The sequence below is a fragment of the Massilia atriviolacea genome, from assembly GCF_003953935.1.
GTDB classification, from domain to species: domain Bacteria; phylum Pseudomonadota; class Gammaproteobacteria; order Burkholderiales; family Burkholderiaceae_D; genus Telluria_A; species Telluria_A atriviolacea.
This window is the reverse complement of the sequence record NZ_RXLQ01000005.1, coordinates 1-57,103: the sequence shown is the minus strand read 5'-3', so window position 1 is coordinate 57,103 and position 57,103 is coordinate 1. Positions and strand designations below refer to the sequence as shown.

Below are 57,103 nucleotides of genomic sequence, written 5' to 3'. Positions count from 1 at the left end.
CCGCGCCCGCCAGGTCGGCCAGGGCGCGCCGCGCCAGGTCGGCCAGCTCGACCGGCTGGGTTTTCACTCCGCTCGCCGCGCTCGCTTCCTGGCGCGCCAGCACCAGCAATTGCTCGACCAGCCGGGTGGCGCGCTCGATGCCGGCCGTCAGGCGGCCGATCGCCACCCCGCGCGCTTCCGGACTGTCGGCCCGCTCCAGGCTCAGCGCCTGCAGTTTCAGCGCCTGCAGCGGCGTGCGCAATTCGTGCGCGGCGTCGGCCACGAAATGCTGCTGGGCGTCGAAGGCGGTTTTCACGCGCCCGAACAAGAGGTTCAATTCCTGCACCAGCGGCAGCACTTCGTCCGGCAGGTCGGCTTCCGACACCGGCGACAGATCGTCGGCCTGGCGCGCCGCCACCTGCTTGCGCACGCGCGAGACCGGTTGCAGCGAACCGCTCACCACCCACCACACCACCAGCATCAGGATCGGCATCATCACCGCGATCGGGCCGACCGTGCGCAAGGCCAGGTTGCCGGCCATATTGCGCCGCACCGCCATGTCCTGGGCGATCTGCAGGGTCTGGGTGCTGCTTTGCACCGAGAATACGCGGTAAGTCGTGTTGTTGGCCTTGACGTTGGAAAAGCCCAGCACCGCGTGCTGCGGCAAGGTGGTGCGCGAGACGGTGCGGAACACGCGCACCCCGTCCGGCGTCCAGACCTGCACCATCAGCTCGTTGTTTTCGGCGTCCGCTTCCACATTCGCGGCCGTCTCGGTATTGTTGGACAAGGGCGCGCTGGAACGCAGCGACAGCGCCATCTGCTGCATGTGGTAATCGAAAATCTGGTCGGCATCGGACAGCGCCGTGCGATAGGCGATCGACGCTTGCGCCACGGCGGCGATACTGATGGCCGCGAGCAAAAACCACAACAGACGGCCGCGCAGCGAGTGCGCCAGGTTCATAGTTTGGGCACCATGTAGCCGACCCCGCGCACGTTCTGGATCAGGTCGCTGCCGAGCTTCTTGCGCAAGCCGTGGATATACACTTCCACCGCGTTGCTGCTCACTTCATCGCGCCAGCTGTAGAGCTTTTCTTCCAGCTGGGCGCGCGACAGCACCACCCCGGGACGCGCGATCAAGGCTTCCAGCACCGCCCATTCGCGCGCCGACAGGGTCACCGGCGCGCCGTCGACCTGCACTTCGCGGGTGGCGGGATTGATGCTGATGGCCTTGTATTCGAAGATCGGTTCGCCACGCCCGGCGGAACGGCGCAGCAAGGCGCGTATGCGCGCCAGCAACTCGTCGAGGTCGTAGGGTTTGAGCACGTAATCGTCGGCGCCGGCGTCGAGGCCGGCGATGCGCTGCTCGACCGCATCGCGCGCGGTCGCCACCAGCACCGGAGTGCGGTCCTTGCGCGTGCGCATGGCGCGCAGCACGTCCAGGCCATCCTTGCGCGGCAAGCCCAAGTCGAGCAGGACCAGGTCGTAGCTTTGCGACTGGCGCAAGGCCGTGTCGGCCATTTCGCCATCCTTGACCCAGTCGACCGCGTAGTGCTCGGCCCTGAGCAGGTCGAGCACCACTTCGCCGATCATCGTATCGTCTTCCACCAGCAGCAGCCGCATTACATCCTTCTTTCTCTTACCCTGCGGGCGGAAGGGGCACGATTACCCGATCCGCACCGGAATGAAGATTCTGTCATTACCGCGCTGAATCAGCAAGGCCACCGACTTGCTGGCCTTGCCCACCACATCGCGTACCTGGTCGACCGAATTGACGGGACGGCCATTGACCGACAGCAAAACGTCGCCCGGCTGGACCCCGGCCGTCGACGCGGCCCCGGCCGCATCTTCGATCACCAGGCCCGAGGCGATGCCGGACTGGCGCTTCTCGTTCGGATCGAGCGGACGCAGGGCCAGGCCGAGTTTTGCACTCTGGTCGGCGCCGGCGGCCGGCTCGCGATCGTCCTGCGCCACCTTGTCGCTGGCATTGGCCAGGCGCGCATCGATGCGCACGATCTTGCCGTCGCGCCAGACGTCGAGGCTGACCTTGTCGCCCGGCTGGGCCACGCTGAGCATGGCCGGCAGGTCGCCCGAGGCCACGATCGGCTGGCCGTTCAGCTTGCGGATGATGTCGCCGGATTTCAGGCCCGCCTTGTCGGCGGCGCCGCCTTTTTCCACGTTCGACACCAGCGCGCCTTCGGGCGAGTCGAGCTTGAAGGAATCGGCGAAGCCCTGGTTCACTTCCTGGATCGCTATGCCGAGCTTGGCATGCTGCACCTTGCCGGTGGTAACGATCTGGTCCTTGATGCGGTAAGCCACATCGATCGGGATGGCGAACGACAAGCCCATGTAGCCGCCGGTCTGGCTGTAGATCTGCGAGTTGATGCCGATCACTTCGCCCTTGGTATTGAACAGCGGGCCGCCCGAGTTGCCGGGATTGACCGCCACGTCGGTCTGGATGAAGGGTACCTGGCTGTCGTCGGGCAGCGTGCGTCCCTTGGCGCTGACCACGCCGGCCGTGACCGTGCTTTCCAGGCCGAACGGCGAACCGATCGCCAGCACCCATTCGCCGACCTTGAGATCGCTTGATTTGCCGATTGGCACCACCGGCAGGTTCTTGGCGTCGATCTTGAGCACCGCCACATCGGTCCTGGGGTCGGAACCGAGCACCTTGGCGCGGAATTCGCGCCGGTCGTTCAGTTTGACCGTGACTTCCTTGGCGTCGCGCACCACGTGCGCGTTGGTCAGGATGACACCGTCCGGGCTGATTATGAACCCGGAACCGGCGCCAAAAACGGGCGTGTCGCGTTGTTGTCCACGGGGCATCTGCGGCCCCTGGAAGCGACGGAAAAATTCGAAAAACGGGTCGTCCTCGTCGAACTGCGGCATGCCGCGGCCGCGCTGCTGGCCCATGGCGGTCTTGGTGCTGCCCATCACCCGGATGTTGACCACGGCCGGGCCGTTGCGCGAGACGATCTGGGTAAAGTCGGGCAGCACCACGCCGGCCGCCAGCGGCGCGGGAGCGCCCGGATTGACGGGGGTGGCGGCCGGCGTGGCGGCCGGCGCGGCGGCGGGCGCCTGCGCGGCCAGCGCAACAGGAGCGGAGGCGACTGCGTTGTTATGGTTGACCGCGATCGCACCAACCGCCCCACCGATGGCGCCGGCGGCGGCAAGGGCTAGCGTGAGACGCTTAGCGGTGATGACAGTGATGGCACCTTCGTTATGCATGGACGTACTCCTGGTTTGAAAGGATATGTTCGGTAATGAACGCTTGTTGTTGTTTGTCGTGGTGCTTTGCTTGCTTTTGCTTGGTTTGGCTTGTTTCTGCTTGTTTTTGCTTCTTTTGTCGTGCAGCTGCGCGGCCCGCTTGCTGCCTGGCCGATGAGGCAATGATGCGGTATCAGACTTAGGGTTGTCTTAATTTCAGCGCAGCATTCCGGCCCTGCCGAACAGCGTGACAGGACGTGCAACGGGGCGCCCCCTGCAGCGGGCGCCCCGTGTTTAGCTCAGCTCGCTATCTCAGCTCGCTCACAGCGCGTGCCGGCTGGTCCCGGTCAGGCAGCCTGGCGCTGCTCCAGCGCCTGCACATTGTCGCTACCGTCGATGACGATGCGGCGCGGCTTGAGGGCCTCGGGCACTTCACGCACCAGTTCAATGGTCAGCATGCCATTGTCGAACGATGCCGTGGTGACCTTGACGTGGTTCGCCAGCTGGAAGCGCTGCTCGAAATCACGTGCCGCGATGCCGCGGTGCAGGTAGGTGCGCTGGGTGTCTTCTTTCTGCTTGCGGCCGGTGATCTGAAGGCTGTCGCGCTCGGTGATGATCTCGACTTCCGAACGGTCGAAGCCGGCCAGTGCCATCACGATCCGGTACTTGTCTTCGCTCACCAGTTCGATGTTGTATGGCGGATAGCTGGGCTGCGCGTCGGCGCGCTGCGATTCCAGCAGATTGGCCAGGCGGTCGAAACCGATAGCGGAACGATAGAGAGGAGCAAGGTCGAATGTACGCATGATAAATATCCTTTTAGAAGTTAAGCGATAAGTTGACGGACCTCCGTGGAGCATCCGTTGAATCCAATCTCAAGGCGGCACCGGGGGTTTTCAAGGCCTTGAAAAAGACGTTTTTTTGCCCCATGCACCGAAAAATATTTTGAAGAATTTTGGCTGCGGCAAAAACAATTCAGTGCACGGAGACTGGCAAGCAGCGCAGGCCGCAAGCGGCGCGGCAATGCTTTTCGGTAGAATCATGGTCGCCTGCGAATACCCGCAGAAAATTGCTGATCTTTACCGTATTGACGATCCCATGCCCCTTCCGCTTCGCCGCCTTCTTCCGTCCGCCTGCGCGTCCATGTGCTCCCTGGCCCTGCTCGCCACCCTGGCCCTGCCCGCCCGCGCCGAGGTGCCCGCCCCGCGCGACCTGCCCTACCCCGGCACCATCGTGCTCAAGGTCGACGCCACCAACCTGGGACAGCAGATTTTCCGCATCCGCGCCACCATCCCGGCCGCGCCTGGCCCGCTGACCCTGCTCTATCCGCAGTGGGTGCCCGGCAACCACGGCCCCAGCGGACCGCTGAACCAGCTGGCCGGCCTGCGCCTGTCGGCCGGCGGCAAGGCGCTGGCATGGACGCGCGATCCGGTCCACGTGCATGCCTTCCACCTGAGCGTGCCGGAAGGCGCCACCGAGGTCGACGCCGAATACCAGTTCCTGTCGCCGGTGGAGCCGGCCCAGGGCCGCATCACGATGACCAGCGAAATTCTCGGCGTGCAATGGCAAGCCATGACGCTGTATCCGGCCGGCTACTTCAGCCGCCGCATCCCGGTCCAGGCCTCGCTCACGCTGCCCGACGGCTGGCAATACGGCACCGCGCTGGAAACGGCCGCGCGCAAGGGCAACGAGATCAGCTTCAAGCCGCTCGACCTGGAAACGCTGATCGATTCGCCCGTGTTCGCGGGCCGCCACTTCCGCCGCATCGACCTCGATCCGGGCGCCAAGGTGCCGGTACACCTGAACATCGTGGCCGACAATCCGGAAAGCCTGGAAGCGAAGCCGGAGCAGATCGCCGCGCACCGCGCGCTGGTGCAGCAAGCCGCCAAGCTGTTCGCCTCGCATCATTACAAGCACTACGATTTCCTGTTTGCGCTGTCGGACGAATTCGGCGGCATCGGGCGCGAGCACCACCAGTCGAGCGAGAACGGGGTCAAGCCCGGCTACTTCACCGACTGGGCCAAGACCGAGCTCGGGCGCGACCTGCTGCCGCACGAATACACGCACTCGTGGAACGGCAAGTTCCGCCGCCCGGCCGACCAGGATGTGCCGAACTTCAACGTGCCGCTGCAGAACAGCCTGCTATGGGTGTACGAGGGCCAGACCCAGTACTGGGGCAATGTGCTGGCGGCGCGCTCGGGACTGGTGTCGGCGGGCGGCATCCGCGACGCCATTGCCGCCTACGCCGCGCGCTACGACCACGTGCAGGGCCGCTCCTGGCGCGCCTTGCAGGACACGGTCAACGATCCGATCGTGCAGGCGCGCCGCGCGCTGGGCTGGAGCAACTGGCAGCGCAGCGAAGATTATTACGTCGAAGGCATGCTGATCTGGCTGGACGTCGATACCCGCATCCGCGAGCTGTCCGGCGAGAAGCGTTCGCTCGACGATTTCGCGCGCGCGTTTTACGGCGTCGACAATGGCAGCATCGGCCCGGCCTATTACCGCTTCGACGACGTGGTGCGCACCTTGTCCTCGGTGCAAGCGTTCGACTGGGCGCCTTTCCTGCGCGCCAAGCTGGACGGCAATGCGGCGGGCGCGCCGCTCGACGGCCTGGCGCGCGCCGGCTGGAAACTGGTCTACACCGACACGCCGACCGATATCGTCAAGGGGCAGGAAGAGCGCAGCAAGATGAGCGACTTCAGCTATTCGCTCGGCTTTTCCGTCAAGAACGATGGCGCGATCGAGGGGATCGAATGGGATGGCATCGGCTTCCGCGCCGGCCTGTCGGGCAACAGCACCATCGTGGCCGTCAACCAGCGCGCGTTCAAGCCCGAGCTGCTGAAAGCGGCCGTGAAGGCGGCGCGCGACGGCAAGACGCCGATCGAACTGCTGGTGCGCAAAGGCAGCAATTTCCGCACGGTGGCGCTCGATTACCACGGCGGCCTGCGCTATCCGCGCCTGGAACGCATTCCCGGCAGCAAGGACCGGCTCGACGCGATCCTGCAGCCGCGCCGTTGAGGATACCGAGGGGCGCGAACGCCGCTCGGCGGCGCGCCGGTGGTGCTGAGCGGCGGGCGCGTGACAGGCGCCGCCGCTCCCGGTTTGTCGCCGATGGTGCTATGCTGCGCCTATGACTACCGATACCGACATCCAGCTGAGCGGCCCGTTCAAGGCCAGCGACAGCAGCAGCCGTTCCCACGACGTCAAGGCGATCCGCATTTTCGACGAGGGCTACGGGATTATTGACGTGTACGTGGACTTCGCCGCGCCGATCGAGAGTGGGCTGTACAAGGACAAGGTCCTCGTCGGCAACATCATCGACCGCCTGCGCGCGCTGGGCTACGTCGGGCCGAATTTTTCGCACAGCGATCCGGGCTTGCAAGACCGCAAGCTGATCGTGCTCGAAGCACCCGAAGAATTCAGCGCCTTCGCCAAGCTCAAGGGCTGGAAGAACCTGGCCGAGGAATTCGACGACGAATAAGCCGGCGACGGGTCAACGCTGTCGTTCTTGCCTTGAAAAAAAGCTTGATCGACGCGGTTCTTGCTGCTTCGCCAAAGCGGTCGATCGACACCGTCCTTCCCGTAACAGGCAAAGGCCTTGCTGGCGCTTTCCGAAGTGGCGGCAAGGCCTTTCGCCTGCTGCTTCCTCAGGCGCTCACATAGCGCGCACTCCATGCCGCAATCATGCCGGCCACCCACACCGCATCTTCCCTGCGCGTGAGCAAATGATCGGCATCGTCGAGCGACACAAAACTCTTCGGATGTTTGGCCGCCTGGAAAATATGCAGCGCATTATCGATCCCCACGGTACGGTCGTGCGGCGAATGCATCACCATCAAGGGACGCTTGAGGCCGGCCGTGCTGAGGTTCAGCTCCTGCTCGGCGGCGTCGAGCAGGAACTGGCGCTTGATGGTGAACGGCCGCCCGGCCAGTTGCACCTTGGCTTCGCCTTCGGCTTCGATCACACCGAGCTGCTCGCCGAACAGATTATTGACGTGCGAGGGATCGCTGGGCGCCCCCACAGTGACGACCGCGCGCACCTCCCCGATGCTGGCGGCAGCGGCCAGCACGGCGGCACCACCGAGGCTGTGTCCGATCAGGATCTCGGGCGCCCGGAGCGAGGTGCGCATGAAGGCGGCCGCGGCCACCAGGTCCTGCACATTCGAGGAAAAATTGGTGTTCGCAAAGTCCCCTTCGCTCGCGCCCAGCCCCGTGAAATCGAAGCGCAGCACGGCGATGCCATGCTCGGTCAGGGCCTGGGCGATGCGGCTGGCGGCGAACACATCTTTGCCGCAGGTAAAACAATGGGCAAACAGCGCATACGCGCGCACCGGGCCGTCGGGCGCATCGAGACGGGCCGCCAGATTGTGGCCATCGGCGCCGGGAAACGCCTGTTTTTCGCTGTGCATCCCTGCTCCTTATCAATCATGAATCCAAGCATCTTACCCCGGGATGGCTGGCGTTGCCGGACCACTGTGGCAGGCCGCTTCGGCCGGACGCCCTTACCGCCCATCGTTACCGGACGCCGTGGCCGGACGCCGTTACCGGAGGCTGTTAGGCGAGGCCGTGGCCGGACGCCGTGACCGGATACGTCAACCAAACAAACCGTGCAGGAACCAGCGCGGTGCGCTATCGCCATCGGCGCCGGCGATGCGCTCGCGGTAGACCCAGTAATGCGCATTGTCCTGTCCCTGCGCGATGAAATAATCGCGCGTCTGCGACTGGCTCCACCAGCCCGCCTCGATCCGCTCGGGGGTGGACGCCATGCGCAGGGGCGAGCCGTAAAACGGCCGGTGGTCGCGCATCAGCAGCGCCACCGGCTTGGCCAGCAGCCAGGCCGGACGCGGCAGGCTGAGCACGTTGGGCGGCAATTGCATCTGCGCCTGCTGCGCCCTGCGCGCCTGCTGCACCGGTACCCAGCGGTTGGCCAGTTCGGGCCGGTAATCGGCGCACGGGGCCGCCTGCAGCACGTTCTCGGGACCCAGGCGCGCCACCAGCAGTTCCAGCATGCGCCACTGGTCCTGCTCGCTGCCGCCGGGCTCGGGGAACAGCGACTCGCTCGGCACGGCCATGGCCTGCACCTCGGGCGCTTCGAGCACCAGTCCGATCACGTGCGCCTCCAGGCTCAGCTTGGTCAGGCGCTCGCGCAGCAGGCGCACCAGGTGCTCGTCGCGCCAGGTCGGCTCGGCCAGGATGATGTCGAGCACGGTGGGCACGCGCGCCACCCGGCCGCGTTCGTGTTCGAGCAGCAGCACGATGCGCCCCACCGCCAGCTGGTGCGCGCACAGCCAGCCGGTCATTTGCAGCAGCAGGCTGTGGGCGCCGGCCAGCAGGGCGTCGGCCTGTTCGACCCGGTCGAACAATTCCAGCCGCGCCTGGAAGGTGGTGGGCGCGACGATCCAGTCGAACAGCTCGGCCGTCATGCCGTAGGCGGCGTCGAGCACGGCCAGCAAGGCGCCGCCGCAGCGGCGCTGCAAGCCCGGACGCGGCAGGCGCCGCAACTGGCCCAGCGACAGGCAGCCGATGCCGTCCAGCCAGGTGGCGAAGGGACGCGCCGGCAGCGGCAAGGCGGCCGGCAGGCGGTCCAGACGGCGTTTCAGCGACACCATGCCGAGCGCGTGCCCCGCCCCGCCACGCGCCAGCAGCCAGGCTCCGCGCGCGGTCGGCGCGCAGCTCAGCCGGACGGCGAAACCGAGCGCGCGCAGGCTGGCGCGGATGCGCCGGCACAGCGCGCGCACCCCGCCGAACAGGCGCAGGCTGGCGCCCACGTCCATCAGCAAGGTCGCTTCTTCGGCCAGGGCGACCTGCGGCGTGTACTGCAGCAGCGCCATGGCCACCGCCTGCAGGGCGGCGGCCTCGCGCGCCGGCTCGCGCTCGTGCAGGCGGGCCTCGGGCAGCAGCATCAGCACGCCGCCCCGGCGCATGCCGGCGCGCACCCCGCCCGCCTGCGCCAGCGCCGAGGCGGCCAGCACGCGCTCGCTCTCCAGCACGACGCTGGCGGCCTCAGCCGACCAGTGCGGGCTGAACACGTCGAGCGGTAGCCGGGGCAAGTAGAGGCCGATCCAGAGTCGCATGGCGTTGCAGTAAAGAAGGAGTCAGGGGAAGGAACAGGGGCGCGTCGCGCTGCGGCCCGCGGCGCTTGACGAAACCGATGTCGAGCCCGCCGAGGGCCGGACGCAGGCTCAGGCGCAGCGGTGCGGGCGAGGCATCCTGGGCCGCCGCGAGCGGGCGCAGCAGGAAGAACAGGGCTTCGCCGCCCTGGGCCGCCAGATGCAGGCGGCGCAGGGCGTCGGGACGGGCCTGGCTGGCCCAGAACAGCAGCGCGCCGCAACTGCCGCTGCGCAGCACCTGTTCGGCCGCCCACAGGGCATCGGCATTGCGTGCGCTGCGCACCCAGATCAGTTGGGAGGGCGGCAGCCCGAGCGCGGCCAGCGCCAGCGCCTGCGGCGGATGGGGCGGCTGCAACAGCACGATGCGGCGTTCGGCCACTTTGGCCAGGGCCGGGCGCAGCAGGCGCAATTCGCCGATGCCGCTTTGCTGCAACAGCAGCTCGACCAGGCAGCCGCTGGGCCAGCCGCCGCCGGGCAGCTGGGGGGAAAGGGTGGGATGGCCGCTGTCGACGCAGCGCGTGCCCGCGTGGGCCAGTTGGGAGGCGCGCCACAAAGCGGGATGCAAGGTCTCGGGCGCGGCAAGCAAATCGGGGGAGTTCATGATGGGTTCAACAAAGTACTGTATGTTTATACAGTACTCGCTGGCTGCCAATTTGGCAAGGCCAATCGTGCGCCGTCTCCCGGTCATCCCCAGGAAGAAGCAAATTCCGATTGAAAATCGCAGCAACCTCCTACAACCGGGGTCAGAGCTTTAATTGGCAATATTTCCAAGACAACATTGCCGATTCAGCAGCACGCCCGTCAGGCGCCCGCGCGTCAACGCCGGTGCCGACCGAAAAACTCGACCAGCATCTTGCTCGCATCCGGCCCCGCCGCCGAATTGAACGACAGGCGCGCATCGCCGCCGCTCCAGGCATGTTGCAGCTGGGCGATTTGGGCCACACGCAAGATCAGCTTGCGCCCGCGATACACATCATGCAGCTGGTAGGGCAAGCCGCTGCGCCCGCCAGCCTTCTGCGCCACCCGCACCGGCGCTGCCGCCGGCAAGCCGTTGACCAGCATCGCCTGGCGCCGCAAATGCACCTGGTTGACCGGCCGCACCACGCGGTCGTCCTCGCCCTGGATCAGGATCGTCGGCATCGATGGAAAGGCGGGGCGCCGTTCGAGCACCTCGGCAATGGCGCTGTCGACCCGCGCACCGTTGCCATGCTGCATGACACCGAGCGCCCCCACCGTGCTGTGTCCCGCCCCATACAGCGGCCCCGAATGCAGGCCCAGCCCGGCGAACAGGTCCGGATGGTTGAGCGCCACGATATGCGCCATCCCCGCCCCCGCCGACATACCGCAGATAAACACCCGCGAGCGGTCGAGGCCATACCCCGCCAGCACCTGGCCGAGCATGCCCACAATCGTCGGCACATCGCCGCCGCCCTGCTGGGTGGCGCGGTCGTACCATTTCCAGCAACGGTGCGGATGGGCGCTCAGCGATTGTTGCGGGTACAGCACCGCATAGCCAGCCTTTTGCGCCATCTGGTTCATGCGCGTGCCCTGGGCGAACTGGGTGGCGCTCTGCTCGCAGCCGTGCAGCATGACGATCAGCGGCCAGCCCGAGGGCGGCGCCACGCCATCGGGCAGATACAGCCAGTAGCTCATCGGCCGCAACTGGCCGGTATAGCGCGCGGTCAACCACTTGCCCGGCGCGGGGGAGTCGCTGGCCGGCGCCGCTGTGGCGGAGCGCGGGGCGCGGCCCGGCCCGGAACGGGAGAGGGGTGGGCTTGCCGGTGCGGCCGTACGGGCCGGCATCGGCTTGGGCTTGGGCTTGGGCTTGGGCTTGGGCTTGGGCTTGGGCTTGGGCTTGGGCTTGGCGAGCGCCTTGGCCGGCGGCTTGGGCGGCGCCAGCAAGGCCTGCAGCAGGCGCGCCGCCGAACCTTGCTGTTTTTTCCCCGCGCGCATCAGGCTGCGCAGCAAGGGGACGCTCGACTTTACCATCGCAGGCGCACCATCACGCGCCGGTGCAGGCGGGCCCACAGGAAAGCGGCGAACGAGCGGGTCGGAATCGGCTTGCCGAGCGGGCCGGCGTGGGTGCAGCGGGCATGGACGTTCATGGGGAAGACCTCCTGCCGGCCAGCATAGCGTGGGCGCGGCGCGGCGCTCGGTGCGTTGCGCCGCTTAGCCGGTCCGATGAACAAAAAAGCAACACCAGCGCCCCTGGCGCGCGTGCCGACACGATTGAGGCAGATCAAAGAATGGCTTGCGCGAGCCCCTAGTCTATTTGCATAAGGACCGCGATCGGCGAAGTCCGCACATCTAAAAACACCAGGAGAACGAGATGAATTACACAGAACGCGACAGATATGGCATGTACAAGACCAGCGCCGGCCCAGGCCCGGCCCTGATGGGCGCCGACACCCTGATCGGCGACAGCGTGGTCAACGCCCAGGAGGACGACCTGGGCGAGATCAAGGAGATCATGCTCGACATGCGCAGCGGGCAAGTGGCCTACGCCGTGCTGGCCTTCGGCGGCATGCTGGGACTGGGCGAAAAACTCTTCGCGGTGCCGTGGCAGGCGCTGCACCTGGACACCGTCAACAAGCGTTTCATCCTCAATGTGGAAAAAGAGCGCCTGAAAAACGCTCCCGGCTTCGACCCCGACGCCTGGCCGGACATGAGCGATATCGGCTGGGCCAGGCAGGTGCACGGGTTCTACGGCACCGACCCCAGCGGCAGGAGCGCGGGCGCGCAAACGGGCTCGGACGGCAGCGCCGCAGCGGCGGGCGCCATGGGCGGCGGCACAGCGGGAACGGGCGGGATGAGCGGCAGCACGGCAACGAGCGGGGGTGCCGGTCTGTGAAGCGTACCCGACGCGCAGCGCCAGGGGCGTGGGTGCCGTTAAACCCGGCCTGCGCCTCCGCGCGCGCTGGCCTGCATCAGCGCTGCATCGACTCCCACACCTTTTGCAGGCGCTTGGCCGAGACCGGCATCGGCGTGCGCAATTCCTGCGCATACAGCGACACGCGCAGTTCTTCGAGCATCCAGCGGAATTCCACCATTTTCGGATCGGTGTTCTTCCCCGCCAGGCGGTCGCGCGCGGCGCGCATGAAGTGGCTGGCGGACTGGGTCCACTCGGCCATCAGCTTGGCGTCGCGCGCGGGATCGGCGCGCAGTTTTTCGAGCCGCACATTGATCGCCTTCAGATAGCGCGGAAAATGCGCGAGTTGCGCGTAATCGTTGTCGATCAGGAAGCGCTTGTGCACCAGTCCCTGCAACTGCGACTGCATGTCGGCCGCGGCTTGCGCCTGCACGCCCTGCAGCTTTTTAGGCAAGCCATGGAACTCGGTCAGCACCTGCGACACCAGCCGCGCAATCTCGTTCACCAGCAGGGTCAGGCGCGACTTGCCTTCATCCTTGCGCTTGTTGAACGAGGCGGCGTCGGTCGGCAGCGGATCTTGCAGGCAGGCGATATCGATCGCCTTCTGGATGATCTGGTCGCGCAACTCTTCCTGCGAGCCCATCGCCATGAATTGCATGCCCATCTGCTGCAAGCCGGGAATGTTCTTCTCGATAAACTTGATCTGCTCCTTGAACTGCAGCGCGAACAGGCGGCGCAAGCCGATCCGGTGGGTGGCGGCGGCCACGGTCGGGTCGTCGAACACTTCCAGGTCGCAGTGGGTCTGCTTGTCGACCAGCGCCGGAAAGCCGATCAGGGTCAGCTTGCCCTGCACGATTTCCAGCAGCTCCGGCAGTTCGCCGAAAGTCCACGAGGTCAGGCCGGTATGCTGGCTGACCTTGGGCGCGTTCGGCTGCCCGTCCGGCGCCGCAGCCTTCGATGACGCCGCCGGCGCGGCCACAGTGGTGGCCGTTGCCTGCGCCTTGCCCGGCGCCGCCGGAATCGATACCTCCGCCAGCTTCTGGAAGCTCTGGCGCGCCTGTCCGCCGAATTCGGCCTGCAGGGTCGCCAGGTTGCGTCCCATGTCGAGCTGGCGTCCGTGCTCGTCGATCACCTTGAAGTTCATGAAGTGATGCGCCGGCAGCGTTTCGGGCTTGAAGTCGGAGCTCAATACCATCAGGCTCGTTTGCGAACGGATGTCGGCGATGATCGCGTCGATCAGATCGCCGCGCCCGAACTTGCCCGCCTCGTGCACGCGCTCGCAAAAACGCGCCGCGTAATCAGGCAGCGGCACGCAATGGCGGCGCAGCTTTTGCGGCAGCGATTTGAGCAGCAGGTGCACTTTTTCCTTCAACATGCCCGGCACCAGCCAGTCGGCGCGCTCGCGCGGCAGCTGGTTCAGCGCGAACAGCGGCACCGCCAGGGTGACGCCGTCGCGCAGGCTGCCCGGCTCGAAGTGGTAGGTCAGCTGCATCTCGATGCCGGTCACCGACATCGATTTCGGGAACAACTCGGTGGTCACCCCCGCCGCCTCGTGCCGCATCAATTCGTCGCGGTTCAGGAACAGCAGTTTCGGTTCCTTGAAGGTGGCGTCCTTGTGCCACTTCTCGAAGCCGGCGCCGTTGACCACATCCGACGGAATCAGCTTGTCGTAGAAGGCGGCGATCAGGTGGTCGTCCACCAGCACGTCGAGGCGGCGCGACTTGTGTTCGAGGTTTTCGATTTCCTTGACCAGCTTGTGGTTGTGGGCGAAGAACGGCGCACGCGTATCGTAGTCGCCCGCCACCAGCGCGTCGCGAATGAAAATCTCGCGCGCTTCGGCGGGGTTGAACTGGCCGTAGTTGATGCGGCGCTGGCTGTAGATCACCAGCCCGTGCAAGGTCGCGCGTTCGGACGCGGTCACCTGCGCGGCGCGTTTTTCCCAGCGCGGCTCGCCCCACGATTTTTTCAGCAGGTGGCTGCCCACCCGCTCGATCCACTCGGGCGCGATGTTGGCGACGCAGCGCGCGTACAGGCGCGTGGTCTCCACCAGTTCGGCCGCCATGATCCACTTGCCCGGTTTTTTGAGCAGGGAAGACCCCGGCCACACGTGGTACTTGATGCCGCGCGCGCCCAGGTAGCCGGCGCCCGGTTCGTCTTCCGACTTGAAGCCGATATTGCCCAGAAGGCCGGTCAGCAAGGCCGTATGCAGGTTCTCGTAGGTGGCAGGCAGCTCGTTCATGCGCCAGCCCTGCTCCTTGACGATGGTGAGCAGCTGCGAATGCACGTCGCGCCATTCGCGCAGGCGCACCTGCGACAGGAAATTGGTGCGGCAGGTTTCCATCAGCTGGCGGTTGGTTTTCTTGTGCTCGATGGCCGCTTCGAACCACTTCCAGATCTTGATATAGGTAAGGAATTCGGACTTCTCGTCGGCGAACTTCTTGTGCGCCTCGTCGGCCGCCTGCTGGTGCTCCATCGGCCGGTCGCGCGGATCCTGCACCGACAGCGCCGACGCGATGATCAGCATCTCGCTCAGGCAGGCGTTTTCCAGCGCGGCCAGGATCATGCGGCCCACGCGCGGATCGAGCGGCAGCTTGGCCAGCTTGTGGCCGAGCGGAGTCAGGGCGTTCGACTCGTCGACCGCGCCCACTTCCTGCAGCAGCTGGTAGCCGTCGGCGATCGCGCGGCCCTGCGGCGGCTCGATGAACGGGAACGTCTCGACGTCGGTCAGGTGCAGGGACTTCATGCGCAGGATGACGGCCGCCAGCGACGAGCGCAGGATTTCCGGCTCGGTGAACTTGGGGCGCTGCAGGTAATCGGCTTCTTCGTACAGGCGGATGCAGACGCCGTCGGCCACCCGGCCGCAACGGCCGGCGCGCTGGTTGGCGGCCGACTGCGCGATCGGCTCGACCTGCAACTGCTCGACCTTGTTGCGGAAGCTGTAGCGCTTCACGCGCGCCAGGCCGGCGTCGACCACGTAGCGGATGCCGGGCACCGTCAGCGAGGTTTCGGCCACGTTGGTGGCCAGCACGATGCGGCGCGCATTGGTGATCTTGAAGACCTTCTCCTGCTCCTCGACCGACAGGCGGGCGAACAGCGGCAGGATCTCGACATGCGGCGGATGATGCTTGCGCAGGGCCTCGGCGCAATCGCGGATTTCGCGCTCGCCAGGCAGGAACACCAGCACGTCGCCCGAACCGAGGCGGCACAACTCGTCGACGCCATCGACCACCGCGTCCATCAGGTCGCGCTTGTCGCGCGCGGCCTGCGCCTTCGGCACCGGTTTGCCCGCCGCCGGCGACGGCGCCGCGACGGCCACCGGATCGCGGTCGACCGGGCGATAGCGCACTTCCACCTTGTACAGGCGGCCCGATACTTCGATCACCGGCGCCAGCTTGTCGCCCCTGGCGAAATGGCGCGCGAAGCGGTCGGCGTCGATGGTCGCCGAAGTGATGATCACCTTCAGGTCGGGACGGCGCGGCAGCAACTGCTTCAGGTAGCCGAGCAGGAAGTCGATGTTCAGGCTGCGCTCGTGCGCTTCATCGATGATGATGGTGTCGTAGTTCTTCAGCAGCGGGTCGGTCTGGGTCTCGGCCAGCAGGATCCCGTCCGTCATCAGCTTGACCGAGGCACCCGGCTGCAGGGTGTCGGTGAAGCGCACCTTGAAGCCCACGTGCACGCCCAGCGGCGTGCCCAGTTCCTGCGCGATGCGCTTGGCGGTGGACGAGGCGGCGATCCGGCGCGGCTGCGTGTGGCCGATCAGGCCTTTCTGGCCGCGTCCCAGTTCCAGGCAAATCTTGGGCAGTTGGGTGGTCTTGCCGGAACCGGTTTCGCCGGAAACGATGATGACCTGGTTTTCCAGCAGCGCCTTGGCGATTTCCTGGCGCCGTCCGGAGACCGGCAAATCTTCGGGAAAGGTAATCGGCGGCAGCGGCGTGCGCAATACCTCGCGCGGAGCGCGTTCCGCGCCTGCCTGTCCTTCGCGTGGCGGACGCGGGGCACGGGCCGGACGCTCGCCGGCCGGCTGGCCTTCGCGTGGCGCACGTTCGGCCGCTGCCTGTCCTTCGCGTGGCGGACGCGGGGCGCGGGCCGGACGTTCGCCGGCCGGCTGTCCTTCGCGCGGCGTGCGTTCGGCGCCCGCCTGGGCTTCGCGTGGCGGACGCGGGGTGCGCGCAGGACGCTCGCCGGCCGGCTGGCCTTCGCGCGGCGCGCGCGGTCCGGCCGCCTGCCCTTCCCGTGGTGGACGGGGCTGGCGCGGCTGGCCGGATGGAGACCCGCGCGCGGCGGATTGCCCCGCCTCGCTGGCGTTGCGGGGCGTGGCGGCGGGTGGCGACGGCGGCGTGGAAGGCTTGTTACTCTGTTCTGACATTGTTTTTACATGAATTTAGCGCGCAAGTCGCGCAGCGAATTATAATGCGCCAAATGGAAACCCCTAACCAATTCGTCCAATGGCTGCGCTCCGTCGCGCCCTACATCCACGCCTTCCGTGGCAAGACCTTCGTGGTCGCCTTTCCGGGTGAACTCGTCACCGCCGGCGCGCTGCCGGTGCTGGCCCAGGACCTGTCGCTACTGGTGGCGCTCGATATCCGGGTGGTCATCGTGCACGGCTCGCGTCCCCAGGTCGCCGAACAGCTGGCGCTGCGGAACGTGGAAGGCCGTTTTCACAACGGCATCCGCATCACCGACACCGCCGCCCTCGAATGCGCGAAGGAAGCGGCCGGCGAACTGCGCCTCGACATCGAAGCCGCCTTCAGCCAGGGGCTGCCCAACACACCGATGGCCCACGCCGCGATTCGCATCATCTCAGGTAACTTCGTCACCGCGCGCCCGCTTGGCGTGATCGACGGCGTCGACCTCGAACTGACCGGCATGCCGCGCAAGATCGCCGCCGAGACCATCCACGCGATCCTGGCCACCGACAGCCCGGTGCTGCTCTCGCCGCTGGGCTTCTCGCCCACCGGCGAAGCGTTCAACCTGACCATGGAAGACGTGGCCGTATCGGCCGCGATCGCCCTGCACGCCGACAAGCTGGTGTTCATCACCGAAACGCCGATGATGCTCGACGAAGGCGGCGCCGAAATCCGCGAACTGTCCTCGCACCAGGCAGAAGCCGTGCTGCAGGCGGGCTTCTTGCCGGCCGACGCCGCGTTCTACCTGCAGCACGCCATCAAGGCCTGCAACAGCGGCGTGCCGCGCGCCCACATCGTGCCGTTCGAGATGGACGGCTCGGCCCTGCTCGAACTGTTCACCCACGATGGCGTGGGCACCATGATCAGCCACGAAAACCTGGAAAGCCTGCGCCGCGCCACCATCGAAGACGTGGGCGGCATCATCAAGCTGATCGAACCGTTGGAGGCCGACGGCACCCTGGTCAAGCGCGGGCGCGAACTGATCGAACGCGAGATCGACCAGTTCTCCGTGATCGAGCACGATGGCGTGATCTTCGGCTGCGCCGCGCTGTACCCGTTCCCCGAATCGAAAATGGGCGAGATGGCCTGCCTGACGGTCAATCCCGAAGTGCAAGCCCAGGGCGACGGCGAGCGTATTCTCAAGCACATGGAAAACCGCGCGCGCGCGGCCGGCCTCAAGCAGCTGTTCGTGCTGACCACACGCACCTCGCACTGGTTCCAGAAGCGCGGCTTCAAGCCGGCCACCGTGGACGCGCTGCCCAAGGACCGCCAGCATATGTATAACTGGCAGCGCAAATCCCAAGTGCTGATTAAGTCTCTATAATCACGGCTTTCCACTTATCCGCTTGAGGAGTACACATGGCCCGCACCGTGCATTGCGTCAAATTGAACAAGGAAGCCGAAGGACTCGACTTTCCGCCTTACCCGGGCGAGCTGGGCAAGAAAATCTGGGAAACGGTCTCGAAAGAAGCCTGGGCCGCCTGGCTCAAGCACCAGACCATGCTGGTCAACGAAAACCGCCTGAACCTGGCCGACCAGCGCGCGCGCAAATACCTCGCCACGCAGATGGAAAAGCACTTCTTCGGCGATGGCGCCGACGCCGCCCAAGGCTACGTCCCTCCGGCCGACTGATTCCCGCCCTTGTCCACGGCTGTGTCCGTGTCCACCACGGTGCCAGGCACCGAAGTGGACATGCGGACGAGCCCGTGTCCGAATGTCAGACCTGGCACCGAAGTAAAGGCTACGTCCCTCCGGCCGACTGATTCCCGCCCTTGTCCACGGCTGTGTCCGTGTCCACCACGGTGCCAGGCACCGAAGTGGACATGCGGACGAGCCCGTGTCCGAATGTCAGACCTGGCACCGAAGTAAAGGCTACGTCCCTCCGGCCGACTGATTCCCGCCCTTGTCCACGGCTGTGTCCGTGTCCACCACGGTGCCAGGCACCGAAGTGGACATGCGGACGAGCCCGTGTCCGAATGTCAGACCTGGCACCGAAGTAAAGGCTACGTCCCTCCGGCCGACTGATTCCCGCCCTTGTCCACGGCTGTGTCCGTGTCCACCACGGTGCCAGGCACCGAAGTGGACATGCGGACGAGCCCGTGTCCGAATGTCAGACCTGGCACCGAAGTAAAGGCTACGTCCCTCCGGCCGACTGATTCCCGCCCTTGTCCACGGCTGTGTCCGTGTCCACCACGGTGCCAGGCACCGAAGTGGACATGCGGACGAGCCCGTGTCCGAATGTCAGACCTGGCACCGAAGTAGACATTCCGGCTAATTCCCGCCCTTGCCCACGGCTGTGTCCGTGTCCACCACGGTGCCAGCCACCGAAGTGTCCACCACGGTGCCAGCCACCGAAGTGGACATGCGGACGAGCTCGTGTCCGAATGTCAGACCTGGCACCGAAGTGGACACGGACACAGCCGCGCTTAGATGGCCTTGCACTGGCGCAATTCGCACCTGGCTTCGTACACGGTGCGGTTGTCGCATACCATGCGGTAGACTTCGACCGGACCCGGCGGCGTCATCAGGCCGGCACCGACGCCGCCCGTGCAACCGCGCTTCTTGGCCATGTTTTCCACCGTCACCGAGGAAATGCCCGGGCGGAAGGGAACGTGCGCGATCGGCTCGCCCTTGGCGTCGAGCGCCGGTGCCTGCTGCGCCGGCGCCGCAGCCACTCTCACCGGCGCTTTGCGCGCCGCGACATTCTTTTTCCCCACCGACGAACAGCCGCCCAGCACCACCGCCATACACGTCACAGCCACAAGCAATCGCTTCATGTTATCCCCGTCGTTGAACTACTTCTTTTAATTGCATCTTGTATCGATGTGTTGCCGACCCGATGTCTCGGCTCGCTTAAAACGTCAGCGTTTTCACGCCGTCGCTGGTTCCCAGCAGGCACACATCGGCCCCGCGCCGGGCAAACAGGCCGACGGCGATGACGCCGACGATCTGGTTGATCTGTTGTTCCAGTCCCACCGGATCGGTGATCGACAGGCCGGCCACGTCGATGATTTCGCCGCCGTTATCGGTGATGAAGGCTTGCTCGGTGCCCGGCTTGAGGCGCAGGCGCGGCTGGCCGCCGAGGGCCGCCAGGCGCCGCATCACGGCCGCGCGCGCCATCGGCAGCACTTCGACCGGCAGCGCAAACGCGCCCAGGGTCTCGACCAGCTTGGAACCGTCGGCGATGCAGACGAACTGGCGCGACACGGAAGCGACGATTTTCTCGCGCGTCAGGGCCGCCCCGCCACCCTTGATCATGGCGCCGCTGGCGGTGATTTCGTCGGCGCCGTCGATGTAGACGGCGATCTCGTTCACCTCGTTCAGGTCGTACACGGCAATGCCGTGGCCGCGCAGGCGCGCCGCGGTCGCTTCGGACGACGCCACGGTCCCCTTGATGCGGTCCTTGATGGTGGCCAGCTCATCGATAAAGAAATTGGCGGTGGAGCCCGTGCCGACGCCGATGATCTCGCCGTCAACCACATACGCAATCGCGGCGCGCGCCACGGCTTGTTTCAATTCGTCTTGAGTCATGTCAAAAAATAGGGGAGAAAATGGAAGAATGCCCTTATTTTAACGGATCGGCCCCTGGCAATACACCTTTACCGCCCCTTTTTGTTGCCATGTCGCATGAACGTCACCCCCTCGGCGGCACGGCTGGGCCGTTTTACCTATACGGCGTGGGAAACTATGCGAAAATGCCCTGGTGCATAGATTCTCTGGGAAAGTGACATGAACGAAACAAAAACGGTCCTCGTCATCGATGACAGCCGGGTCTCGCGGCTGATGGCCCGCCAATTCATCCTCAGCCGCCAACCGGGCTGGCAGGTGGAAGAGGCCGGCACGGGCGAAGAAGGGATCGAGAAGGTGAAGAATCTCTCGCCCGTCCTGATCCTGATCGATGTCAACATGCCCGGCATGGGTGGCCTGGCCGCCGCCGAGCACCTGCGCGCGGCTTGCCCGGGCGCCCACATTTCCCTGTGCACCGCCAACGTCCAGAATGCCACCCGCAACCGCGCCAACGAGCTGGGCATCGGTTTCCTGGAAAAGCCCATCACCGAAGCGCGCATCCACGCCCTGATCGGCGCCCTGGAGTGACCATGTTCAATCTCAGCGAACTGCAGCACGATGCGCTGGTCGAAATCTTCAATATCGGCGTCGGCCACGCGGCCAAGTCGATGAGCGAGATCGTCAACGAAGAAGTGACGATGTCGGTGCCCTCGATCAGTTTCCTGAACCGTGCGGAAGCCGCTGAGATGCTCGGCAACAAGGAAAGCGCCCGCGTGTGCGGCGTCAGCCAGCATTACGAAGGCGCGTTCCAGACCGAAGCCATTCTCATGTTCCCCGAGGATAAGAGCCTCGACATCGTGCGCCTGATGGTGGGCGAGTCGGTGCCGCTCAAGGAATTGACGGAGATGGAGCAGGAAGCGCTGAGCGAAATCGGTAACATCATCCTCAATTCCTGCGTCGGCACCCTGGCCAATATTTTCGCGCAAGAACTGAGCGGTTCCCTGCCCGAGTACCACGTCGGCACCAGCGAAGAAATCCTGACCGCCACCGGCGGCCACGGCGACACCGTGGTGCTGATGCTGCATATCGACTTCATCCTCGAAAAACACCAGATCCACGGCTATGTGGCCTTCATCCTCGACCTGACCGCGCTGCACGACCTGCAAGACCAGGTCGACCGCTACCTTGCCAAGATCATGGGTCCGGCCTGACATGGCAGTCGCCGCGGCACTTGGCCAGGGCATGCTCGAAAGCGTGCTCGGGGCAATCAATCTCGGTACCATCGTGCTCGACCACGCGCGCCGGGTGGTGGTCTGGAACCGCTGGATGAGCCAGTATTCCGACCTGCCCGCCGAGCGCGTGGTGGGGCAGGATTTCTTCGCGCTGTTCCCCGACCTGAACGGCAAGCGCATCGACAGCGCGGTGCGCCAGGCGCTGCGCGACAATTTCCCCTCGGTCTTGTCGCAAACCTTGCACAAGGCGCCGTTCGAACTGTTCGTCAATCCCGCCGCGCGCGCTGCGGGCGAGCGCATGCAGCAAGCGGTGGCGGTCACGCCGCTGGAAGTGCCGGGGATGGCGCGCCATTGCCTGATCCAGATCAGCGACGTCAGCGTGGCGGTCCACCGCGAACGCCTGCTGCGCGACCAGGCGCTCGAACTGCGCTCGCAAACCTTTTCGGACGGCTTGACCGGGATTGCCAACCGGCGCCATTTCGATGTGGCGATGGAAAAGGAAATGCGCCGCGCCAAGCGCTCGGGCACGCCGCTGTCCCTGCTGATGATCGATATCGATTCCTTCAAGCCCTACAACGACCACTACGGACACCAGCAGGGCGACGATACCCTGATCAAGGTGGCGCACGCGCTGGCCGCCATGCTGCAGCGCCCGGCCGACCTGATCGCGCGCTACGGCGGCGAAGAGTTTGCCGTGATCCTGCCCGAAATGACGGTGGAACACAGCCAGGCGCTGGCCGAAAAGATGCGCGAGCGCATTGCCGGCCTGGGGATTCCGCATGCCAAGTCCGAGCTGACCGGGTATGTGACGGTGAGCATCGGCCTGGCCACGCACGCGCTCGAGCATCCGAGCGATATTGCGGTGCTGCTGGGCGAGGCGGACCGGGCGCTGTACATGGCCAAGGGCGCGGGACGGAACCGGGTGGTGCGCTTCAGTGCGGCTTAGCCACATCCGGGCCGCGCTACGGCTCCGGCGAATGGCTGCGCTTCAACACCCGTAACACAAAGGTCGACCTGCTGTGGCGCAAGCCGGGCAGCTTGTACAGCCTGCGCCTCAAGAACTCTTCATACCCCGCCGTGCCCGCCACCGCCACCTTGATCAGGTAATCGTACTCGCCGGTCAACAGGTAGGCCTCCAGCACCTCCGGCATATCGGCCAGCGCCTGCCCGAAGCGCTCGAAGGTATCGTCGTCGTGCCGGTCCAGCGTGACTTCGATCATCACCGTGTCGGGCACGCCCAGCGCCTGCTGGTTCAGCAGCACCGTATAGCCCTCGATCACCCCGGCCTCCTCCATCTGCCGCACCCGGTTCCAGCATGGCGAGGCCGACAGCCCGATGCGCTCGGCCAGCTGCGTATTGGCGATCCGTCCGTCGCGGCGCAGTTCGCGCAAGATCTTGCGGTCAATCTCGTCAAGTTCGGCAGCATTCATGGCATTTTACCCGTCAAAGGAAGGATTTCGACGATACCACATCTTCGGCAGAAGATTCTTCCGCCAAAGCCCAATTCGCCAGCCACATCGAAAGCCTATTCCGCGCCCCCCGCGCTATTCTTTCAGGCATGAACGATCCCCACCTGCCCCTGCGATTTTCCGTCCCCAAGACGGCCACCCTGGACACCCTCGAAGCCGTGCTGGCCATCGCCCGGCGCGGCGGCCTGCACCTGGCCGCACTCGAACTCGACAGCAGCGCCGCCCACGACACCGTCTTCCTCAAGCTGCGCGCCCTTGAACCCGACCTGCTCGACCTGTTCATGACGCGCCTGCACAACGTCATCGAGATCATCGACATCTGCCCCTTGCCGGAGAAAGTTGCACGTATGCATGTTGCTTAATTAGCATAAATGGCGGACACTACAACGTCGCGCAATCGCGCCCGTCTTATCGAAGCCCATGCCCCTATTCACCCGGAAACGCGTCGCCCTCCTGATTGCCGTGATCGCTGCCGGCACCGCCGGCGCCGCCTGGCTGCAATCGAAAAAACCGCCAACGGTCCCGGAGTCGCGCTACCGCTCGGCGCTGGTCGACAGCGGCACCATCACCCAGACTGTCACGGCGACCGGCACCATCAATCCGGTCGCGCTGATCAATGTCGGCTCGCAAGTGTCGGGCACCGTGGTCGAGCTCAAGGCCGACTTCAACGACCACGTGAAAAAGGGCCAGGTGCTGTTGAAACTCGACCCCACCATCTTCAACGCCCAGATCCGCCAGGTCGAAGCCGGGCTGGCCTCGGCCGAAGCGTCGATGCGCCTGGCGCAGGCGAATTTCGACCGCAACGAGCGGCTGGTGGCCCAGAACTACGTGTCCAGCCTGACCCTGGACCAGGCGCGGCGCGAGCTCGACGTGGCCAAGGCCAACATCAAGCTGTCCCAGGCGCAACTGGCGCGCGCCCAGGCCGACCTCGACAACAGCGTGATCCGCGCCCCGATCGACGGCGTCGTCATCAAGCGCACCATCGACCTGGGCCAGACGGTGGCGGCCTCCTTTACCACGCCGAACCTGTTCCAGATCGCCAAGGACCTGACCAAGATGCAGATCGACACCAGCGTCTCGGAAGCCGACGTCGGCGCACTGAAAGACGGCCAGCCGGCCCACTTCGTGGTCGACGCCTACCCCGACCGCGAATTCGCGGCCAGCATGCGCCAGTTCCGCCTGGCCGCCAACGTGGTGCAGAACGTGGTCACCTATAACGTCGTGCTGGATGTGGAAAACAAGGAAGAATTGCTCAAACCCGGCATGACGGCCCAGGTACGCCTGGTGGTCGGCAACCGTCCCAACGTGCTGCGCATTCCTACCGCCGCCCTGCGTTTCCGCCTCAGCGATGAAGAGCTCGAAAAGGAACAGAAGAAACAGAAGGCCGACGGCAAGCCCGCGCCAGCCGTGCCTGCGCCGGCCGAGGAGGACGACATCGCCTTCCGCAGCAAGAACGAAACGGCGCGCATCTTCAAGGTCTACAAGCTCGACGAGAAGAACGAGGCCAAACCGGTCGACATCAAGATCGGCCTGTCCAACTTCCGCTACACCGAAGTGCTGTCGGGCGAGCTCAAAAAGGGCGATAAAGTCATTACGCGCGCCAACGCCAGCGCCAAGAGCGAGTTCTGATGCCGGCGCCAGCGTCGGCGACGCCCCTGATCGATATCCGCCAGGTCACCAAAAGCTATTTCTCGGGCAGCATGGAAACGCAGGTGCTGTTCGGCATCGACCTGCTGGTGCCGCGCGGCGACTTCCTGGCCGTGATGGGGCAGTCGGGTTCGGGCAAGTCGACCCTGATGAATATTTTCGGCTGCCTGGACCAGGCCACCGGCGGCACCTACCTGCTCGACGGCATCGATACCCTGACCCTGTCGCGCGCCGAACTGGCGACCGTGCGCAACCGGACCATCGGCTTCGTGTTCCAGAGCTTTAACCTGATCAAGCGCATGAGCGTGGCCGAAAACGTGGCCTTGCCGCTGATCTACGCCGGCGTCTCGCGCGCCAAAGCCCATGCCAAGGCCCTGGTCGAGCTGGACCGGGTGGGCCTGGCCGATTACGCCAAGCGCACGCCGAATCAATTGTCCGGCGGCCAGCAGCAACGGGTGGCGATCGCGCGCGCCCTGGTCGGCGATCCGCCGCTGATCCTGGCCGACGAACCGACCGGTAACCTCGACACCCAGACCAGCATCGAGATCATGCGCTCCTTCCAGCAACTCAACGCCGAGCGCGGCATCACCATCCTGCTGGTCACGCACGAGCCCGACATCGCCGCCTACAGCAAGCGCCTGATGCGTCTGAAAGACGGACGCGTGCTGTACGACGGCCCGGCCGCCGAGGGCTTGCGCGAACTGGCGCTGAGCCACGAGCAGCAGGCGCTGGCGCACGGGGAGACGCCATGAATTTCCTCCAGGTCGTGATCGAAGCGTTCCGCTCGATGAGCGCGAACCGCCTGCGCACCGCGCTGACCATGCTCGGCATCATCATCGGCATCACCTCGGTGGTGCTCTTGCTGGCCCTGGGCGACAGCATGCAGCGCTTCATCGGCAAGGAACTCGAAGCGCTGGGCACGAATATGCTGTTCATCTCGCCGGGCGGCAACCGCGCCGCGGCCCAGCGCATGCGCGCCGGCGCCGCGCCCGCCCTGACCCTGGCCGACGCGGCCGCCCTGAATGCCCTGCCCAGCCTGGCGGGGGCCGCACCGGCGCTGCAGGGCGGCTTCAAGCTGGCGGTCGGCAACGAGACCTCGTCGAGCAGCGTCAGCGGCGTCACGCCCGCGATGTTCAAGATCCGCAACTGGAAGATGGAACTGGGCAGCGTGTTCAGCGACGCCGACCTGCGCGCCGCCTCGCGCAGCGTGATCATCGGGCACAAGGTAGCCGACCAGTTCTTCTACAAGATGGACCCGCTGGGCAAATATATCCGCATCGAAAACGTCGCCTTCCAGGTGGTCGGCGTGCTGCACGGCGAGGGCAAGCAGATCGACGGACCCGACCTGTCGGAACTGGTGCTGGTGCCGATCACGGCCGCGCGCGCCCACCTGGTGCGCAACCCCTTTCCCGACAATGTGCATTACGTGGTAGCGCAGGGCAAGTCGGACGGCAACTTGCAGGACGCCATCGAAGACATCAACGAAACCTTGCGCGACCGGCATCACATCAAGTTCGACGAGCCGGACGACTTCCGCATCGACAACCTGGCCTCGTTCGCGGAGACCGCCGGCAAGATCAGCGCCGGCATCGCCGCCCTGCTCGGCCTGATCGGCGCGATTTCGCTGGTGGTGGGCGGCATCGGCATCATGAACATCATGCTGGTGTCGGTGACCGAGCGCACGCGCGAGATCGGCATCCGCATGGCCATCGGCGCCAAGCCGCGCGATGTGCTGCTGCAATTTCTGACCGAGGCGGTGGTAATTTGCCTGGCGGGCGGCGTGGTCGGGATCGCCATCGCCATGGGACTGGCGGCGGCGATCACGGCGAGCGGCAAGTTCGACGTGGTCATCAGCCTGTCGGCGGTGATGGTGGCCTGCGGCTTTTCCAGCCTGGTGGGCGTGTTCTTTGGTTTCTACCCGGCACGGCGCGCCTCGCGCCTGTTGCCGGTCGATTGTTTACGCTACGAATAGACCTTGATGAAATTGACCTTAGTAATGTCCATGCTGCTGGCGGCTGGCGCCGTGACCGCCCAGGAAACCGAGGCGCCGAAGGAAGGCGACACGGCGAAAGAAGTCGAGACGGTGCAGGTCAATGCCCTGCGCGATCCGGATTTCAAGACCTACCGGGCCTTCGTCGGCGGACTCGATGCGTTTGAGGAAAAGCACAAGCTGGCGCCGGCGGCGGCCCTGCGCTTCCTGCTGCGGCCGAGCACGCCGAACGCCGGCATCGAGGGCGTGACGATCCGGATCGCCGGCAACGAGACCAGCCTGGCCGTGCCGCTGGCGGCCGACGGGACCTTTGTGATGCCGCGCAAGCAGGCGGCCCTGGACGACGATGCGGAAATCATCCTCAACCGCAAGAAAGGCAGTTTCCGCTGGCGTCCCGACGTGCGCACGCCCGGCGTGCCGGCCAATGCGCGCCGGCTGGGCGACCTGCGCCTGGAGTGCGAGGTGCGCTGGGCAGTGGAGCGCAAGGAGATGTCGTTTGCGAAACGCACGATGTTCAGCGCGCTCGGCGGGCCGTGCACAAGCAAGCGCGTGCACGTGATGCAACTGGCGCCGCGCGCGATCGCGGGATACCGGATGGTGGCGGGAGAACGCAGCGAAACGGCGCCGGCTGCGGCGCTGCGGGAGGACAAGGTCACGTATGTGGCGCCGCTGTCGGATGCCAGCTGGCCGGACGACGCGCTGGTGGAGTTTGAGTTTAGCGAGACAAAATAACGATTGGCGTGATTACTACAGATTAGGCGACGTGCCTTGTCCGGTCGCGTCTACTCTTCAAAATCGGCGTACATATACTTTACACCATCGATAACAACTTCATCGAGAATCTCCCGGGCTGTACCCGATATCGTCAAGACGAAGCTGGAAAAAAGGTCGTCAAACTCGGCGTCCAAAAGGCCTTCCCGACTTTCATATCTGAGCGGCAGGTCGAAAAAGGAGACAGGCAATGAAATCGTTTCATCGAGCACAGCTCGGCACAAAGGAACAACCGAAGTCCATATCCTGTACGGATCTTTATTCGGATCGACATTTGAGCCGATATAGTCCATTAATTCCTGCGTTTCACGCTTTAGTCGGACTGTATCCACCTCCGCATAGTCCCCTGTCTGCTCATCTACTCTAACAAGCTTTCTTTTAATCAACGTCATGGTAACTTTCCAATCACGGTAGGATCTGTAAAAGCGCTGCGATTCGTAATAAGGGTCTGTATTCCACCACCAGGCTGAATGTAACCGTTCTGGCTTGTAGGGGCAATTTTGGACTCAAACACAGTGACGGCCTTGGTCGCTTTAACCTCTACCACATCAAATCGCAGAGTTTGCTGGCTCTCCAGAGGGATTCCGATACGATCAGAGATCTGGTCGTAACTCATCCCCTTTAATGCGCTTACTTCATCCTTGGTTGCAAAAAATGCTGAATTAGGACCGGGCATGCTCCCCTCAGGAACGATCTTAAATAGCGACTCTCCCGCTGCAAGATCGACTGCCTTTGGCAAGGTCGAGCCGCTAGCCATCAGCTCTCTGGACCTTTTCAGTGCACTATCGGGTGCAACTCCTTGCGAACGATAAGAGGCGACTAATTTACGTCCTTCCTCGGAATGAAGTGGGCTGTCCCGAATCCCGTGCGTGATGTAGCCGTCCGGACCAGAGAATCCATTGGCTGCAGGACGCATTCGTTTTGGCGCAAGCGAAACATACACCCCACCATATGCCGTCGATGCACCTACCGTACCGGGGCCAATTCGTCCTGCAACTGCTGGCACTGTCGCAACGGTCGCTGTGCTGGCGCCACTCCCTACGGCACCAGTGATGGCGGCGCTTCCCGTCGCGGCGGCACGACTGACAGTTCCAATGGAAGGCGCGCCAACTGCCGCGATAACGCTGGAGGCCGGATGAGCAGCGGCCGTAGTGGTACTGACAGCGGCTGAGGCAGCAGCGGCTACGTCCTTAGCCTTCGCCAGATCCAATAATTTTTTGGCTTGTGCGGCACGTAGCGCTTTAACCGGAACACTCAGCAAAGTAAGGAGTTCAAACCCGCCTCGCGTCGTTGCTTCAACGTACTGCCCCTTCTGCCAAGGATTGGTCACCGGCCGCGCCATGGCTGCACCAATCTTCCCAGCATCTTGCGCAATGCTCTCGCCACTGAGATTGCCAAGGCTGATCTCTTCGAGAAGAATTTGACGGTCCACCGCCGCAAGCAACCAGCCCTCTTTCGTGCCGAGGCGGCGTATTAATTTGGGAACGTTCTTGATTCCTTCGTAGCCAAGCTCAACAGTGCCAACGGCAATCTGCTTAATGCCGCCAAGCAAGCCGCGTCTGACTTGAGCATCCCAATCTCCGACCGTTCCAGGCGTTCCTTGAATCTCGGCTATCCAACTATCCAGCACATTGTTTAGTCCACCGAAATTAACAATTTCGTCAAGCGCATCCAGATTCAGGCGCCCTCCAATCAGGGAGTCGCGCATCGCTTTCAATTGAAGAAGTTTTTTACTGACACGTGGCGCGGCGGCTGGTTTAGCCACCGCCGGCGCAACAGTCTTGGTCATGGTCACAATCTGCCCACGCGCACCACCCAAGCCCGTGCTGTCGCAATTGATGCGGCAGGCGCTGTCGTGCCGCGCTACAGGAATCGCGTTGATCTTGACGTTCGAATGGCCCTCCAGTATCTGGAGATAGCCGGAACCCAGCGATGTGCCGGAAATAACATGCGCCCCCGCATTCGCTTGCGTATTCTTGAAAAGATCGCCCACGCGATACACCGGCGTCCCGCGCGCCTTTACATCCGGCGATGCCGCATGCCGGTGATCGAGCCGCGCGAAGCTGTTAAACGCCACCACGCACTTGCCCACCTTGCACAGATCAGGCTCCGTTGCGACAGCCAGCCATCCCTCGGCATGCGCGATATGTCGGGTCTGCCCCATCATCCACCCCGCTCACGCTTGCACTGGCGTCTGAGCCGGCGCGGCTGCGCTAACGGACGAAGTCGCCGCGATAGCGATCTCCACCACCGGATCGTCGTGATAGAAATGGGTGCGCCAGACCATCGATACCTGGCGGCGTTCCAGGTCGAACCGCAGGGTGTCGAGCAGCGGAATGCTGGCCTCGCTACGCCCGCTGGCAAGCCGGACAACGACGATCAGCATCGTTCCAGGCAAAACCATGTCGGTCTTTTCAGGGAGCAAGCCTGTCATCGTCACACTTTCGTCGCCGCGCAGGTGCGGCGTCACGACCATGTCGGCCGGGGCATTCTGAAAATAGCGCGGGTCGAAATTGTCCGGCAGCAGCGGATACCGGTTCGCGCGCCAGTGCGCATCGAAATCGCCCTGGTAGCCCACGCGAGGCGTACACCAGCGGGCGATCGCACTCAATCCCTGCGGCGGCACACCTTGACACGGATGGGTGACCGGATCGAGCGGCGCCTCGATCTGGGGAGCATCGAGCACCTGTTGCCCAGCCACCCAGCGCGCCACGAATGCGCGGCCGGCCTTGCCCAGATGCCGGTAATCGCCCGCTGTCGGCAGCCAGCCGATGCCTGCCGGATTGCCGCTATGCCTGACCGAGTCCCGCTCGCCGTCGCGCGTGAGGGAAGCCGCGATATCGATGCAGCCACCGTACGCCAGACGGTAGTCCAGGCACACGGAATCGACGGGGCAAGCGGGACCCAGGCGCCAGCCAAAGGCGTGCTTGCGGAACTGGCGCGGACCATGCAGGCGCACCAGCTTCTTGAGCGTACCGACGCGCAACCCGGCGAGCCACTGGGCACATGCCAGCCCGCCCGGGGCGCGTGCGCGGCCGCTGACAAGAATGTCCGTGCCGGGTTTGTAGGGCACCAGGTCGCCATCTTCCTCGATCACGGCGCGCAGCGGATCGGTCGATGCCGGACCGGCATACGCATCGCCAGCGACAACAGCACATTGTTCGCGCGCGAGCGTGATGACGTCGCCGTGCGCCGCGAAGTCGAAGGTGGCGCGCACCACCAGCACATCGAGCCGCTCGCCTTCCGGGCCTGCCTGCTGAAACCAGAAATGCGGCAACCCCGTATGGTTGACGATGATGGCATCAGGCGCTGCGGGCCTGCCGTCCGCCGGACCCGCGGCCGTCATGCGCCATTCTCCCCGTCGCCCTCCGGCGGACTTTTCGCACTCCCTGAATTGAGATGCACGTCCGCCGGCCCGTCGACATGGACCGTGCCGCTCGCCTTGATGTGGATATCCTTGCTTTCCAGGTAAATCGCATCCGGCGTCATGACGAACTTCGATCCCCCGCACACCAGCTCGATCTTCTCGCCGGCGGACACCGACACCACCTTGCCAACCTTGGTCGTCTGGCTGCGTCCCACCACCGTCGCCATGACCATGCCCACATTCAGGTTGTAGGCCATGCCCACCGTATCGATGCGGCCCATGCCGACGTTCTGCATCGACGCCATGCCGATCGTCTCGGTCTTCATCCGTGCCACATTGACCGACCAGTTCCTGCCGATCTTGTCTTTCTCGTTCCGGGCAACCGTCTTGCTGCGGTTCACGCCGACGCTGATCGTTTCATTCCTGCCCACGGTCTCATTGCGGTTGCTGCCGATGGAGATCGTTTCGTCGATGCCGACGTCCTCGCTGCGGTTCTCGCCGATGCTGATACGCTCGTCACGGTCGACCCGTTCGGTGCGATGGCGATGGACGGTGACCGTTTCGTCGCGGTCCACCGTTTCGGTCCGGTCGCGCTTGATATGGCTGGTTTCGTCACGGTCGACCGTCTTGCGCCGGTCGTTGCCGACCCATTTGTCTTCGTCATGTTCGACTTCGGTCAGCTGGTCCTTCTCCGCATGCAGCCACAACTGCTCCTGGCCCTTCTTGTCTTCGAAGCGCAGCGCATTCGCGTTGTCGTAGCTACCGCCGGGTGTCGAACGTGACAGGATTCCGCTCTGGGTCTTGTTGGCCGGAAGCGCCCACGGCGGCAGCGTATTCGCATTCGGCACCATGCCCGTGATGATCGGGCGGTCCGGATTACCGTCCATGAACTGCACCAGCACTTCGGTACCCACGCGCGGGATCGACACCATCCCAAAGTTTTCACCGGCCCACGGCGTTGCCACCCGGATCCAAGCCGAACTCTTTTCGTCGCTGGCACCCGCACGGTCCCAATGAAACTGCACGCGCACGCGCCCGTACATATCGGTATGAATTTCTTCGCCGGCAGGACCGACCACAGTGGCTGTCTGAATGCCGTGGATCTTTGTGTCGCTGCTGTGATGGCTGCGGGGAGCACGCCACGGCACGACTTTTCGCACGCACAGCAGCGCATTCTCGTAATGGGAAGGCGCCGTCGTGCTTACATGGTAGTTATTGCTTGCCGTGTGAATCACCTCGACGATCAGGAATTCCCTGGCCTGTTCGTCGTGTTCCGTGGTCCCGCGGCCGACGTGACCGGTCAGCCGAAACCAGCGCCCAGGCATGAGCTGGCGGCTATTGCCCGCACCCGTGAAATGTTTGCCGGCCGCTTCCAGCGCTTCCATGCGCGTCTGCGCCACCGAGCGCGCATCGCCGCCATCCTTGAATCCGAAAGCGCCTGTGTATTCGTAGGACTCGACATGCAGCACCTCGCCTTGCCGGTGCAGCGTCGGCAGGGATGTAAACGCCGGCTGTGGCGCCTTGAAATCGTAGGACGCCAGGGTAACGCTGCCCTCCGTGATCCGGCGTCCCGGCGACCACTCGGCGATGCCATCCTCCTCGACCGCTCCGCCATGGCGCTGGAACGGGATCTCCGGATGGCCACCGTCGATCGCAGGGGCCGCCCCCGAATCGTCGGACAAGACCAGCGTGTGGCCGGTGGCGCTGTGTTCGAACCAATAAAAGATGCCGGCCGCAGCCCAGCGCCGCTCCAGGAAGTTACTGTCGGTCTCGTCGAACTGGCAGCAATCGGTCATCACGCCACTGGCACCCTGTACCCGCCAATCCCAATCGGCCAGGTTCGCGTAATCGCCAAAAATGCTGCTGGCCTGCTGGTACAAGGTGGTGTAGTGGAACAGGTAGTTGTCCTTGCGCAGGCTCAAGTACTTGGTCCAGGGCGCCAGCCGCGCTTCGTAGAACGACACGCCGCCATCGACGCGTTTCAGCGAAAAGCCGAACACCCGCCCTGAAAAATATCGCAGGCTGCCATCCTTGCGCACCAGCGCGATGGACATGAGCTTGCCCTGCACGTCTTTGAGCGGAATGCCGGGATCGTCCGACAACAGCTCGACCGTGAACTCGAACGGCCGCGACAGTGCTTCCGAGGCGTGCAGCCGATTGACGAGCAACGGCGCAACAGGACCGTTATCGTGGGGAAACGACAGACGCAACAGCCGGTCATGCTGACGTCCGCCCACGAGAGAGTGCAAACAGTCGGAAGAGGAGATGGTCGCCATATCGCAGCCCACGGGTGTCGGTTTAAGATATTTCCACTTGGAATCTATATCCGACAGTAGAGGAACGAGGCCGAACAGGGATTGCGCGAGCGCAGGCTGAGATGAAGTGAGGGAATCGTGTTGCTAAAGAAGCGAAACCAGGATAAACGACGCTCCGCGTTGCGCAGTAACAAGACAGCGGCCGGAAAAGCCGCGCAGTCGCACCTAGCCTGGGCAGCCGCCGCGCCCCTTGCCGTCCGGCGCCCCGCTGTTGAGCGTACGCACTTGCAGCGGCCCGTCCGCCTTCCCGCTCAGGCAAAACCTGGCGCGATAGGCGCGTGGCGCACTGCTCGGCATGGGTGGCGTGATGTCGATCAGCGCTTCATAGACCTTGCCCGGCTGTAGCGGCAAGGCCGTCGTTTTCGGCAAGACCGGCAAGCGTCCCGCATAGGGGATGCACAACCGAAACGTTACCTGGAAAGGCCGCTCCGGAGGAATCGTCATGGCCCACATCAAGCTCTTGCCTGCCGCCGTCACTTCGCTCACGCTGATCGAACGAAACTCCGGCGCCCCGAAGCGGCGCTCATCCTTTTGAAAGATCGTAAAGCATGGCATTCCCCCGCTCCCCGCGCGCACATCGAGTTCGCCCAGGTGCGCCCCAGCGCCAGCGCTCGCACACCACATGGCAAGGGAACACACGGTCAGCAGGGCGGCCCTCATAAAACATTCTCCTGAAAAAGATTCCGTAAATAAATACCAAGAGTAATGGGGTGGCCGCGCGCAGTGTTGACTCAGCACATAAGGAAACGCCGTGTGGGACTTGAAGCAGGATCGGGGAGTTTGTCCGACAGGCCGCTCAATGCGCGCCGCGCGCGCCCGGCAGATGCCTGCGCTCGCCCGGATCGCGACGGAAACCCGCCAGCACGGTCTCGAACAGCGCCAGGCTGTGCGCGTAACGCTGCTGCCGCATCGCCGTGGACGACTGCAGGAACTTGAGCACGAAGTAGTCGGCCAGCAGGTCGCCCTGCGCTTCCATGTTGAAGTCGGCCAGCGTCTTGTGCGCGGCCAGTTCGTAGGCATAGCTCAAGCCGATGCGGATCGCGCCGCGCCACCACACCGGGTATCCCAGCTGGTGCTGCCACACGTGCACCATCTCGTGCATGAACCAGTGGCGCGCGTGCTCGCTGCCGGCCGCAAAATCGGGCAGGCAGCAGGATTGGTCGAAGTAGATGGTGCCGTTGGGCGTCATGGCGCAGTTCTTCGGCTGCAGCCCGAACGGCAGGTAGCGGCGCGCATGCACCTGTACCCGCGCGTAGTCGATGGCGTCGCCGAACAGACTGGACGCCATCGTGATTTCACCGGGCGTCATGGGACGCCCCGGTTTGCCGCGCCAGTAAAATCGCACGGCGGGCGAACCTTAGCGCAGCGCGGACGCCGCCCTGGCCAGCTCGGTGATGCGGGCCCAGTCGCCGGCCAGGATCGCCTCCTTCGGCGTGAGCCACGAACCGCCCACGCAGGCGACGTTCTTGCACGCCAAAAACTGCGGCGCGGTGTCGATCGAGATGCCGCCGGTCGGGCAGAACGTCACGTCCGGCAGCGGGCCGCCGATCGCATTGAGCATGCCCACGCCGCCCGCCGGCACGGCCGGGAACAGCTTGAGCTGGCGGAAGCCCGCTTCGCGCGCGGCCATCACTTCCGACGGCGTCATCACGCCCGGCAGCAGCGGCAGGCCGCTCTTGCGCGCCGCCTCGATCAACGCCGGGGTCAGACCCGGCGAGACGCCGAACACCGCGCCGGCGTCGCGCGCCGCCGCAAATTCGTCGGGCTGGGTCAGGGTACCGACGCCGACGATGGCGCCCTCCACCTGCGCCATCGCGCGGATCGCGCCCAGGCCGTGCGCCGTGCGCAGGGTCACTTCCAGCACGCGGATACCGCCCGCGACGAGGGCCTTTGCCAGCGGCACGGCGTGCTCCGGATCGTCGATGGCGATCACGGGAATCACGCTCGCCGAGCGCATGATGTCGAGTAGGGTCATGGTCATTTTGGGTTCTTGATCAAAAAGTCTTCGTCGGAGCCGGGCACGGTGTCGCCGATGTCGGCGGCGTCGTGCAGCGGCACGGTGGTTGGAATCGGCGACGGCAGCGGGAAGGTCGTCGCGCCCTTCTCCGCTTCGCTGATCGCATTGCGGAACATGGTAAACAGTTCGCGGCCCATGCCGATATGGCTGGACGACAGGTCGGCCGTGGCCTGCGAGCGCGCGGCCCACACGGCCGCTGGCACCAGCGCTTCGAGCGTGCCGGTGGTGGCGTCCAGGCGGATGATGTCGCCGTCGCGCACCAGCCCCAATGGGCCGCCCGCCAGGATCTCTGGCGAGACGTGGATCGCGGCCGGCACCTTGCCCGACGCGCCGGACATGCGCCCGTCGGTCACCAGCGCCACATGGCGGCCGGCGTCCTGCAGGTTGGCCAGCGCAGGCGTCAGTGCGTGCAGTTCCGGCATGCCGTTGGCGCGCGGCCCCTGGAAGCGGATCACCGCCACGAAGTCGCGGTCGAGCTTACCGGCCGTGTAGGCGTGCATGAAGTCTTCCTGCGAATTGAAGGTCAGCGCCGGCGCTTCGACCACGCGGTGCTGTTCCTTGACCGCCGAAATCTTCATCACCGCGCGGCCCAGGTTACCCTTCACCAGGATCATGCCGCCGTCTTGCGCGAACGGCTGCGCCACCGGGCGCAGCACGCTGTCGTCGCCGCTCTGCGCAGGCAGCTCCTTCCAGATCGCCTTTTCGCCATCGAGGAAGGGTTCGGCGCAGTGCGCGCGCAGGCCCTTGCCGAGGATGGTGGTCACGTCGTCGTGCAGCAGGCCCGCGTCGAGCAGTTCGCGGATCACGAAACCGGGGCCGCCGGCGGCCTGGAAGTGGTTCACGTCGGCGTCGCCGTTCGGGTAGATCCGGGTCAGCATCGGCACGATGCCGGACAGTTCGTTGAAGTCGTCCCAGTCGATCACGATGCCGGCCGCCTTGGCGATCGCCACCAGGTGCAGGGTGTGGTTGGTCGAGCCGCCGGTGGCGAGCAGGCCCACCACCGCGTTAACGATGCATTTTTCATCGACGATCTGGCCGACCGGCGTGTAGCTGCCGCCCTGCTGCGAAATGGCGACCGCGCGCTGGGCGGCGGCGCGCGTGAGGCCGTCGCGCAGCGCCGTGCCCGGGGTGATGAAAGCGGCGCCCGGCATGTGCAGGCCCATGATCTCCATCAGCATCTGGTTGCTGTTGGCGGTGCCGTAGAAGGTGCAGGTGCCGGCGCCGTGATACGACTGCGACTCGCATTCGAGCAGCTCGTCGCGCGTGGCCTTGCCCTGCGCGTACAGCTGGCGGATGCGCGCCTTTTCCTTGTTCGACATCCCGGTCGTCATCGGCCCGGCCGGCACGAATACCGCCGGCAGGTGGCCGAAGTGCAGCGCGCCGATCAGCAGGCCAGGCACGATCTTGTCGCATACGCCCAGGTACACGGCGGAGTCGAACATATTGTGCGACAGGGCGATGGCGGTCGCCATGGCGATGGCGTCGCGCGAAAACAGCGACAGTTCCATGCCCGGCTGGCCTTGCGTGACGCCGTCGCACATGGCGGGCACGCCGCCGGCGAACTGGGCCACCGCGCCGACGTCGCGCACCGCATCCTTGATAATGGCCGGGAAGTGCTCGAACGGCTGGTGCGCCGACAGCATGTCGTTGTAGGCCGAGACGATCGCCACCGAGGGCTTTTTCACCTGCTTGAGCATCAGCTTGTCGTTGGCCGGAAAAGCCGCGAAGCCGTGCGCCAGGTTGGTACACGACAGCGCCCCGCGCTGCGGGCCTTCGATGCGCGCCGCATCGAGGTGCGCCAGGTACGCCCCGCGCGAAGGCCGGCTGCGTTCGATGATGCGTTTGGTGACCGATTCAACTACGGGATGCAACGCCATGGTCGTTCCTTATGAATTTATTTCGTGAAATTTTACTACAAAACTGGCAGGAACCGCACATCGCGGTCACGCAACTTTCTCTTTTCGATGGTGCATTGCACATCCGCAGCCCGTGAAGATCCCCGGCAACATTGATTATGCGAGCGGCGCTGCCGTCGCGGCCGCCAGTTTTTTGTAGTGAATTTACGTGAATTTCTGTATCATTCGATAATCTTCTTCGATGCGCTGGCCGCGCGGCCGGCACCCGATTTCAACCAACCGAACAGCGAGTACCCATGCGCCAGCCTGCCCTCACCTCCACCGCCAGCTTCCAGGCCCTCGAAACGCACGCGATCGAGGCAGAAGACTGGGAACTGCGCGGCCTGTTCGCCGCCGACCCGCAACGCTTTCCCAAACTGACCGTCGACGCGGCGGGCCTGTTCCTAGACTATTCAAAAAACCGGCTTGACGGGCGCACGCTTGAACTGCTGGTCGAGCTGGCGCGGGAGCGCGGCGTCGAAACCCAGCGCGACGCCATGTTCGCGGGCGAGCGCATCAACCTCACCGAACGCCGCGCCGTGCTGCACACCGCCCTGCGCGCGCCGCGCGGCACGCCGCTGGTGGTGGACGGCCAGGACGTCAACGCCGACGTGCACGCGGTGCTCGACCGGGTCCGCATCTTCAGCGACGCCGTGCGCGCCGGCACCTGGCTGGGCCACAGCGGCAAACCGATTACCGACATCGTCAACATCGGCATCGGCGGCTCCGACCTGGGACCGAAGATGATCTGCCTGGCGCTGCGCCAGTACGCGCACCCGCGCCTGGCCATGCACTTCGTCTCCAACGTCGACGGCCACGACATGGACGCCGCGCTCGGCAAGGTCAATCCCGAAACGACCTTGTTCATCATCGCTTCCAAGACCTTCACCACCACCGAAACGATGATGAACGCGCAGACCGCGCGCGCCTGGTTCCTGCAGCACGCGGGCGAGGACGCGCTGGCGCGCCACTTCGTCGCCGTCTCCACCAACACCGAAGCGATCAAGACCTTCGGCATCGACCCGGCCAATATGTTCCCGTTCTGGGACTGGGTCGGCGGGCGCTATTCGGTGTGGTCGGCGATCGGCCTGCCGGTCGCGCTGGCGGTCGGCTTCGGCCACTTCAGCGATTTGCTGGCCGGCGCGCATGCGATGGACCAGCACTTCCAGGAAGCGCCCCTGGAAGCGAACATGCCGGTGCTGCTCGCGCTGGTCGGTTTCTGGAACCGCCAGTTCCTCGGCTGCGGATCGGTGTCGATCGCGCCGTATCACCAGGACCTGAGCCGCTTCCCGGCCTACCTGCAGCAGCTCGACATGGAGAGCAACGGCAAGCGCGTGACCAAGGGCGGCCAGCCGGTCGACACCCCGACCTGCCCGGTGATCTGGGGCGATTGCGGCACCAACGGCCAGCACGCCTACTTCCAGCTGCTGCACCAGGGTACCGACATCACGCCGATCGACTTCATCGCCGCGCTGCGCCCGGGCCACGAGCTGGAAAACCACCACGCCGCGCTGCTGGCGAACTGCTTCGCGCAGTCGGAGGCCTTCATGCGCGGCAAAACCATCGACGAAGTGCGCATCGACCTGCAGGCGCAAGGCTTGTCGCTGGCAGAAATCGAAGCGCTGGCGCCGCACAAGACCTTCCCCGGCAACCGTCCGAGCAATACGATTTTGATGGAATACCTCAAGCCGTACACGCTCGGCGCCCTGATTGCGCTGTACGAGCACAAGACCTTCGTGCAGGGCGTGATCTGGGATGTGAACAGTTTCGACCAGTGGGGCGTTGAACTGGGCAAGGTACTGGCCAAGAAGATCGAGGCCGAACTGACCGGCGAAGCGCAGCCGGCGCTGCACGACAGCTCCACCAACGGCCTGATCGCCATGGCCAAGGCGGCGGTGTAATGAGCCCCGCCATCACGGTCGCTTACGACACCCCGATGCTGGTGGGCGAATGCCCGCTCTGGCATGCGGGCGAACAGACCTTGTACTGGGTCGACATCGGCGGCTTCACGGTGCATGCGCTGCACCCGGCCAGCGGCGCGCACCGCGAGTGGCGCATGGCGACCGAACCGGCAGCCCTGGCCAAGCACGCCGGCGGCGGCCTGGTAGTGGCCACGCGCGCCGGCTTCGTGCACCTCGATACCGGCAGCGGCGCAGTAAGCGACATCGCCGCTGCGCCCTACGACACCGCCACCACGCGCTTCAACGATGGCCGGGTCGATGCGGCCGGGCGCTTCTGGGTCGGCACCATTTACGAGCCGCGCGATGCGCAGGCGGCGCAGATGTTCTGCCTGGAGAAAGGCGTCGTCAGCCTCAAATGGTCGGGCGGGATGATGAACTCGAACGGGCTCGGTTTCACCGCGGACGGGCTGGCGATGTACCACGCCGACACCGCCGCGCACCGGATCGACCGCTATCGCTTCGATGCCGCCGGCGGAACGGCGAGCGCGCGCGAGACCTTCCAGGTATTTTCGGCCGATAAGAAGGCGGCGGACTACGGCGGCCGGCCCGATGGCGCGGCCGTCGACAGCGAAGGCGCCTACTGGTGCGCGATGTTCGAAGGCGCGCGCCTGCTGCGCTTTGCGCCATCCGGCGAGCTGCTGCGCGAAGTGAAGCTGCCGGTGAAGTGTCCGACCATGATCGCCTTCGGAGGCGAAGACCTGCGTACTTTGTATGTGACCAGCGCCAGCCATGGCCGGCCGGAGGCGGAGCGCGAGAGCTATCCGCTCAATGGTCGCGTGTTGTCGCTGAGGGTGGATGTGGCGGGGCGGGAGGAATACGCGTACCAGCCGTAGTGCCAAGCATCTTTGGCTCGTCAACCGCGTACCTTCAGCTCGCAAACCGAAGTAGCGCTAGTTCGCAAACCGAAGTAGCGCTAGCCTGCAAACCGCGTACCGTAAACCGTCTTCCCCGCGCAGGCGGGGAAGACGGTTTTGAGGTCAGCGATGGCAGCTGCTGCGTCTACATCCAGGCCAACAGTTCCCTCCGCCGCTACAACTTCGGCGTCACCGTATACAAGTTCTTGAACTCGTTATCCGTCCCCGGCCCCTTCTCCTTCCCCTGCATCTCGCGCTTGAGCACCACCAGCCGGTTATTCACCACCCCAAAGGTATATTCTTCCTTCGTGGTCTTCTCGTACGACATGAACACCATGAACTTGGCCTTGATCGTATGCGTCGTCACGGCCCCCAGCGGCACCCCGTCCGCTCCCAGCCAGAAGTGCGCATTGATGGTGTTCTCCTTGATGCTGACGTTCTGGTTCACCTCCTCCTGCGGCGTCATCACCACTTCCACCAGCCTGGCCGGCTTGCCCTGGTAGGTATCGGCACGCTCCGACTTGAACTGCGCGATCGCCAGCGACTGCAGCAAACGCGGCGCATGATTGATCGCCATCGCCAGGCGCGGCGCGGAACTCGACCCCACCAGTTGCGACAGCGCCTGTTTGCGCCTGGCCCCCTTCGCCACGCTCGATTCCTCGGACGCGCGCTTGAGCAGGCCGCGGTCCCAGCGGATTTCCAGCCCGGACGGATCGTCCTCCACCTGCGCCGCCGCCATCACCGTTTCCGGCCCCTTGAGCGGCTTGGCGTCGAACTCCGTGCGCGTCTCGCGCGCCTCATACGCGGCGCGCAAGGTCCCCTGCCCCTGCAACAGCCCGAGCGCCGTCTTCATGTCGTCGAACCCGCCGGCACGCGCCGGACCGGCAACCAGCAGTGCCGCCATGACCAAGTATTTCATATCCATCCCGTCGGTTAGTCGTTATCGAGGCATCGATTCCGCTGAGTAATATACCTGCTAACAACGGTGCACGCCAAAATGCCAGTTGTGCTGATTCGATTCCATGCCCGGTGATAAACTAGCGTGCAATTAAGAATGCAAAAACACACTAAAGGAAGTCACTTGAACATGCTGGTCAAAACAGGCATCACCGGACTTGATGAAATCCTCCTCGGCGGCATCCCTCGAGGCAACAACCTGATCGTGGAAGGCGCGCCCGGCACCGGCAAGACCACGCTCGGGCTCGGTTTCATCTATGCGGGGGCGGCCCTGTACGACGAGCCCGGCGCCATCGTCTCCTTCGAACTCGATACGGCCAAGCTGCTGCGCGACGCCGCCGGCTTCAACTGGGACCTGCAAGGCCTGATCGACGACGGCAAGATCAAGGTGATCCAGACCAGCCCCGCCGTGCTGCTGAGCGAATTCCGCAACGCCGACGGCGCCTTTGCCGACGCCCTCAAGTCGATCGGCGCCAAGCGCCTGCTGATCGACGGCCTGACCCCCATGCGTCTTTACGCCGAAGTGCACGACAAGCCGTTCCGCGAAGACGTGCACCTGCTGATCGAAGGCCTGGCGCGCATGGGCGTGACCACCATGGTCACGGCCGAACGCGACGAAAGCCTGGGCGCGGTGCCCTCGCACGAGCGCTTCGTGTTCGACACCATCGTCTCTCTCACGCGCGAAGAACAGCGCCGCCGCGTCACGCGCCGCCTGACGGTGCTCAAGTCGCGCGGCCAGGACTTCATCGCCGGCAGCCACACCATGCGCATCGAAGGCGGACGCGGGGTGCATGTGTACCGCCGCGCGCAGTCGCGCCCGATCAGCCTGAACGACCAGCAAACCTCGGACCAGCGCGTCTCGACCGGCTCCAAGGCCATCGACGACATGATGGACGGCGGCCTGTACGCCGGTTCGGTCACCATGGTCAGCGGCATCTCGGGCACCGGCAAGACGGTGTTCAGCGTGCAGTTCCTCACGGCGGCCATCGGCACCGGCCACAAGACGCTGCTGGTCAGCCTGGACGAACACCCGCGCCAGTTGATCCGCAATGCCGCCACCCTCGGTTTCGACCTGGCCAGACTGATCGACAGCGGCGACCTGTTCATCCACTACGAATCCCCGCTCGAACTCGAACTCGACATCCACTTCGACCGCATCATCAAGCTGGTCGAGGAAAAAGGCATCGACTGCGTGGTGTTCGACTCCTGCGCGGTGTACGAAATGACCAGCCCCACCGAGGTGGCCGACTACCTGTACGCGCTGGCGACCTTCTTCAAGAACCGGCTGGCGACCATCATCTTCAACTACGAAAGCCCGGAGCTGCTCGGCATTTCGCAGATCAGCGAAGAACTCAAGGGTTCCCACCTGGTCGACAACATCATCCTGCTCAACTACGTCGAAATCTCGACCGTGCTGCGGCGCGCGATCGCCGTGCCCAAGGTGCGCGGCAGCCGCAATCGCCAGATCACGCGCGAATACGTGATCGCCGAAGGCGGCCTGCAGCTGCTCGACGAAGAAGGCGGCCACGCCGATCCGGCCGGCGTGGTGCCGCAGTTGCCGTTCTCCTCGTATTACGGCCTGCTTTCGCGCTCGCCCTCGCGCCAGAGTCCCTTGATCGAAGACGCGGTAACGCACGGCACGCCGCTGCCCGACTCGGTCGACCTCCCGACCGACAATCCGGCATGATCAATCTCGCCGTCGCCAGCGATGCCGGCATCGACTGGGACGAATGGGTCACGCCGCTGACCCAGTTTTCGCAGGCCAGCGGCCTGACGGTCTCGCTGTACGATGTGCGCGGCTGGCGCCAGGTCGGCCCGCTGGTGGCCTCGTCCACCGCGCGCGTGCTGTCCGCCTCGACCCTGTGGAACGACGACGGCCCCGGCACAGCGCTGGAAAAACGCATCGCCGCGCGCGTGTTCGCCGGCCAGAGCGCCGAAGAAAGCGGCTTTCACGGCATGCGCGTGTGCAGCCTGGCCTTGACCCAGTTCGGCCAGGTGTACGGGGTGCTGGTGTACGGCTGGCGCTTCAACGACTTCAGTTCGCCGATGGCCTGCGAGGCGATCGGCGCGCAGGTGGGCGTGTCGGGCAATCTGCTGTGGAGCGAAGTGCGGCTGGAGTCGCCTGTCTCCGAGGCGCGCCTGGCGACCTACGGCGCGCTGCTGCAAACCATGGCCGGGTCGATCGACCGCCAGCGCGAAAACATCGAGGAACTCAATCGCGTCAACCGCGCGCGCGACCTGTTCCTCGCGACCGTGTCGCACGAGATGCGCACGCCGCTGTCGGCGCTGTCGATGCGCATCGAAGTGCTGCTGAAAACCGTGAGCGACCTGCCGCCGAAGGTGGAAAGCGGCTTGATGGCGATGCGCGTGCACGTCGGCCAGGAAGCGGCCATGATCGACGACCTGATCGACGCCGCGCGCACCCTGACCGGGCAAATGTCGATTACCCGCACGCCGGTGGCGCTGGGACAGGTGCTGCGCGACGCCTTGTCGACGGTGGAAGGCAGCGCCAGCGAAAAGGAGATCATGCTGGCGGTCACGCCGGTCGACTACGGCGACCGCGTGCGGCTGGAGGCCGACGGACGGCGCCTGCAGCAGGTGCTGTGGAACCTGCTGTTCAATGCGATCAAGTTCACGCCGCGCGGCGGCTCCATCCGCGTGGCGATCAGCCAGGGTGCGGAGCAGGTGGAAATCGCGGTCGCCGATTCCGGCCAGGGCATCGCGGCGGACGACCTGCCGCACGTCTTCGGGGCCTTCAACCTGCAGCGCCACGCGAATGCGGCGGGGCTGGGCCTGGGCCTGTACATCGCGCGCCACCTGGTGGAGCTGCACGGCGGCTCGCTGTCGGTGGCCAGTGCGGGCAAGGACAAGGGGACCACGTTTACGATCCGCCTGCCTTTGAGCTGAGCGGGCACACCGCGCAAGCGACCCGCCTCACTTCTGCTGCGTGCAGAAGGCCGGCACCTGGCCGAGTTCCCCGAGCCAGGCGCACATGGTTCCTCTGGCAAACGGGTAGGCCGGATGCGGATCCTGCGGATCGACGTCCGGCGTCGGCAAGGTGCTTTCCAGCGGCGGATAAGCGGGCGCCAGGTCCGGGTGCGCGTGCGCAAAGGTGCCGCAGCGATTCAGCTCGTAGATCCAGGCATGCAGCATGTGGAATTGCGGCGTCCACTTGACGTTGGGCGCGACCGGCAAGCCCTTGGCGACAGCGCTCGCCGGCAGGCACTGGCTTGGGCTCAGCGACTGCCGGAACGACAGCTTGTCCGCATCCAGGGTGGGACGTTCGTAGTTCAGCCCCGTGAAGCAGACGCCGTTGTGATGGTGCCAGACGTCCGTCTCGCCGGCAAATCCCTCGCCATACAAGTGCGCGAACGGGATGAAACTGTCCCCCGGCGGATATTTTTCCCCATTCAAGCGGGTCGGCGACGGGCCGGAATAGTAGAACACGGCCCACAGGCGGCCCTTGGCATCGTAATTCAGCCCTTCCGGCGCGCCGGCGTCGAACGCGTAGCCGAGCGACCCTTTTTCCGGACGCTGGACCCAATGCGTGCCGTGCCCGTGGAAGGACGGCGTCCAGGGCACGAAACCGGCGCGGATAGCGCTGCGGATGTTGCGGTAGGCCTTCGTTGCGTGATACGCGGCGGCCAGCTGGCGGTCGAGTTGCGTGCTGGGCGATCCGGCTTCGGCGATCGCGATCGCGATATCCTTGCGGTCGAGGACATGATCGGCGTTGCGGTCGAAGAAGGCGATATACCGGCGCAAGGCCACCTGCTGCCGGAGCAGGCGCAGATCCTGGCGCGTCACCTTGCCGTCGCCATCGAAATCGCTGGTGCTCAGGACGGGGGTGGCCTTGGTCGCCGGCGCGCAGAAACCTGCATGCTCGTGATCGTCCTGGGCGACTGCGCCGCCGCCCGAGGCGGCCAGCAGGACGGCCAGCGCGGCCGTCCGTGGGTGGATTGATTGCATGATGGAATCCTCCGAAAATGGCATCGGCCTCGGATAAGGCCATGCTCTCGAAAAGGGTATCAGCGCACCGATCCCCGACCTTGCGGCATCCTTATGTTTTCGAAGAGGCATACTCAACAATCCGCGCCCGGCGCCGATCGCGCACTTCGTAGTAAAATTTCTTGCGAACACCCTATATATGTAGTAAATTTACACAACCAGCTTGACGACCCATCCTGCTTGCGCTCCCATGCGTGCGCCAGCCGGCGGCAACTAGCGGCATCATCATCCGGCCCCCTACTTTCTGCGATCACATACTTATGGCTCTTACCGATTTTGACCTCGTTCTTTTTGGCGGCAGCGGCGATCTGTCGATGCGCAAGCTGCTCCCCGCGATGTACGCGCGCGATGTCGCCAACGACCTGCCCCAGACCGCGCGCATCATCTGCGTCGGCCGCAACGACATCTCGCAAGAGGAATTCCTGCAAACGGTCGAGAGCACCGCCAAACCGCACGTGAAAAAGCTGGTCGAGGAAGGCTGGGCCAAGTTCGTCAAGCGCATCGTCTACGTCTCGCTCAACGCCACCGACGCGGCCACCTACGGCGCCCTGGTCGACGCCCTGCGCACCGACGACAAGATCACCCGCGTGTATTACCTCGCCACCCCGCCGCACCTGTTCGCGCAGATCTGCGACAACCTCTCCAGCGCCGGCCTGGCTACCGCCAACTCGCGCGTGGTGCTCGAAAAGCCGCTCGGGCGCGACCTGGAATCGGCCAAGCAGATCAACGCCGAAGTCGGCAAGGTGTTCGCCGAATCGCAGATCTACCGGATCGACCACTACCTCGGCAAGGAGACCGTGCAGAACCTGCTGGCCCTGCGCTTCGGGAACATCCTGTTCGAGCCGCTGTGGCGCCGCGAATGGATCTCGGACGTGCAGATCACCATCGCCGAAAAAATCGGCGTGGGCAACCGCATGGGTTACTACGACACCTCCGGCGCCCTGCGCGACATGCTGCAGAACCACCTGCTGCAACTGCTGTGCATCGTCGCCATGGAACCGCCCACCTCGATCGCTCCCGACGCCGTGCGCGACGCCAAGCTGCAGGTGCTGCGCTCCCTCAAGCGATTCACCCCGACCACGCTGGCGCAGAACATCGTGCGCGGCCAGTACCGCGCCGGCCATGTGGACGGCAAGGCGGTGCCGAGCTACCGCGACGAACCGGACGCGCCGGAGCAGTCGCGCACCGAGACGTTCGTCGCCATCAAGGCCGAAATCGACACCTGGCGCTGGGCCGGCGTGCCCTTCTATCTGCGCACCGGCAAGCGCATGGCCGACGGCCTGGCCGAAATCGTGGTGCGCTTCAAGCAGATTCCGCACTCGATCTTCAACCAGCCGACCAGCAGCTTCCAGCCCAACAGCCTGGTGATCCGCCTGCAGCCGGACGAAGGCCTGTCGATGAACCTGATGGCCAAGACCCCGGGCGACAGCATGCGCCTGAAACAGGCCGAACTCGAACTCGATTTCCGCGAACAGTTCAAGACCCCGCGCATGGACGCCTACGAGCGATTGCTGCTGGACGTGCTGCGCGGCCAACTGACCCTGTTCATGCGCGGCGACGAGCTGGAAGCGGCGTGGGAATGGGTCGAACCGATTCTCGACCACTGGGACCAGGAAGACAGCGTGCCGATTCCGTACAGCGCCGGCACCTGGGGCCCTGCCGCGGCCAGCGCCCTGATCGGACGCGATGGCTTGCAGTGGCGCGAAGAAGCATTACCGGAAGACTGAGCCAGTGCTGCTCGATTCCATCCGCACCCAGCTCGACTCGCTCTCCAAATCGGAGAAGAAGGTCGCGCTGGCGGTGCTCGACCAGCCGTCGGCCACGGTCAGCCAGAACATCACCGCGCTGGCCAAGAGCGCGCAGGTGTCCGAGCCGACCGTGGTGCGCTTTTGCCGCACCCTCGGCTACGACGGCTGGCACGAATTCAAGCTCAAACTGGCCCAGGGCCTGGCCCTGGCCCTGCCCGGCGCCAACGAGCAGCCGACCCAGGACGACCTGGCGGCGGACCTGGTCAACAAGATCTGCAGCCGCTCGATCAACACCCTGCTCGACCTGCGCAACAACCTCAATCCCGAGGCGGTCCAGCGCGCGCTCGATATTCTGTCGCGCGCGAAAAAGATCGAGTTCTACGGCCAGGGCACGTCCGGCATCGTCGCCACCGACGCCCAGCACAAATTCTTCCGCTCCGGGGTGCCGACCGTGGCCTACGCCGATCCGGCCATCCACAGCATCGCCGCCTCGCTGCTGCACGCGGGCGACGCGGTGGTGGCCATTTCCCAGCGCGGCAACAACTCGGCGCTGGTGCGTTCGGCCAAGCTGGCGCGCCGCGGCGGCGCCGATGTGATCGTGCTGGCGCCCTCGGGCACCCCGCTGGCCGACATGGCCACGGTGCTGATCCCGATCGACCTGGTGTTCAATATCGACCCCTACACCCCGATTTCGGCGCGCCTGGCCTACCTGGTGGTGATCGACGTGCTGGCGGTGGGCCTGGCCCTGCAGCGCGGGCCGGAATTCAGGAAGAAGATGCAGAACGCCCAAAAAGCGTTGCAGGAATTCGACATGCAATTCGATTCCTTTATCGGATAGACGAGTCTGTACATGGGGGACCTCGAAAAACCGTCGCGAGCGGTGCAAGTTTCGTCCGAGAGGCGGAGCCGTACGAAGCTACGGTGAGCATCGCAGGGCGAAAATTGCTCCGCGCAGTAGGTTTTTCGAGGTCCCCATGGTTGTACAATAAGGTTTGATCTAATCACCCGCTAGCGCAACCATGAACCAACTCGAACAACTCAAGCAATTCACCAAGGTCGTTGCCGACACCGGCGATTTCCAGTCGATCAAACAGTACACGCCGCGCGACGCGACCACCAATCCGTCGCTGATCCTCAAGGCGGTGCAAAAGCCCGAATACAAGCCCCTGCTCGAAAAAGCCGTGCGCGACTTCCCCGACCTGTCCACCGGCGACGTGATCGACCGCGTGCTGGTCGACTTCGGCATGGAAATCCTCAAGATCATTCCGGGCCGCGTCTCCACCGAGATCGATGCGCGCCTGTCCTTCGATACCGAAGCCACCGTCGCCAAGGGCCGCGAACTGATCGCCCTGTACGAAGAAGCCGGCGCGGGGCGCGAGCGCGTCCTGATCAAGATCGCCTCGACCTGGGAAGGCATCCGCGCCGCCGAGATCCTGCAAAAGGAAGGCATCCGCTGCAATATGACGCTGCTGTTTTCGCTGGCCCAGGCGATCGCCTGCGCCGAAGCGGGCGCGCAGCTCATTTCGCCCTTCGTCGGCCGCATCTACGACTGGTTCAAGAAGACCAACGACCTTGAATACACCGGCGCCGAAGATCCGGGCGTGCAGTCGGTCAAGCGCATCTATAACTACTACCGCAAGTTCGGCTACACCACCGAAGTGATGGGCGCGAGCTTCCGCAATACCTCGCAGATCCTCGAACTGGCCGGCTGCGACCTGCTCACCATCAGCCCGGAACTGCTGCAAAAGCTCGCCGACAGCAACGAGCCGGTCGAGCGCAAGCTCAATCCGGGCGCGTCAGCGGTGTCGATCGAGAAGGTGGCCATCGACGAAAAGACCTTCCGCTTCATGATGAACGAAGATGCGATGGCGACCGAAAAGCTGGCCGAAGGCATCCGGGCATTCTGTGCCGATTCCGGCAAGCTGAAACAGATCATCACCGGGATGCGTTAAGCCGGCCACGTATTATCAGCCACTAGCCCGTCGTTCCCGCGCCTTCAGGCGCGGAACGACGACCGGTTCAGGCGCGGAGAGAATCAAGATGGGTATCGACGATTTCCGCACCGAGCTGCTGCAGATCGAAGTCCGGATTGGTCAGCCATCCCCGCACGATTCCCTCGATCAGGATGAACACCCCCAGCGCCACTGCGCGCGGATTGACCGTCTTCTTTAAGCGGCCATGCGCGATCCCTTCCTTCACGATCCGCTCGGCCTTTGCCACAAACTGTTCGCGCTGCTGCATGCGCCGCTCGCGCAGCACCTCCAGCTCGCCCACATACTCCAGCTTGAGGACGATAATCTCCAGCACCCGGCGCGCCCGCGCATCGTTGGCCAGCAGGTCGAACACGCTGAGCGCGTAGCTGCGCAAATGCCCCAGCGGGTCGTCGCCGGCGGCGGCATCGAGCGTCTTCATGGCCGCGTCGAGCGGCATGATGGCGCGCTCCTTCATGGCGTTGAACAGCGCCCCCTTGTCTTCGAAATGCCAGTAAATCGCACCGCGCGTCACGCCGGCGGCGCTCGCGATATGCTGCAAGCTGGTTCCCGACACACCGCGCTCGTTAAACAGCTGCTCGGCCGCGTCCATGATGCTGTCGCGCGTCGCCAGCGCGTCTTCCTTTGTCCTGCGGACCATGCAACCACTCCCTTTCCGGGCGCCTCGAACATTAAACATACAGTCGTGTTAGTATATTCCAAAATCAAGAAGCCCGCGATGAAGTTTGTAATTACACCCCTACGGCGGGTGTAGGGACAACTCGTCTCCTACTTAAAGGATGCACACGTAATGCGCCACACCCTCCTCCCTTCCCCGTCCGCGTCCCCGTCGCTGCGCCGGATCGCCGCCTGCACCCTCGCTGCGCTGGCCTTGTTATCGGCCTGCGGCGACAAGAAAGACGCTGCGCCCGGCGCCGGCGCCCAGCGCCCGCCGCCGGAAGTGGGTGTGGTCACTGCCAGATTCGAGCCGGTGGCGCTGCAAACCGAATTGCCGGGCCGGGTCGAACCGATCCGCGTGGCCCAGGTGCGCGCGCGCGTGAACGGCGTGGTGCTCAAGCGCCTGTTTACGGAGGGTAGCGAAGTCAAGGCCGGCCAGGAACTGTTCCAGATCGATCCGGCCTCGTACGCCGCCTCGCTCCTGAGCGCCCAGGCCACCCTCGGCAAGGCCCAGGCCAACCTGACCCAGGCCGCCGCCCAGGCCGCGCGCTACAAGCCGCTGGTGGAAGCGAACGCGGTCAGCAAGCAGGAATACATCAACGTCGTCGCCGCCCAGAAGCAGGGCGAGGCCGATGTCGCCGCCGCAAAGGCCGCGGTGCAGATCGCCCAGATCAACAACGGCTACACCCGGGTCACCGCGCCGATCGCCGGCCGCATCGGACGCGCCCTGGTCACCGAAGGTGCGCTGGTCAGCGCCACCGAAGCGACCCAGCTGGCCCTGATCCAGCAAACCAACAACGTCTACGTCAACTTCACGCAGTCGGCCACGGAACTGCAACGCCTGCGCAAATCGGCCAGCCTGAAGCTGCGCAACGCCGAATCGCTGCCGGTATCGATCGTGCTCGAAGACGGCTCCGAACTGCCGAACAAGGGCAAGCTGCTGTTTTCCGACGTGAGCGTCGACCCGACCTCGGGCCAGGTCACCCTGCGCGCCGAAGTGCCGAACCAGGATGGCATGCTGCTGCCGGGCCAGTACGTGCGGGTGCGCCTGTCGCAGGCCGAACTGCCGGCCGGGATGCTGATTCCCCAGCAAGCCGTCACGCGCGGCAGCCAGGGCGACACCGTCATCATCGTCGGCCCGGACGGCAAGCCGGGCCCGCGTCCGGTCAAGGTGGCCACGCAGCAGAACGGCAAATGGATCGTCCTGGAAGGCATCAAGGAGGGCGAACAGGTGGTGGTCGACGGCTTCCAGAAAATGCAGGCGCCAGGCATGACGGTCAAGCCGGTGCCATGGACCCCGACTGCCGCTCCCGGCGCCGGCGCGCCTGCCGCCGCTGGCGCCGCCCCTGCCGCTCCTGCCGCCAGCGCCGCCGCCGCAGCTCCTGCCGCCAGCGCCGCGCCGGCCGGCGGACGTTAAACATACAATCAGGACTACTTCATGGCTCGTTTCTTCATTGACCGCCCCATTTTTGCGTGGGTGATCGCATTATTCATCATGGTTGTCGGCGCGGTGGCGATCACCCAGCTGCCGATCGCCCAGTACCCGACCGTCGCCCCGCCGGCGATCGTGGTCACCACCGCCTACCCGGGCGCCTCGGCCCAGACGCTGGAGGACAGCGTCATCAGCGTGATCGAACGCGAGATGAACGGTTCGCCCGGCCTGATCTACATGGAATCGAACAGCCAGGCCAACGGCACCGGCACCATCACGCTCAGCTTCGAGACCGGCACCAACGCCGACCTGGCCCAGGTCGACGTGCAGAACCGCCTCGGCCGCGCCACCCCGCGCCTGCCGCAGGCCGTGGTGCAGCAGGGCGTGCGCGTCGATAAGGCGCGTTCGAACTTCCTGCTGTTTACCATCCTCTCGTCGGACGACCCGAAATGGGACCCGATCGCGCTCGGCGACTACGCCTCGCGCACCGTGCTGCCCGAAATCCAGCGTATCCGCGGCGTCGGCCAGGCCCAGTTGTTCGGTACCGAAAAAGCCATGCGCATCTGGATCGATCCGGCCAAGCTGGTCGGCTTCAACCTGTCGCCGGCCGACGTGAACAACGCCATCCGCACCCAGAACGCGCAAGTCGCCTCGGGCACCATCGGCGACCTGCCGAACATCGGCGGCCAGGCCATTACCGCCACCGTGGTCGTCACCGGCCAGCTGGCCAACGTCGAACAGTTCGGCAATATCGTCCTGCGCGCCAATCCGGACGGCTCCACCGTGCGCCTGAAAGAAGTGGCCCGCATCGAAATCGGCGGCCAGAGCTACTCGACGTCCGCGCGCCTGAACGGCAAGCCCTCGACCGGTATCGGCATCCAGCTGGCCCCGAGCGGCAATGCGCTGGAAACGGCCAAGCTGGTACGCGCGCGCATGAACGAACTGTCCAAGTACTTCCCGCCCGGGATGAAATACGCGGTGCCGTTCGACAGCTCGGCATTCGTCGAAATCTCGATCAAGCAGGTGCTGGAAACCCTGCTCGAAGCGGTGGTCCTGGTGTTCCTGGTGATGTACCTGTTCCTGCAAAACTTCCGCTACACCCTGATTCCCACCATCGTGGTGCCGGTGGCGCTGCTTGGATCGCTGGCCTGCCTGCTGGCGATGGGCTTTTCGATCAACGTACTGACCATGTTCGGCATGGTGCTGGTGATCGGTATCGTGGTCGATGACGCCATCGTGGTGGTCGAAAACGTGGAACGCATCATGAGCGAAGAAGGCCTGCCGCCGCTGGAAGCGACGCGCAAGGCGATGGGCCAGATTTCGGGCGCCATCATCGGCGTGACCGTGGTGCTGGTATCGGTATTCGTTCCGCTGGCCTTTTTCGCCGGCGCGGTCGGTAACATCTACCGCCAGTTCTCGGCGGTGATGGTCACCTCGATCATCTTCTCGGCCTTCATGGCGCTGTCGCTCACGCCGGCCATGTGCGCCCACTTCCTGAAACCGGTGGAAGCGGGCCACCATCATGCCAAGACCGGCTTCTTCGGCTGGTTCAACCGCGGCTTCACGCGCACCGCCAAGCGCTACGAAGGCTGGGTCGCCACCACCTTGCGCCACACCGGCCGCTCGATGATCGTGTTCGTGGCGCTGGTCGCCGTGGTGGGCCTGCTGTTCGTGCGCCTGCCGAACTCCTTCCTGCCGAACGAAGACCAGGGCTACATCATCGCCAACTTCCAGCTGCCGCCTGGCGCCACGCTGGAACGCACCGGCAAGGCACTGCGCGAGGCTGAAGACTTCATCCTCAAACAGCCGGAAGTGGCCAGCATGGTCGGCGTGCAGGGCTTCAGCTTCTCGGGTTCGGGCCAGAACATGGCGCTCGGCTTCATCACGCTCAAGAACTGGAAAGAGCGCGGCGGCGAAGGCCACAGCGCCAGCGACGTGGCGGGCCGCATCTCGGGCCGCATGAGCCGCGTGCGCGACGCCTTCATCTTCGCCATCAGCCCGCCGCCGATCCCTGAACTGGGCAGCAGCACCGGCTTCTCGTTCCGCCTGCAGGACCGTGGCGGCATGGGACGCGAAGCGCTGCTGGCGGCGCGCGGCCAGGTGCTCGGCGCGGCCAGCAAGAGCCCGATTCTCGCGGGCGTGCGTCCGGAAGGCCTGGAAGACGCGCCGCAGGTGCAGCTCGAGATCGACCGCGACAAGGCGAATGCGCAGGGTGTCAGTTTCGACGCCATCAACACCGCGATTTCGACCTCGCTCGGTTCGTCCTACGTCAACGACTTCCCGAACGCCGGCCGCCTGCAGCGCGTGGTGGTGCAAGCCGACGCCAAGGACCGCATGCAGCCGGAAGACCTGCTGAAACTGAACGCCGTCAACAACAAGGGCCAGCAAGTGCCGCTGTCCTCGTTCGCCACGACGCGCTGGGTGACCGGCCCGATGCAGACGGTGCGCTACAACGGCTATCCGACCATGCGTATCGCCGGCGACGCCGCCCCCGGCCGCAGCACCGGTGACGCGCTGGCCGAAATGGAGCGCATCGCCTCCGAACTGCCGCCGGGCTTCGGCTTCGAATGGACCGGCCAGTCGCGCGAAGAACAGCTCTCCGGTTCGACCGTCTTCATCCTGCTCGGCTTCGCCCTGCTGGCCGTGTTCCTGGCCCTGGCCGCGCTGTACGAAAGCTGGTCGATTCCGGTCTCGGTGCTGCTGGTGGTGCCGCTCGGCGTGCTCGGCGCGCTGCTGGCGGCGGGCAGCCGCGGCTTTCCGAACGATGTGTACTTCAAGGTCGGGCTGATTACCATCATCGGCCTGGGCGCGAAGAATGCGGTGCTGATTATCGAATTCGCCAAGGACCTGCAGGCGCAGGGCAAGGGCGTGGTGGAAGCGGCCATCGAGGCGTGCCACCTGCGCTTCCGCCCGATTCTGATGACCTCCTTCGCCTTCATCCTCGGCGTGATGCCGCTGGTGATCGCCAGCGGCGCAGGGTCGGCCAGCCAGCGCGCCATCGGCACCGGCGTGGCCGGCGGCATGATCACCGCGACCGCACTGGGTGTCTTCTTCATCCCTGTGTTCTTCGTGGTGGTGCGCAAACTATTCAAGGGCAGCGAGCGCCAGCGCAGGAAATACGCGCACGAAGACGGCGCTGCACCGATCGCAGAGGTAAAACATGACTAAGATGATGACCCGACTCACTCCCCTCGCGCTGGCGCTGGTGCTAGCCGGCTGCGCGTCGATGGCGCCGAAGTACGAGCGTCCGGCCGCGCCGGTGGCCCCGGCCTTCCCGGCGCCCGCCTTCGCGCAGCCGCCGGCGGCCGGCAGCGAAGCCGCATCGAGCATCGCCTGGCAGCGCTTCTTCGCCGATGCGCGCCTCAAGCAGCTGATCGAACTGGCGCTGGCCAACAACCGCGACCTGCGCGTGGCGATCCTGAACATCGAACAGGCGCGCGCGCAGTACCAGATCCGCCGCGCCGACCGCCTGCCCTCGCTCAACCTGGCGCTCAGCGGCAATCGCTCGCCGGGGCCGGACGACAGCATCACCAGCGTCTACCAGGCCGGGATCGGCGTCAGTTCGTTCGAACTCGACCTGTTCGGCCGCGTGCGCAGCCTGAGCGACGCCGGCCTGGCGCAATTCCTGGCCAGCGAAGAGGCGCGCAAGGGCACGCATATCAGCCTGGTGGCCTCGGTCGCGAATGCGTATCTGAGCCTGCTGGCCGATGAAGAACTGCTGGGACTGACGCAAAAGACGCTGTCGGCGCGCGAGGAATCGCTCAAGCTGATCCAGCTCAAGTACGACAACGGCGTGGTGTCCAAGCTCGACCTGCAGCAGGGACTGTCGCTGGTCGACAGCGCGCGCGTGGTGCTGGCGCAGCAGCAGCGCCAGCGCGCGCAGGACCTCAATCTGCTCACGCTGCTGGTCGGCCAGCCGCTGCCGGCCGGTCCGGACACCAGCACCACGCTGGCGGCGATGTCGCTGAGCGAACTGCCGGCCGGCCTGCCGTCGGACCTGCTGGCGGTACGGCCCGACATCCTCGCGGCCGAGCAGCAGCTGATCGCGGCCAACGCCAACATCGGTGCGGCGCGCGCGGCCTTTTTCCCGCGCATCACGCTGACCGGCAATGCCGGCAGCGCCAGCAACGAGTTGAGCGGCTTGTTCAAGAGCGGCTCGTACGGCTGGACGTTTGCGCCGCAGATGGTGCTGCCGATCTTCGACTACGGCCGCAACAGCGCCAACCTGGGCAGCGCCAAGGCCGGGCGCGACATCGCCGTGGCGCAGTACGAGAAATCGGTGCAGACGGCGTTCCGCGAAGTATCGGATGCGCTGGCGGGGCAGGCCACGTTCGGCGAGCAATTGCGGGCGCAGCGTGCGGTGGCGGAAGCCGAGGCCGAGCGCTTCAAGCTGTCCGACCTGCGCTACCGCAGCGGCGCGGCCAGCTACCTCGATCTGCTCGACGCCCAGCGCTCGCTGTTTTCCGCAGAGCAGGCGGCGGTGCAAGCCAATCTGCAGCGGCTGCAGAACCAGGTCACCCTGTACCGCGTGCTCGGCGGCGGCTGGACCGCGCCGCAATAATCCCTCGCCCTCCTGCATCCAGCTGGGCCCGTGTCCACTTCGGTGCCAGGTCTGACATTCGGACACTGTCCACTTCGGTGCCAGGTCTGACATTCGGACACGGTCCCGGCTGTAAGCAAGCGCCGGGCTCGTGTCCCCGCCGGTGCCAGGTCTGACATTCGGACACGGGCTCAACTTTGCTACCGTCGGGCTCGTGTCTGAATGTCAGACCTGGCACCGGGGTGGACACGGCCTCAACTTTGCTACCGCCGGGCTCGTGTCTGAATGTCAGACCTGGCACCGGGGTGGACACGGACACGACTATAAGGCTTCCATGCGCATTCGTATCAGCACGCTGTTCAACGCTACCGTCATCGCGGCCGCTTTCATGGGCTCGGCCAGTGCCGCGCCGGAAGCGGACTTGCCGACGCGCCTGGCTACGCATGTCCGCGCGATCGCCACAAGCGAACACAACACCGGCACCCCGGCCGAGCTCGAAAAAGCCGCCTTGTACCTCGAAGCTACCCTCGCCGCCCTCGGCTACAAGGTGCAGCGCGACGAGTACGTTTTCGGCGGCCACAAGGTGCGCAACCTGGAGGTGTCGATCGCCAATGTCCAAGCCGGCAGGCAGCCGGAACGCATCTACATCGTCGGCGCGCACTACGATTCCGCACCCGGCACCCCAGGCGCCAACGATAACGGCAGCGGCAGCGCCGCCCTGCTGGAACTGGCCCGCATGCTCAAGGCCGTGGTCCCTGCCCCCGGCAACGAACTCAGATTTGTCCTGTACGTCAACGAGGAACCGCCCTACTTCAACGGGCCCGGCATGGGCAGCCGCCGCCACGCGCGCGCACTCAAGGCACGCGGGCTGAACGTCGAGGCCGCGCTGATCCTGGAAACCATCGGCTACTACGCCAGCGCCAAAAACAGCCAGCGCTATCCGCCCGGCATCTCCGCGTTCTACCCGAACCAGGGCAATTTCATCGCCGTGGTCGGTACCCTGGGTTCGATAGGACTGGTGCGCAAGACCGTGTCGGCCTTCCGCGAGGTGTCGGCCTTCCCCATCCAGGGACTGGCCGCGCCGTCGTTCGTCAAAGGCGTCACCTGGTCCGATCACAGGTCCTACAACCTGGAGGGCTACGACGCGGTGATGATCACCGATACCGCCCCCATGCGCTACCCCCACTACCACACCAGCGCCGATACACCCGACAAGCTCGACTACGCCAGCATGGCCGAGGTAAGCAAGGCCCTCGCCACGGTCATCCGGCAACTGATCCAGGCGCAGTAATCGCGCATCCTCGCCCCGGGCAAGGTGGCGTTGTTACCATCTAACAACAATCCACCCCATGTAAATTGATTATTTGCCAGATATCAACGAACCGGCGCCTTATTCAGGGTGGATAATCGAAGTTCCGCCTCGCCCCCATCACTCGGAAGGAAAACGTCATGTTCTCTGATATCCGCATCGGTTCCCGCCTCGCCATCAGCTTTGCCATCGTGCTGCTACTGTCCCTCGTATCGACCGCCTACGCCATCATGGCGGCGCGCGAGAACGCTCTGGCCACCGAGCGCATGATGGCCGAGCCGCTGGCCAAGGAACGCCTGATGTCCGACTGGTATGGCAATACGTACGCGGCAATCGCCCGCACCGCGCTGATCGCGCGCAGTAACGACAATACCCTGTCAAGCACCTTCGCGGCGCCCATCTCCGACAGCGTCAAGCGCACCACGGAATTGATCAAGAAGCTCGAACCGCTGCTCGTGAGCGCCGATGAAGTAGCGACCATGAAGTCGATCACGGCGCAGCGCGCCACCTATCAGGCAGCCAAGGACAAGGTGATGAACGCCAAAAAGGCCGGCAATGCCGACGAGGCGGTGAAGCTGTTCAACGATAGCTTCATGCCGGCCGCCGACGCTTACCAGAACACCCTGCAGTCGATGCTGACCATGCAGCGTAAAGCGATCGACGATATCGCCATCGTCATCGACCGCGCCAACACACGCACCATCACCTTGCTGCTGGTGCTCGGCACGCTGGCCGTGCTGACCGGCGCCGTGTGCGCCCTCCTGATCACGCGCTCGATCACCGTGCCCCTGAAAGCGGCAGTGGCGGTGGCCGGCACAGTCGCCAGCGGCGACCTGACGACCGAATTCGGCCCCGCCTCGCGCGACGAGATCGG

The 57,103-nt window shown here is 64.9% G+C and carries 49 protein-coding genes (1 of these 49 cut by a window edge); 25 read left to right on the top strand and 24 right to left on the bottom strand.

The window, feature by feature from the left end:
- The 4 genes from EJB06_RS10745 to EJB06_RS10730 form a co-directional block, all read right to left on the bottom strand.
- On the bottom strand, positions 1 to 940 hold the 5' portion of the coding sequence (locus EJB06_RS10745; protein WP_126074029.1) for an ATP-binding protein. It extends 401 nt beyond the left edge of the window; 940 of the gene's 1,341 nt are visible here — the first part of the coding sequence; the start codon lies at positions 938 to 940; its stop codon lies off the left edge, out of view.
- Positions 937 to 1,599 (bottom strand): response regulator, encoded by a 663-nt coding sequence (locus EJB06_RS10740; protein ID WP_126074028.1) that lies wholly within the window; start codon positions 1,597 to 1,599, stop codon positions 937 to 939. Before EJB06_RS10740 ends, EJB06_RS10745 begins: the two co-directional genes overlap by 4 nt.
- A 42-nt stretch (positions 1,600 to 1,641) precedes the next feature.
- Positions 1,642 to 3,204, bottom strand: a complete 1,563-nt coding sequence (locus EJB06_RS10735; RefSeq protein WP_126074027.1) for a DegQ family serine endoprotease — start codon at positions 3,202 to 3,204, stop codon at positions 1,642 to 1,644.
- 326 nt (positions 3,205 to 3,530) lie between these two features.
- Positions 3,531 to 3,986, bottom strand: coding sequence for an Hsp20 family protein (locus EJB06_RS10730; RefSeq protein ID WP_126074026.1), 456 nt, complete (start codon positions 3,984 to 3,986; stop codon positions 3,531 to 3,533).
- Between the two features lie 292 nt (positions 3,987 to 4,278).
- On the opposite strand from EJB06_RS10730, the gene EJB06_RS10725 reads away from it, so the two are divergent.
- Positions 4,279 to 6,198 (top strand): M61 family metallopeptidase, encoded by a 1,920-nt coding sequence (locus EJB06_RS10725; RefSeq protein WP_229427017.1) that lies wholly within the window; start codon positions 4,279 to 4,281, stop codon positions 6,196 to 6,198.
- Positions 6,199 to 6,310: 112 nt separating this feature from the next.
- Positions 6,311 to 6,661 carry a hypothetical protein gene (locus EJB06_RS10720; RefSeq protein ID WP_126074025.1) on the top strand — a complete coding sequence of 117 codons (351 nt, stop codon included), beginning with the start codon at positions 6,311 to 6,313 and terminating at the stop codon, positions 6,659 to 6,661.
- Positions 6,662 to 6,827: 166 nt separating this feature from the next.
- Here EJB06_RS10720 and EJB06_RS10715 read toward each other — a convergent pair whose 3' ends face one another.
- The 5 genes from EJB06_RS10715 to EJB06_RS32875 form a co-directional block, all read right to left on the bottom strand.
- The gene (locus tag EJB06_RS10715) at positions 6,828 to 7,589 is read right to left on the bottom strand and encodes an alpha/beta hydrolase family protein (protein ID WP_126074024.1); all 762 of its coding nucleotides are present in this window, start codon (positions 7,587 to 7,589) and stop codon (positions 6,828 to 6,830) included.
- Between the two features lie 183 nt (positions 7,590 to 7,772).
- Positions 7,773 to 9,254, bottom strand: coding sequence for a Y-family DNA polymerase (locus tag EJB06_RS10710; RefSeq protein WP_126074023.1), 1,482 nt, complete (start codon positions 9,252 to 9,254; stop codon positions 7,773 to 7,775).
- The gene (gene imuA / locus EJB06_RS10705) at positions 9,184 to 9,891 is read right to left on the bottom strand and encodes a translesion DNA synthesis-associated protein ImuA (RefSeq protein ID WP_126074022.1); all 708 of its coding nucleotides are present in this window, start codon (positions 9,889 to 9,891) and stop codon (positions 9,184 to 9,186) included. Before imuA ends, EJB06_RS10710 begins: the two co-directional genes overlap by 71 nt.
- 215 nt (positions 9,892 to 10,106) lie before the next feature.
- A complete protein-coding gene (locus EJB06_RS10700) occupies positions 10,107 to 11,279 on the bottom strand; it encodes an extracellular catalytic domain type 1 short-chain-length polyhydroxyalkanoate depolymerase (RefSeq protein ID WP_126074021.1) in 1,173 nt (390 codons plus the stop codon).
- Positions 11,273 to 11,395 (bottom strand): hypothetical protein, encoded by a 123-nt coding sequence (locus tag EJB06_RS32875; protein WP_267876897.1) that lies wholly within the window; start codon positions 11,393 to 11,395, stop codon positions 11,273 to 11,275. Before EJB06_RS32875 ends, EJB06_RS10700 begins: the two co-directional genes overlap by 7 nt.
- Before the next feature lie 224 nt (positions 11,396 to 11,619).
- Between EJB06_RS32875 and EJB06_RS10695 the strand changes: the two genes are divergently transcribed.
- Entirely contained in the window at positions 11,620 to 12,141 is a 522-nt protein-coding gene (locus EJB06_RS10695; protein WP_126074020.1) for a PRC-barrel domain-containing protein, read from the top strand.
- A 76-nt stretch (positions 12,142 to 12,217) separates the two neighbouring features.
- Here the strand turns inward: EJB06_RS10695 and hrpA are convergent, their stop codons facing one another.
- The gene (gene hrpA, locus EJB06_RS10690; protein ID WP_126074019.1) at positions 12,218 to 16,525 is read right to left on the bottom strand and encodes an ATP-dependent RNA helicase HrpA; all 4,308 of its coding nucleotides are present in this window, start codon (positions 16,523 to 16,525) and stop codon (positions 12,218 to 12,220) included.
- Positions 16,526 to 16,578: 53 nt separating this feature from the next.
- Between hrpA and argA the strand changes: the two genes are divergently transcribed.
- The gene (gene argA, locus EJB06_RS10685) at positions 16,579 to 17,889 is read left to right on the top strand and encodes an amino-acid N-acetyltransferase (RefSeq protein WP_126074018.1); all 1,311 of its coding nucleotides are present in this window, start codon (positions 16,579 to 16,581) and stop codon (positions 17,887 to 17,889) included.
- A gap of 35 nt (positions 17,890 to 17,924) precedes the next feature.
- Positions 17,925 to 18,197 carry an oxidative damage protection protein gene (locus tag EJB06_RS10680; protein ID WP_126074017.1) on the top strand — a complete coding sequence of 91 codons (273 nt, stop codon included), beginning with the start codon at positions 17,925 to 17,927 and terminating at the stop codon, positions 18,195 to 18,197.
- Positions 18,198 to 18,991: 794 nt separating this feature from the next.
- On the opposite strand, the gene EJB06_RS10675 is transcribed toward EJB06_RS10680, so the two are convergent.
- Positions 18,992 to 19,342: a hypothetical protein gene (locus tag EJB06_RS10675; protein WP_126074016.1), complete on the bottom strand. Its 351-nt coding sequence runs from the start codon at positions 19,340 to 19,342 to the stop codon at positions 18,992 to 18,994.
- Positions 19,343 to 19,418: 76 nt separating this feature from the next.
- A complete protein-coding gene (gene rpiA / locus EJB06_RS10670) occupies positions 19,419 to 20,096 on the bottom strand; it encodes a ribose-5-phosphate isomerase RpiA (RefSeq protein ID WP_126074015.1) in 678 nt (225 codons plus the stop codon).
- A 198-nt stretch (positions 20,097 to 20,294) separates the two neighbouring features.
- Between rpiA and EJB06_RS10665 the strand changes: the two genes are divergently transcribed.
- Genes EJB06_RS10665 through EJB06_RS10655 form a run of 3 tightly spaced genes read left to right on the top strand, consistent with a single transcriptional unit; the run spans position 20,295 to position 22,250 of the window.
- Positions 20,295 to 20,660, top strand: a complete 366-nt coding sequence (locus EJB06_RS10665; RefSeq protein WP_126074014.1) for a response regulator — start codon at positions 20,295 to 20,297, stop codon at positions 20,658 to 20,660.
- A gap of 2 nt (positions 20,661 to 20,662) precedes the next feature.
- Complete coding sequence (locus EJB06_RS10660) at positions 20,663 to 21,283, top strand: chemotaxis protein CheC (RefSeq protein WP_126074013.1); 621 nt, start codon at positions 20,663 to 20,665, stop codon at positions 21,281 to 21,283.
- Position 21,284: 1 nt separating this feature from the next.
- Positions 21,285 to 22,250 (top strand): sensor domain-containing diguanylate cyclase, encoded by a 966-nt coding sequence (locus tag EJB06_RS10655; protein ID WP_229427016.1) that lies wholly within the window; start codon positions 21,285 to 21,287, stop codon positions 22,248 to 22,250.
- Between the two features lie 16 nt (positions 22,251 to 22,266).
- Here EJB06_RS10655 and EJB06_RS10650 read toward each other — a convergent pair whose 3' ends face one another.
- Positions 22,267 to 22,734, bottom strand: coding sequence for an Lrp/AsnC family transcriptional regulator (locus EJB06_RS10650; RefSeq protein ID WP_126074012.1), 468 nt, complete (start codon positions 22,732 to 22,734; stop codon positions 22,267 to 22,269).
- Positions 22,735 to 22,862: 128 nt separating this feature from the next.
- On the opposite strand from EJB06_RS10650, the gene EJB06_RS10645 reads away from it, so the two are divergent.
- Genes EJB06_RS10645 through EJB06_RS10625 form a run of 5 tightly spaced genes read left to right on the top strand, consistent with a single transcriptional unit; the run spans position 22,863 to position 27,142 of the window.
- Entirely contained in the window at positions 22,863 to 23,135 is a 273-nt protein-coding gene (locus EJB06_RS10645; protein ID WP_126074011.1) for a hypothetical protein, read from the top strand.
- A gap of 58 nt (positions 23,136 to 23,193) precedes the next feature.
- Positions 23,194 to 24,402 (top strand): efflux RND transporter periplasmic adaptor subunit, encoded by a 1,209-nt coding sequence (locus EJB06_RS10640; RefSeq protein ID WP_126074010.1) that lies wholly within the window; start codon positions 23,194 to 23,196, stop codon positions 24,400 to 24,402.
- Positions 24,402 to 25,172 carry an ABC transporter ATP-binding protein gene (locus EJB06_RS10635; RefSeq protein ID WP_126074009.1) on the top strand — a complete coding sequence of 257 codons (771 nt, stop codon included), beginning with the start codon at positions 24,402 to 24,404 and terminating at the stop codon, positions 25,170 to 25,172. The genes EJB06_RS10640 and EJB06_RS10635 overlap by 1 nt, the downstream gene beginning before the upstream one ends.
- Positions 25,169 to 26,392: an ABC transporter permease gene (locus tag EJB06_RS10630; protein WP_229427015.1), complete on the top strand. Its 1,224-nt coding sequence runs from the start codon at positions 25,169 to 25,171 to the stop codon at positions 26,390 to 26,392. The genes EJB06_RS10635 and EJB06_RS10630 overlap by 4 nt, the downstream gene beginning before the upstream one ends.
- A 6-nt stretch (positions 26,393 to 26,398) precedes the next feature.
- Positions 26,399 to 27,142: a hypothetical protein gene (locus tag EJB06_RS10625; RefSeq protein ID WP_126074008.1), complete on the top strand. Its 744-nt coding sequence runs from the start codon at positions 26,399 to 26,401 to the stop codon at positions 27,140 to 27,142.
- Positions 27,143 to 27,192: 50 nt separating this feature from the next.
- Here the strand turns inward: EJB06_RS10625 and EJB06_RS10620 are convergent, their stop codons facing one another.
- The 8 genes from EJB06_RS10620 to edd form a co-directional block, all read right to left on the bottom strand.
- Positions 27,193 to 27,573, bottom strand: coding sequence for a hypothetical protein (locus tag EJB06_RS10620; RefSeq protein ID WP_126074007.1), 381 nt, complete (start codon positions 27,571 to 27,573; stop codon positions 27,193 to 27,195).
- Positions 27,570 to 29,348: a hypothetical protein gene (locus EJB06_RS10615; RefSeq protein ID WP_126074006.1), complete on the bottom strand. Its 1,779-nt coding sequence runs from the start codon at positions 29,346 to 29,348 to the stop codon at positions 27,570 to 27,572. The genes EJB06_RS10620 and EJB06_RS10615 overlap by 4 nt, the downstream gene beginning before the upstream one ends.
- Before the next feature lie 9 nt (positions 29,349 to 29,357).
- Positions 29,358 to 30,527, bottom strand: a complete 1,170-nt coding sequence (locus EJB06_RS10610) for a DUF2169 family type VI secretion system accessory protein (protein WP_126074005.1) — start codon at positions 30,525 to 30,527, stop codon at positions 29,358 to 29,360.
- Complete coding sequence (locus EJB06_RS10605) at positions 30,524 to 32,824, bottom strand: type VI secretion system Vgr family protein (protein ID WP_229427014.1); 2,301 nt, start codon at positions 32,822 to 32,824, stop codon at positions 30,524 to 30,526. The genes EJB06_RS10610 and EJB06_RS10605 overlap by 4 nt, the downstream gene beginning before the upstream one ends.
- 204 nt (positions 32,825 to 33,028) lie before the next feature.
- Positions 33,029 to 33,523, bottom strand: a complete 495-nt coding sequence (locus EJB06_RS10600) for a hypothetical protein (protein WP_126074004.1) — start codon at positions 33,521 to 33,523, stop codon at positions 33,029 to 33,031.
- 136 nt (positions 33,524 to 33,659) lie between these two features.
- Positions 33,660 to 34,172, bottom strand: coding sequence for a Rhs element Vgr protein (locus EJB06_RS10595; protein ID WP_198420808.1), 513 nt, complete (start codon positions 34,170 to 34,172; stop codon positions 33,660 to 33,662).
- 48 nt (positions 34,173 to 34,220) lie between these two features.
- Complete coding sequence (eda, locus tag EJB06_RS10590) at positions 34,221 to 34,844, bottom strand: bifunctional 4-hydroxy-2-oxoglutarate aldolase/2-dehydro-3-deoxy-phosphogluconate aldolase (protein WP_126074003.1); 624 nt, start codon at positions 34,842 to 34,844, stop codon at positions 34,221 to 34,223.
- Positions 34,841 to 36,757 (bottom strand): phosphogluconate dehydratase, encoded by a 1,917-nt coding sequence (edd, locus tag EJB06_RS10585; RefSeq protein WP_126074002.1) that lies wholly within the window; start codon positions 36,755 to 36,757, stop codon positions 34,841 to 34,843. Before edd ends, eda begins: the two co-directional genes overlap by 4 nt.
- Positions 36,758 to 37,032: 275 nt before the next feature.
- Between edd and pgi the strand changes: the two genes are divergently transcribed.
- Together pgi and EJB06_RS10575 are read left to right on the top strand one after the other, a co-directional pair.
- Complete coding sequence (gene pgi / locus EJB06_RS10580; RefSeq protein WP_126074001.1) at positions 37,033 to 38,676, top strand: glucose-6-phosphate isomerase; 1,644 nt, start codon at positions 37,033 to 37,035, stop codon at positions 38,674 to 38,676.
- Positions 38,676 to 39,569, top strand: a complete 894-nt coding sequence (locus tag EJB06_RS10575; RefSeq protein ID WP_229427013.1) for an SMP-30/gluconolactonase/LRE family protein — start codon at positions 38,676 to 38,678, stop codon at positions 39,567 to 39,569. Before pgi ends, EJB06_RS10575 begins: the two co-directional genes overlap by 1 nt.
- A gap of 196 nt (positions 39,570 to 39,765) precedes the next feature.
- On the opposite strand, the gene EJB06_RS10570 is transcribed toward EJB06_RS10575, so the two are convergent.
- Positions 39,766 to 40,509: a hypothetical protein gene (locus tag EJB06_RS10570; protein WP_126074000.1), complete on the bottom strand. Its 744-nt coding sequence runs from the start codon at positions 40,507 to 40,509 to the stop codon at positions 39,766 to 39,768.
- A 168-nt stretch (positions 40,510 to 40,677) separates the two neighbouring features.
- Between EJB06_RS10570 and EJB06_RS10565 the strand changes: the two genes are divergently transcribed.
- Together EJB06_RS10565 and EJB06_RS10560 are read left to right on the top strand one after the other, a co-directional pair.
- Positions 40,678 to 42,234, top strand: coding sequence for an ATPase domain-containing protein (locus tag EJB06_RS10565; RefSeq protein ID WP_164557887.1), 1,557 nt, complete (start codon positions 40,678 to 40,680; stop codon positions 42,232 to 42,234).
- Positions 42,231 to 43,454 (top strand): sensor histidine kinase, encoded by a 1,224-nt coding sequence (locus tag EJB06_RS10560; protein ID WP_126073998.1) that lies wholly within the window; start codon positions 42,231 to 42,233, stop codon positions 43,452 to 43,454. Before EJB06_RS10565 ends, EJB06_RS10560 begins: the two co-directional genes overlap by 4 nt.
- Before the next feature lie 27 nt (positions 43,455 to 43,481).
- On the opposite strand, the gene EJB06_RS10555 is transcribed toward EJB06_RS10560, so the two are convergent.
- The gene (locus tag EJB06_RS10555) at positions 43,482 to 44,513 is read right to left on the bottom strand and encodes a hypothetical protein (protein ID WP_126073997.1); all 1,032 of its coding nucleotides are present in this window, start codon (positions 44,511 to 44,513) and stop codon (positions 43,482 to 43,484) included.
- A 299-nt stretch (positions 44,514 to 44,812) separates the two neighbouring features.
- Here EJB06_RS10555 and zwf point away from each other — a divergent pair, with 299 nt between their 5' ends.
- From zwf to tal, 3 genes are all read left to right on the top strand, one after another.
- Positions 44,813 to 46,279, top strand: coding sequence for a glucose-6-phosphate dehydrogenase (gene zwf / locus EJB06_RS10550; RefSeq protein ID WP_126073996.1), 1,467 nt, complete (start codon positions 44,813 to 44,815; stop codon positions 46,277 to 46,279).
- A 4-nt stretch (positions 46,280 to 46,283) separates the two neighbouring features.
- On the top strand, positions 46,284 to 47,138 hold the full coding sequence (locus EJB06_RS10545) for an SIS domain-containing protein (RefSeq protein WP_126073995.1): 855 nt from the start codon (positions 46,284 to 46,286) through the stop codon (positions 47,136 to 47,138).
- A gap of 181 nt (positions 47,139 to 47,319) precedes the next feature.
- Positions 47,320 to 48,252 carry a transaldolase gene (gene tal / locus EJB06_RS10540; protein WP_126073994.1) on the top strand — a complete coding sequence of 311 codons (933 nt, stop codon included), beginning with the start codon at positions 47,320 to 47,322 and terminating at the stop codon, positions 48,250 to 48,252.
- 67 nt (positions 48,253 to 48,319) lie between these two features.
- Here the strand turns inward: tal and EJB06_RS10535 are convergent, their stop codons facing one another.
- Positions 48,320 to 48,931 carry a TetR family transcriptional regulator gene (locus EJB06_RS10535; protein WP_126073993.1) on the bottom strand — a complete coding sequence of 204 codons (612 nt, stop codon included), beginning with the start codon at positions 48,929 to 48,931 and terminating at the stop codon, positions 48,320 to 48,322.
- Between the two features lie 150 nt (positions 48,932 to 49,081).
- Between EJB06_RS10535 and EJB06_RS10530 the strand changes: the two genes are divergently transcribed.
- From EJB06_RS10530 to EJB06_RS10510, 5 genes are all read left to right on the top strand, one after another.
- The gene (locus tag EJB06_RS10530; RefSeq protein ID WP_126073992.1) at positions 49,082 to 50,365 is read left to right on the top strand and encodes an efflux RND transporter periplasmic adaptor subunit; all 1,284 of its coding nucleotides are present in this window, start codon (positions 49,082 to 49,084) and stop codon (positions 50,363 to 50,365) included.
- A 21-nt stretch (positions 50,366 to 50,386) separates the two neighbouring features.
- A complete protein-coding gene (locus tag EJB06_RS10525) occupies positions 50,387 to 53,548 on the top strand; it encodes an efflux RND transporter permease subunit (RefSeq protein ID WP_126073991.1) in 3,162 nt (1,053 codons plus the stop codon).
- The gene (locus tag EJB06_RS10520; RefSeq protein WP_126073990.1) at positions 53,541 to 54,941 is read left to right on the top strand and encodes an efflux transporter outer membrane subunit; all 1,401 of its coding nucleotides are present in this window, start codon (positions 53,541 to 53,543) and stop codon (positions 54,939 to 54,941) included. The genes EJB06_RS10525 and EJB06_RS10520 overlap by 8 nt, the downstream gene beginning before the upstream one ends.
- 313 nt (positions 54,942 to 55,254) lie before the next feature.
- Positions 55,255 to 56,211: a M28 family peptidase gene (locus EJB06_RS10515; RefSeq protein WP_126073989.1), complete on the top strand. Its 957-nt coding sequence runs from the start codon at positions 55,255 to 55,257 to the stop codon at positions 56,209 to 56,211.
- Positions 56,212 to 56,369: 158 nt separating this feature from the next.
- Positions 56,370 to 57,103: MCP four helix bundle domain-containing protein (locus EJB06_RS10510; protein ID WP_126073988.1), on the top strand; the 734-nt coding region annotated here is incomplete at its 3' end.

Bases quoted from the DNA above. Each gene is read 5' to 3' on its own strand.
- EJB06_RS10560 (WP_126073998.1), top strand. From the start codon at position 42,231: ATGATCAATCTCGCCGTCGCCAGCGATGCCGGCATCGACTGGGACGAA.
- EJB06_RS10720 (WP_126074025.1), top strand. From the start codon at position 6,311: ATGACTACCGATACCGACATCCAGCTGAGCGGCCCGTTCAAGGCCAGC.
- EJB06_RS10640 (WP_126074010.1), top strand. From the start codon at position 23,194: ATGCCCCTATTCACCCGGAAACGCGTCGCCCTCCTGATTGCCGTGATC.
- eda (WP_126074003.1), bottom strand. From the start codon at position 34,844: ATGACCATGACCCTACTCGACATCATGCGCTCGGCGAGCGTGATTCCC.
- zwf (WP_126073996.1), top strand. From the start codon at position 44,813: ATGGCTCTTACCGATTTTGACCTCGTTCTTTTTGGCGGCAGCGGCGAT.
- EJB06_RS10525 (WP_126073991.1), top strand. From the start codon at position 50,387: ATGGCTCGTTTCTTCATTGACCGCCCCATTTTTGCGTGGGTGATCGCA.
- EJB06_RS10600 (WP_126074004.1), bottom strand. From the start codon at position 33,523: ATGAGGGCCGCCCTGCTGACCGTGTGTTCCCTTGCCATGTGGTGTGCG.
- EJB06_RS10620 (WP_126074007.1), bottom strand. From the start codon at position 27,573: ATGACGTTGATTAAAAGAAAGCTTGTTAGAGTAGATGAGCAGACAGGG.
- EJB06_RS10725 (WP_229427017.1), top strand. From the start codon at position 4,279: ATGCCCCTTCCGCTTCGCCGCCTTCTTCCGTCCGCCTGCGCGTCCATG.
- edd (WP_126074002.1), bottom strand. From the start codon at position 36,757: ATGGCGTTGCATCCCGTAGTTGAATCGGTCACCAAACGCATCATCGAA.
- EJB06_RS10650 (WP_126074012.1), bottom strand. From the start codon at position 22,734: ATGAATGCTGCCGAACTTGACGAGATTGACCGCAAGATCTTGCGCGAA.
- EJB06_RS10605 (WP_229427014.1), bottom strand. From the start codon at position 32,824: ATGGCGACCATCTCCTCTTCCGACTGTTTGCACTCTCTCGTGGGCGGA.
- EJB06_RS10515 (WP_126073989.1), top strand. From the start codon at position 55,255: ATGCGCATTCGTATCAGCACGCTGTTCAACGCTACCGTCATCGCGGCC.
- EJB06_RS10530 (WP_126073992.1), top strand. From the start codon at position 49,082: ATGCGCCACACCCTCCTCCCTTCCCCGTCCGCGTCCCCGTCGCTGCGC.
- EJB06_RS10570 (WP_126074000.1), bottom strand. From the start codon at position 40,509: ATGAAATACTTGGTCATGGCGGCACTGCTGGTTGCCGGTCCGGCGCGT.
- EJB06_RS10680 (WP_126074017.1), top strand. From the start codon at position 17,925: ATGGCCCGCACCGTGCATTGCGTCAAATTGAACAAGGAAGCCGAAGGA.
- EJB06_RS10615 (WP_126074006.1), bottom strand. From the start codon at position 29,348: ATGATGGGGCAGACCCGACATATCGCGCATGCCGAGGGATGGCTGGCT.
- EJB06_RS10655 (WP_229427016.1), top strand. From the start codon at position 21,285: ATGGCAGTCGCCGCGGCACTTGGCCAGGGCATGCTCGAAAGCGTGCTC.
- EJB06_RS32875 (WP_267876897.1), bottom strand. From the start codon at position 11,395: ATGAACGTCCATGCCCGCTGCACCCACGCCGGCCCGCTCGGCAAGCCG.
- EJB06_RS10675 (WP_126074016.1), bottom strand. From the start codon at position 19,342: ATGAAGCGATTGCTTGTGGCTGTGACGTGTATGGCGGTGGTGCTGGGC.
- EJB06_RS10520 (WP_126073990.1), top strand. From the start codon at position 53,541: ATGACTAAGATGATGACCCGACTCACTCCCCTCGCGCTGGCGCTGGTG.
- hrpA (WP_126074019.1), bottom strand. From the start codon at position 16,525: ATGTCAGAACAGAGTAACAAGCCTTCCACGCCGCCGTCGCCACCCGCC.
- EJB06_RS10555 (WP_126073997.1), bottom strand. From the start codon at position 44,513: ATGCAATCAATCCACCCACGGACGGCCGCGCTGGCCGTCCTGCTGGCC.
- EJB06_RS10735 (WP_126074027.1), bottom strand. From the start codon at position 3,204: ATGCATAACGAAGGTGCCATCACTGTCATCACCGCTAAGCGTCTCACG.
- EJB06_RS10610 (WP_126074005.1), bottom strand. From the start codon at position 30,527: ATGACGGCCGCGGGTCCGGCGGACGGCAGGCCCGCAGCGCCTGATGCC.
- pgi (WP_126074001.1), top strand. From the start codon at position 37,033: ATGCGCCAGCCTGCCCTCACCTCCACCGCCAGCTTCCAGGCCCTCGAA.
- EJB06_RS10730 (WP_126074026.1), bottom strand. From the start codon at position 3,986: ATGCGTACATTCGACCTTGCTCCTCTCTATCGTTCCGCTATCGGTTTC.
- EJB06_RS10740 (WP_126074028.1), bottom strand. From the start codon at position 1,599: ATGCGGCTGCTGCTGGTGGAAGACGATACGATGATCGGCGAAGTGGTG.
- EJB06_RS10710 (WP_126074023.1), bottom strand. From the start codon at position 9,254: ATGCGACTCTGGATCGGCCTCTACTTGCCCCGGCTACCGCTCGACGTG.
- EJB06_RS10535 (WP_126073993.1), bottom strand. From the start codon at position 48,931: ATGGTCCGCAGGACAAAGGAAGACGCGCTGGCGACGCGCGACAGCATC.
- EJB06_RS10660 (WP_126074013.1), top strand. From the start codon at position 20,663: ATGTTCAATCTCAGCGAACTGCAGCACGATGCGCTGGTCGAAATCTTC.
- EJB06_RS10695 (WP_126074020.1), top strand. From the start codon at position 11,620: ATGAATTACACAGAACGCGACAGATATGGCATGTACAAGACCAGCGCC.
- EJB06_RS10715 (WP_126074024.1), bottom strand. From the start codon at position 7,589: ATGCACAGCGAAAAACAGGCGTTTCCCGGCGCCGATGGCCACAATCTG.
- rpiA (WP_126074015.1), bottom strand. From the start codon at position 20,096: ATGACTCAAGACGAATTGAAACAAGCCGTGGCGCGCGCCGCGATTGCG.
- imuA (WP_126074022.1), bottom strand. From the start codon at position 9,891: ATGAACTCCCCCGATTTGCTTGCCGCGCCCGAGACCTTGCATCCCGCT.
- argA (WP_126074018.1), top strand. From the start codon at position 16,579: ATGGAAACCCCTAACCAATTCGTCCAATGGCTGCGCTCCGTCGCGCCC.
- EJB06_RS10575 (WP_229427013.1), top strand. From the start codon at position 38,676: ATGAGCCCCGCCATCACGGTCGCTTACGACACCCCGATGCTGGTGGGC.
- EJB06_RS10630 (WP_229427015.1), top strand. From the start codon at position 25,169: ATGAATTTCCTCCAGGTCGTGATCGAAGCGTTCCGCTCGATGAGCGCG.
- tal (WP_126073994.1), top strand. From the start codon at position 47,320: ATGAACCAACTCGAACAACTCAAGCAATTCACCAAGGTCGTTGCCGAC.
- EJB06_RS10635 (WP_126074009.1), top strand. From the start codon at position 24,402: ATGCCGGCGCCAGCGTCGGCGACGCCCCTGATCGATATCCGCCAGGTC.
- EJB06_RS10565 (WP_164557887.1), top strand. From the start codon at position 40,678: ATGCTGGTCAAAACAGGCATCACCGGACTTGATGAAATCCTCCTCGGC.
- EJB06_RS10700 (WP_126074021.1), bottom strand. From the start codon at position 11,279: ATGGTAAAGTCGAGCGTCCCCTTGCTGCGCAGCCTGATGCGCGCGGGG.
- EJB06_RS10645 (WP_126074011.1), top strand. From the start codon at position 22,863: ATGAACGATCCCCACCTGCCCCTGCGATTTTCCGTCCCCAAGACGGCC.
- EJB06_RS10595 (WP_198420808.1), bottom strand. From the start codon at position 34,172: ATGACGCCCGGTGAAATCACGATGGCGTCCAGTCTGTTCGGCGACGCC.
- EJB06_RS10625 (WP_126074008.1), top strand. From the start codon at position 26,399: ATGAAATTGACCTTAGTAATGTCCATGCTGCTGGCGGCTGGCGCCGTG.
- EJB06_RS10665 (WP_126074014.1), top strand. From the start codon at position 20,295: ATGAACGAAACAAAAACGGTCCTCGTCATCGATGACAGCCGGGTCTCG.